Origin of the sequence: Niastella populi (genome assembly GCF_002078015.1) — a bacterium.
GTDB lineage: Bacteria > Bacteroidota > Bacteroidia > Chitinophagales > Chitinophagaceae > Niastella > Niastella populi.
In genome coordinates this window covers 173,014-230,684 of the sequence record NZ_LWBP01000001.1, presented here as the reverse complement: position 1 = coordinate 230,684, position 57,671 = coordinate 173,014, and the positions used below count along the sequence as shown (strand labels likewise).

General features: G+C 48.4%; 39 protein-coding genes (2 of these 39 only partly in view). 7 read left to right on the top strand and 32 right to left on the bottom strand.

Annotated features, from left to right (window positions below; all coding sequences use genetic code 11):
- Together A4R26_RS00870 and A4R26_RS00865 are read left to right on the top strand one after the other, a co-directional pair.
- Positions 1-550, top strand: partial view of a TonB-dependent receptor gene (locus tag A4R26_RS00870; RefSeq protein ID WP_081158687.1) — the end only. It extends 1,985 nt beyond the left edge of the window; the window shows 550 of its 2,535 coding nt (coding positions 1,986-2,535); its start codon lies off the left edge, out of view; it ends in the stop codon at positions 548-550.
- A 95-nt stretch (positions 551-645) separates the two neighbouring features.
- A complete protein-coding gene (locus tag A4R26_RS00865) occupies positions 646-1,347 on the top strand; it encodes a hypothetical protein (protein WP_081158685.1) in 702 nt (233 codons plus the stop codon).
- Between the two features lie 120 nt (positions 1,348-1,467).
- Here A4R26_RS00865 and A4R26_RS00860 read toward each other — a convergent pair whose 3' ends face one another.
- The gene (locus tag A4R26_RS00860; RefSeq protein WP_081158683.1) at positions 1,468-2,451 is read right to left on the bottom strand and encodes a T9SS type A sorting domain-containing protein; all 984 of its coding nucleotides are present in this window, start codon (positions 2,449-2,451) and stop codon (positions 1,468-1,470) included.
- A 349-nt stretch (positions 2,452-2,800) separates the two neighbouring features.
- Here A4R26_RS00860 and A4R26_RS00855 point away from each other — a divergent pair, with 349 nt between their 5' ends.
- Entirely contained in the window at positions 2,801-3,043 is a 243-nt protein-coding gene (locus A4R26_RS00855; RefSeq protein ID WP_081158681.1) for an HTH domain-containing protein, read from the top strand.
- 134 nt (positions 3,044-3,177) lie between these two features.
- On the opposite strand, the gene A4R26_RS00850 is transcribed toward A4R26_RS00855, so the two are convergent.
- The 8 genes from A4R26_RS00850 to A4R26_RS00815 all read right to left on the bottom strand — a co-directional run bounded on the left by A4R26_RS00850 (position 3,178) and on the right by A4R26_RS00815 (position 13,127).
- The gene (locus A4R26_RS00850; RefSeq protein ID WP_081158679.1) at positions 3,178-3,927 is read right to left on the bottom strand and encodes a M57 family metalloprotease; all 750 of its coding nucleotides are present in this window, start codon (positions 3,925-3,927) and stop codon (positions 3,178-3,180) included.
- 366 nt (positions 3,928-4,293) lie between these two features.
- Complete coding sequence (locus A4R26_RS00845) at positions 4,294-5,574, bottom strand: mandelate racemase/muconate lactonizing enzyme family protein (RefSeq protein WP_081158677.1); 1,281 nt, start codon at positions 5,572-5,574, stop codon at positions 4,294-4,296.
- 114 nt (positions 5,575-5,688) lie between these two features.
- Complete coding sequence (locus A4R26_RS00840) at positions 5,689-6,636, bottom strand: RraA family protein (protein ID WP_081158675.1); 948 nt, start codon at positions 6,634-6,636, stop codon at positions 5,689-5,691.
- Positions 6,637-6,765: 129 nt separating this feature from the next.
- Entirely contained in the window at positions 6,766-7,890 is a 1,125-nt protein-coding gene (locus A4R26_RS00835; RefSeq protein ID WP_081158673.1) for a bile acid:sodium symporter family protein, read from the bottom strand.
- 102 nt (positions 7,891-7,992) lie between these two features.
- Positions 7,993-9,468 (bottom strand): mandelate racemase/muconate lactonizing enzyme family protein, encoded by a 1,476-nt coding sequence (locus tag A4R26_RS00830; protein WP_081158671.1) that lies wholly within the window; start codon positions 9,466-9,468, stop codon positions 7,993-7,995.
- 204 nt (positions 9,469-9,672) lie between these two features.
- Positions 9,673-10,596, bottom strand: a complete 924-nt coding sequence (locus A4R26_RS00825; RefSeq protein WP_081158669.1) for an RraA family protein — start codon at positions 10,594-10,596, stop codon at positions 9,673-9,675.
- Positions 10,597-10,689: 93 nt separating this feature from the next.
- Positions 10,690-12,228, bottom strand: a complete 1,539-nt coding sequence (locus A4R26_RS00820; RefSeq protein WP_081158667.1) for a gluconokinase — start codon at positions 12,226-12,228, stop codon at positions 10,690-10,692.
- 11 nt (positions 12,229-12,239) lie between these two features.
- Positions 12,240-13,127 (bottom strand): AraC family transcriptional regulator, encoded by an 888-nt coding sequence (locus tag A4R26_RS00815; protein ID WP_081158665.1) that lies wholly within the window; start codon positions 13,125-13,127, stop codon positions 12,240-12,242.
- Positions 13,128-13,406: 279 nt separating this feature from the next.
- Between A4R26_RS00815 and A4R26_RS00810 the strand changes: the two genes are divergently transcribed.
- The 3 genes from A4R26_RS00810 to A4R26_RS00800 all read left to right on the top strand — a co-directional run bounded on the left by A4R26_RS00810 (position 13,407) and on the right by A4R26_RS00800 (position 20,165).
- Positions 13,407-16,589, top strand: coding sequence for a SusC/RagA family TonB-linked outer membrane protein (locus tag A4R26_RS00810; RefSeq protein WP_081159417.1), 3,183 nt, complete (start codon positions 13,407-13,409; stop codon positions 16,587-16,589).
- Positions 16,590-16,600: 11 nt separating this feature from the next.
- Positions 16,601-18,142 (top strand): SusD/RagB family nutrient-binding outer membrane lipoprotein, encoded by a 1,542-nt coding sequence (locus A4R26_RS00805; protein ID WP_081158663.1) that lies wholly within the window; start codon positions 16,601-16,603, stop codon positions 18,140-18,142.
- A 301-nt stretch (positions 18,143-18,443) separates the two neighbouring features.
- Entirely contained in the window at positions 18,444-20,165 is a 1,722-nt protein-coding gene (locus A4R26_RS00800) for an IlvD/Edd family dehydratase (RefSeq protein ID WP_081158661.1), read from the top strand.
- Between the two features lie 473 nt (positions 20,166-20,638).
- Here the strand turns inward: A4R26_RS00800 and A4R26_RS00790 are convergent, their stop codons facing one another.
- The 7 genes from A4R26_RS00790 to A4R26_RS00760 all read right to left on the bottom strand — a co-directional run bounded on the left by A4R26_RS00790 (position 20,639) and on the right by A4R26_RS00760 (position 28,271).
- Positions 20,639-21,052, bottom strand: coding sequence for a response regulator (locus A4R26_RS00790; protein WP_081158657.1), 414 nt, complete (start codon positions 21,050-21,052; stop codon positions 20,639-20,641).
- A 7-nt stretch (positions 21,053-21,059) separates the two neighbouring features.
- Positions 21,060-22,697 carry a sensor histidine kinase gene (locus A4R26_RS00785; protein ID WP_081159414.1) on the bottom strand — a complete coding sequence of 546 codons (1,638 nt, stop codon included), beginning with the start codon at positions 22,695-22,697 and terminating at the stop codon, positions 21,060-21,062.
- A gap of 2 nt (positions 22,698-22,699) precedes the next feature.
- On the bottom strand, positions 22,700-23,716 hold the full coding sequence (locus A4R26_RS00780; RefSeq protein WP_081158655.1) for a SpoIIE family protein phosphatase: 1,017 nt from the start codon (positions 23,714-23,716) through the stop codon (positions 22,700-22,702).
- Positions 23,709-24,122, bottom strand: a complete 414-nt coding sequence (locus tag A4R26_RS00775; RefSeq protein ID WP_207625653.1) for an anti-sigma regulatory factor — start codon at positions 24,120-24,122, stop codon at positions 23,709-23,711. Before A4R26_RS00775 ends, A4R26_RS00780 begins: the two co-directional genes overlap by 8 nt.
- A complete protein-coding gene (locus tag A4R26_RS00770; protein WP_081158653.1) occupies positions 24,103-24,498 on the bottom strand; it encodes an STAS domain-containing protein in 396 nt (131 codons plus the stop codon). The genes A4R26_RS00775 and A4R26_RS00770 overlap by 20 nt, the downstream gene beginning before the upstream one ends.
- Positions 24,499-24,500: 2 nt before the next feature.
- The gene (locus A4R26_RS00765) at positions 24,501-25,367 is read right to left on the bottom strand and encodes an STAS domain-containing protein (protein WP_081158651.1); all 867 of its coding nucleotides are present in this window, start codon (positions 25,365-25,367) and stop codon (positions 24,501-24,503) included.
- 492 nt (positions 25,368-25,859) lie between these two features.
- Entirely contained in the window at positions 25,860-28,271 is a 2,412-nt protein-coding gene (locus tag A4R26_RS00760) for an ABC transporter permease (protein WP_081158649.1), read from the bottom strand.
- A 269-nt stretch (positions 28,272-28,540) separates the two neighbouring features.
- Here A4R26_RS00760 and ygiD point away from each other — a divergent pair, with 269 nt between their 5' ends.
- Positions 28,541-29,422, top strand: coding sequence for a 4,5-DOPA-extradiol-dioxygenase (gene ygiD, locus A4R26_RS00755; RefSeq protein WP_242674792.1), 882 nt, complete (start codon positions 28,541-28,543; stop codon positions 29,420-29,422).
- A gap of 267 nt (positions 29,423-29,689) precedes the next feature.
- Here the strand turns inward: ygiD and A4R26_RS00750 are convergent, their stop codons facing one another.
- The 16 genes from A4R26_RS00750 to A4R26_RS00675 form a co-directional block, all read right to left on the bottom strand.
- Positions 29,690-30,424, bottom strand: a complete 735-nt coding sequence (locus tag A4R26_RS00750; RefSeq protein ID WP_081158647.1) for an SDR family NAD(P)-dependent oxidoreductase — start codon at positions 30,422-30,424, stop codon at positions 29,690-29,692.
- Positions 30,425-30,432: 8 nt separating this feature from the next.
- Entirely contained in the window at positions 30,433-30,651 is a 219-nt protein-coding gene (locus A4R26_RS00745; protein WP_081158645.1) for a tautomerase family protein, read from the bottom strand.
- A 405-nt stretch (positions 30,652-31,056) separates the two neighbouring features.
- Complete coding sequence (locus tag A4R26_RS00740) at positions 31,057-33,255, bottom strand: alpha-galactosidase (RefSeq protein WP_081158643.1); 2,199 nt, start codon at positions 33,253-33,255, stop codon at positions 31,057-31,059.
- A gap of 41 nt (positions 33,256-33,296) precedes the next feature.
- The gene (locus A4R26_RS00735) at positions 33,297-35,261 is read right to left on the bottom strand and encodes a sialate O-acetylesterase (RefSeq protein WP_081158641.1); all 1,965 of its coding nucleotides are present in this window, start codon (positions 35,259-35,261) and stop codon (positions 33,297-33,299) included.
- An 82-nt stretch (positions 35,262-35,343) separates the two neighbouring features.
- Positions 35,344-37,689, bottom strand: a complete 2,346-nt coding sequence (locus A4R26_RS00730) for a glycoside hydrolase family 95 protein (protein ID WP_081158639.1) — start codon at positions 37,687-37,689, stop codon at positions 35,344-35,346.
- A 24-nt stretch (positions 37,690-37,713) separates the two neighbouring features.
- Positions 37,714-38,922: a DUF4998 domain-containing protein gene (locus A4R26_RS00725; RefSeq protein ID WP_165760109.1), complete on the bottom strand. Its 1,209-nt coding sequence runs from the start codon at positions 38,920-38,922 to the stop codon at positions 37,714-37,716.
- Positions 38,923-39,011: 89 nt separating this feature from the next.
- Positions 39,012-40,193, bottom strand: a complete 1,182-nt coding sequence (locus A4R26_RS00720) for a DUF5000 domain-containing lipoprotein (RefSeq protein WP_081158635.1) — start codon at positions 40,191-40,193, stop codon at positions 39,012-39,014.
- A 97-nt stretch (positions 40,194-40,290) separates the two neighbouring features.
- A complete protein-coding gene (locus tag A4R26_RS00715) occupies positions 40,291-42,219 on the bottom strand; it encodes a RagB/SusD family nutrient uptake outer membrane protein (RefSeq protein ID WP_081158633.1) in 1,929 nt (642 codons plus the stop codon).
- 53 nt (positions 42,220-42,272) lie between these two features.
- Positions 42,273-45,485, bottom strand: a complete 3,213-nt coding sequence (locus tag A4R26_RS00710) for a SusC/RagA family TonB-linked outer membrane protein (protein ID WP_081158631.1) — start codon at positions 45,483-45,485, stop codon at positions 42,273-42,275.
- A gap of 130 nt (positions 45,486-45,615) precedes the next feature.
- A complete protein-coding gene (locus A4R26_RS00705) occupies positions 45,616-47,679 on the bottom strand; it encodes an alpha-amylase family protein (RefSeq protein WP_081158629.1) in 2,064 nt (687 codons plus the stop codon).
- Positions 47,680-47,712: 33 nt separating this feature from the next.
- Positions 47,713-49,302, bottom strand: a complete 1,590-nt coding sequence (locus A4R26_RS00700) for a solute:sodium symporter family transporter (protein ID WP_081158627.1) — start codon at positions 49,300-49,302, stop codon at positions 47,713-47,715.
- A 15-nt stretch (positions 49,303-49,317) separates the two neighbouring features.
- On the bottom strand, positions 49,318-50,334 hold the full coding sequence (locus tag A4R26_RS00695) for a GntR family transcriptional regulator (RefSeq protein ID WP_081158625.1): 1,017 nt from the start codon (positions 50,332-50,334) through the stop codon (positions 49,318-49,320).
- 383 nt (positions 50,335-50,717) lie between these two features.
- The gene (locus tag A4R26_RS00690; RefSeq protein WP_133054501.1) at positions 50,718-51,266 is read right to left on the bottom strand and encodes a hypothetical protein; all 549 of its coding nucleotides are present in this window, start codon (positions 51,264-51,266) and stop codon (positions 50,718-50,720) included.
- Between the two features lie 544 nt (positions 51,267-51,810).
- Entirely contained in the window at positions 51,811-52,764 is a 954-nt protein-coding gene (locus tag A4R26_RS00685; RefSeq protein ID WP_081158621.1) for a DUF4973 domain-containing protein, read from the bottom strand.
- A 311-nt stretch (positions 52,765-53,075) separates the two neighbouring features.
- Positions 53,076-55,070, bottom strand: a complete 1,995-nt coding sequence (locus tag A4R26_RS00680; protein WP_081158619.1) for a RagB/SusD family nutrient uptake outer membrane protein — start codon at positions 55,068-55,070, stop codon at positions 53,076-53,078.
- Positions 55,071-55,088: 18 nt separating this feature from the next.
- On the bottom strand, positions 55,089-57,671 hold the 3' portion of the coding sequence (locus A4R26_RS00675; protein ID WP_081158617.1) for a SusC/RagA family TonB-linked outer membrane protein. 495 nt of this gene lie beyond the right edge of the window; the window shows 2,583 of its 3,078 coding nt (coding positions 496-3,078); the start codon falls outside the window, past its right edge; its stop codon occupies positions 55,089-55,091.

Sequence of the window (57,671 nt, the reverse complement as noted above, 5' to 3'; positions counted from 1 at the left end):
TGATGCCATAGAGAAAAATCTCGTTACCGGTAAAGGCAAAAGTTATGGGCTTGAAATGGTTGCCGAAAGAAAGTTTACAAAATGGAAAGCGTTGTTGTCATATACCCTGAGCTGGAGCTGGCGCCAGTTCGATAGCCTGAACAACGGTAAAGAGCAACCTTACCGGTATGACCGGCGAAACAACCTGAACATCCTAGTGAGTTACCGGCCAAAACCTACATTGGAAACAAGCGTGCTCTGGCATTTTCATACCGGTGACTGGATAACCACGCCATCGGGCATTCCTTCGAACCCCAATGAAGAGTATACGATCATTGCGCCTTATCGCGGGAAAGCGTATAACCGGGTAAATATCAACGGTACTTTCTATTTAAAGCCCTGGAAATACTGGCAGCATAGACTCAGCGCCGGTGTGCATGTAATGGACCAGGCTAATGATGAATATACAACCCGCTTCTCCGCCCCCGACAATACAGATTATGATCTTGACCTTTTCCCCGACCAGCTTTTCAAATACAGTTGGTACGTTTCTTACAATATTAGCTTTTAGTACTATGTGAGCTGCCAAAAAATATTTTAAATTTTTTCTGCGCGACGATAGGAATTTTTCAAAATGCCAGGTTGTATTGGTATAAATAACAAAACATGACAACAAAGAACCTCGTACCGGCACTTTTATCAGTTTTACTTTTCGCAGCTTGCAGCAAGGATAACAGTACAGACATCGCCAATCCTGAACAGGAGAAAAATACAAATGAATACAGACCCGTTAACACCATGTCGATCGACGACCTGGTGTTGTATACTACCGGGCAGGAACACCGTGACCCGAATATGATCAAAGATTTTATGACGCGCAATTTCCCTGACTATGTGAATCATTTTCAATATGGTCAAAAGTCTTCAAATGATCATGGCATCAATTCTACCATGGAATTACTTGAGAACAACCGCGTGAAACTGAACGGAACCATTATGAACATCGTTAGCAAAACTGATAAGGAAATGCTGGTGTCGCCCCCCGATTCAACCAATATGCCCGGGCCTGACACCTTCCTGGGCCATTGCATGTTATTGCATACCCAGGTACCACAATATAACCCCTATTATATTTGCGAGAGCGCCGGCGGGAACTGTAAAAAGTACCGCCAAACCTATCCAATTATTATTTCGGGAAATGATTATTATCTGCCTCTTCTTAAATATGCGGTAAAAAGTAATTGCAACATTTTCACCCATTCTTCGAAGCCAATGCCGAATTACTTTAACCGGAATCTCCTGAACGGGATGGTTCAAAACAAAGATTCGGTACTGGTACAGGTATCAAGAGTTCAGATAACGAAGTAAGTAACCATAGATCACAAAACGCCCCGGCCGGTTGCCGGGGCGCTGTTTTTATTATAACACGCATAAAAAAACCCGCCACTGGGGCGGGTGTAAAAGTAACCAGATGAAACGTACCCTATTTTATAATACCACTTTCTTTATTTCATTCCAACCTGCGTTATCATTCAGCTGCACCAGATACATTCCGCTAACGCTGTTGTTCATGTTCATAGTGATGCGGTAAGAAGCCTGTTGAAGATGACGTTGCCCAACTACCTGTCCGTTCATATTGATTATACGCACTGTGATGGGGTTCGTTACTTCTTTATTGAACTCGATGTTCACTGTATTGCCACTGGTATAGATGCGGGTTGCGGGCGCAGCTTCATTTACGCGGATCGATTTTACGGTTGAATATTCATAGTTACCGTCTGTATCTACCTGTTTAATACGATAGTAAGCAATCGGTGCGGTCATATTCTTATCGGTAAAATTATACTGTTGTACTGTAGTTGAATTACCGGCGCCCATCATGATGGCGATGGTCGACCAGCTGCTGCCATCGAGGCTGCGTTGTATTTCAAAATTGCTGTTGTTCGATTCCTGGGCAGTGCTCCAGTTCAGGAGCACATTGTTATTGCTTCTTGCTACAAAGAATCCTTTGAAAAGAACAGGCAGCACGCTTAAGTTAAAACCATTGGGAGCAACACCTGAATTGCTGGCAGCAAATGCTGGTCCGAAAACCCAATAGGGCGCATTTTCATCATACTTTTTCACGCCACCGATCGAGATCTCTTCAACATTCCGCTGAGCGCCCCAGGCATTCAGTTTGCCGGTACCGGTCAATTCAATAACAGATGAAGCGCTTAATCTCATTTTTTTCTGTATGGTAAGGCCACCTATTACTTTTATATACACATTGGCCAGGGTATCGGCCTTGTCAAATACCACCCCTTTCCATTGCGGGATCACAACAGAATCGTCATTTTGTGGAACCCGGTTCAGGTCCCAGTTGGAGGCGGTAGACCAGTTGCCCCACCAGGCGGTAAAAGTGATAACGGTTTTTGCCTGTGCAGCAGCGATTGAGATGAAAAGGATGGTGATTAAAGAGTAGATCTGTTTCATAAGGTAACTTTTTTGTGTTTGATAATTTCGATACAGGTATTTCCAACGGCATACCTGTTTTTGGCACGGGGCGAAAACAAAGTGCCGTTTACCCGCTTTTTTTTCAAACACCGGGTATAAATAGTTCAGATACAGGCAAATGAAAAAACACTTAGGGGAAGTGAAATATTTTTAAGCTGCAGATCACGCGCCATGTTCAATGTGAGAAACTTCCCAAACAGGGATTATTATTTTATATTTGGAAACCCTTCCCGGCGAATCACGGCAATGAATACATGATTTCCTGTATTACCTGGGGTAAACATGTATTCCCGCTACGTTTTATCTCAACAGATGTAACTTATCTTATATGCCAAAACATTATTTCGACCGGTTGCAGAACATCGATCGCCTTATCCGCATGAAAGGGACCGGCACACCAAAACAACTTGCAGAAAGGCTGAACATCTCTGAAAGTTTATTATACGAATACTTATCATTTATGAAGGAGCAGGGCGCACCCATTGCCTACTGCAAGGAACGCAGAAGTTATTACTATGAATGCCAGGGCGGGTTTAATCTCCGGTTTATTAATAATTCAGGAGAGAAATGAGAAATGAAGAATGAAAAATTAGAAATGAAAAGTGAACCTCAATTTCCGGACATTCACTAAACATTCAAAATGCAATGTTGTATTTCCTTTTTAATTTCTCTGTTCTTAATGCTTCATTTCTCATTCCATGCATTTTATAGCGGGTACAATACCGCAGCCGCCTGCTTGTCCTTAGTGGACAAAACCGTGGCTCCGCTTCCGCACTGCCCGCCATTCATCAGCGATGACGCGTCTGTTCCACCAACGCCCGGCACCGCAGTGGCGCCCGACTCGCCGCGGGCCGCCCAGTTAGTATGCCTTAAAGAAACGTTGTGGCCCATTTCATGGCAAATGGTGCGTGCCCGTTGTGCAAAACTGTTGCCGGCAATATAGTTCTTGTTGATCCAGATAGTGCCGCCGGCATTACCGCCTGAAGGAAAGGTGCCCTGCCCGCATATCCCATTGCCGAGGTTGCTGTTAACGATCAGTACATCGTATGAAGTACCGGTAACAACCGTCCAGTGGATCTTACAATTGGCAACACTGTTCCACTGACTGATGGCCGAATTGATCTCCGACTGCATCGATGTCATCGATGCATCCACCTTCAGCCGGATGTTCACCACCTTGGTTGCAGACACCAGGCTGCCGGTATAGTATTGCTCCGGCCTTACCTTTTCAGAAGGCACCCGCATGTTCTTGGGAAATACGATGTCTCCCTCTACCACAAATACATCGGGTTTGTTCACGATCTCACTTTTGGGAAAACCCAGCTCGAGAATGTGCGCATACACTTTTGCGGCATTATCATCCTGGGTATCATTTTTGCCGGAGCCCGATTTTTTACAGGCCCCGGAACCTACAGCCAATAGTATGGCCATAGAAAACAGCATTTTCTTACTCATGTGACTTGTTTTTAATGAAGAATAGAAATGAATACCCGTAAATTTAAGTTGCAGTGTTCCGGTATTATTGGAGCGAGTTGGTGTATCTTATAATAACAGGATCATAAAGGTTATAATTACGAATTATCTTTTAATGATATATCATAGGCCGCGCCTATGGCCAGTTACACGGTTATCGCTCAAAACGACACGCTTATCGGCAAAATCTGCAAATCTATGAACTGCAATCAGTCGCTTTCACTCCTTATATTATTTTTACGGGATGCAATTCCCTGAAGAACCTACAGACCGGCTTTGTGTAACGGAGATCGGCCCTATTACCAGGGAATAGGCTCAACGCGGAACGCAGCCTTACGCTTTCGGCGGTTATTCAAAAAATGGGATACCGGGGATGGCATATTTTTTCATCGCGGCTTCATTGATCTCAACGCCGATACCCGGTTTGTCGCTAACCGTGATAAAACTGTTATTCACCCATTCGCCATCGTAGGTAACGATCTCTTTGAACATGGGTTGTGTATGAAAATACGACTGCCATTCGAGGATCATAAAATTAGGCACGGAAGCACAAACATGCGCCGACGCCATGGCGCCGAGGAAGGAAGCCACCATATGGGGTGCAAATGGCACGTAATACAAATTGGCCAGGTTGGCAATGCGCTGCCCCTCGCCCAGCCCACCGCATTTTTGCAGATCGGGCATCACGATATCTACCGCACCAATCTCGAGCATTCTTCTGAAACCATAAGCGAGGTAATGATTTTCACCGGCGCAGATGGGCGTACTGGTCGATTCGGTGATCAGTTTATACGCTTCTACATTTTCGGCAGGCACCGGTTCTTCCAGCCACATCAGGTTCAACCCTTCTACTTTTTTGGCAACAGCCTGCGCGGTTACCGCATCATAACGCCCGTGCATATCTGCACAGATATCGATATTGGGCCCAACCGCTTGCCGTGCTGCGGCCAGCTGGTCGTACATCCGCTGTAACTCGGCGGCGCTGGCTGTCCAGTTATAGTAATCATATTTATTGGGATCATTCGCCTGGTCGAGATCGAACTTGATGGCATTAAAGCCCATCTTTTTTGCGGCCAGCGCGGCATCGGCAAAGTCTTTCGGGATGGGCAGATTGCGCTGATACAACGCGGTATCGCAGTACACGCGTACCTTATCGCGGAACTTACCGCCCAATAACTGGTAAACGGGCAACTGAAGCGCTTTGCCGGCAAGGTCCCACAAAGCGGTTTCGATGGCCGACAAAACCGCCACATACATGCCGGACTGCGCGCCCTGGAAGAAACCCGATTTACGGATATCTTCAAACAGGCGGTGCACATTCAACGGGCTTTTGCCTTTGATGCGTTCACCGAAATTCTTTACCAGGTGATAGGTGCCGGGAATGGCGTCAACGCCTTCACCGCACCCCCAGATATCCTGGTTGGTATATATTTTCACAAACAGGCTGCCCCTGATATAACCGCATTTTACCTCTGTAATTTTTAAATTGGTTGGCGGCGACGCTTTTGGCGTGCGGTCCACCGCCTGTTCGTATTCGCGGCCGAAGGTGGATAAGGCGGCGAATGGGGTCATGGCGGCGGCAATAGCGGCCTTTGATATAAATGAGCGTCTTGAATTAAATTGTGTCATTGAATTTTATTTTATGCATACACCAGTTATTCAGTTATTGAGTTATTCAGTTTATATGTAAAAGCCCGACTCAGGAACTCAATACCTAATAAACTATGAACAGTGAACTATAAACTACCATGTTCTTCCTTTCAGAAACTCCTGGATCTGGCTTTTTGAAACCGGCAGTTCATTGATATGCTCATTGAGCCATTTCGAAAAATCTTTTTCTATTTCTTCGCTCCAGCGTGTGTCTATTTGTCCGGGCGTATATTTTCCTTCGCGCAACCGTTGGTGACCGAACATATCGCGCAGCCGTACGATCTCGGAAGTTTTCACCACTTTCTCTGCCAGGTGCGGCGGTATAAAGATGACACCGCCATCGCGGCCCAATACAATATCGCCCGGCATAACAGTGGCTTTGCCAATACGGGTAGGCTGATTGATGCCAACGAGCGTGGTATTCAGGTCGCCATCGGGATTGTTCAGGTGATGCGAAGGATGGTAACTGCGAAAAAAAGAGGTGAAACCACCGATCTCTTTCAACCCTTTCACATCGCGAACGGCGCCATCGTATACGATCCCATTGCCGGTTTTAGCATAAATCGAATTACCGAGGTTATCGCCGATCGTAGGCCCATCCTCATAGGCGTCGAACTGGTCAACGACATAAACGTCACGTTTTACCAGCAGATCGATCGGCCAGCTATTCTGCGATTTCACGCGTTTGTCGCGAATGCCGAATTTGTCGATAACCCGATGGATATCTGGCCGGCCGGGCATAAAGATGGCCGTTACCGCACGGCCTACCAGCACGCTGTCGGGGTTGATGGTCTTCCATTCGCCATCGTACTGGTGTTTGAAATTCTCGTTGCGTAACACCGCCCAGGCTTCCTCCAGCGTTACCAGTTTCATTCGATCGAGGAGACTGTCGGGCACTTTGGGCCTGCCATCTGCAAAACGTTCTCCTTTCCATTCAGGTGTTAAAGCAAGGAGCTGATCGCGCGTTATCTGCTGCGCCTGCGTGGTTGTTGCGTAGCTTACAATTACAATTAGCAGGCTTATTACAAATATTTTATTCATATAGATTCTTTTTATCTGAAATAAGAGGAATGAGGTAAGAAGTACAAAGCGCTTTAATTTTATAGATCTTTATTATCATACCTGGTCATCCATTTTCCTGGTTCTAACATCTTACTTCGCATGTATCGTTCAACGAATGCTTTTCGATTTCACCGGGCGCTCTTCGCTATGCGCTGCCTCTTTCGTCTCCGGCGGATGATTGTGCCACCAGCTGGCAAGTGCCGAACCGGTAATGTTCATCAACGGTCCGAAGACAGCTGGCGCCAGCCCAACGGTTGCCATCTTTCCCATTTCTTTGGAGATGCCGGAAGCCAGTCCGCCATTTTGCATACCCACTTCAATGGCAATCGTGCGGCAATCCCGTTCCGGTAGTTTGAACAACCGGCCCGCCCAATAACCAAGCAGGTAACCGCAGCTGTTATGGATAAATACCAAAACAATCAAAGCCGGCCCGATCATCAGCAGGTTATTGCGGCCCGCTGCAACGATGATGACGAGAATGAAAGCGATGCCGAACATGGAAACAAGCGGCATGGCATCATCGAGCCATTTAGATCTGCCGCTCAGCAGTTTGTTGAATAATAAACCGGCGCCAATCGGTATGATGATCATTTTGAAAATATCCCACATCATTTTCAGTACGTCTATTTCAACCAGGGCGCCTGCCAGCAATTTCATCAGTAACGGGGTTACAAATGGCGCCAGTAAGGTAGTGATGGAGGTGACGGTTATGGATAATGCCAGGTTGGCTTTTGCCAGGTATGACATAACGTTAGAGGCCAGTCCGCTTGGCGAACAACCGATCAGCACTATACCGGCGGCAATTTCAGGCGGGAAACCGGAAACAGACGCCAGCAAAAAACCCACAAAGGGCATAATGACGAACTGGCTCATAACGCCGATAACTACCCCTTTCGGATGTTTGATCACAGCCGTAAAATCCTTTACACTCATGGCTGTGCCCATTCCAAACATGATCAGTTGTATCAGGGGAATGATCAGTTCGCTCAATTTGAAGCCGCCCCATTGAAGAAAATATTCCGGGTGATACAGGGCAATGGTCACAACGGCAAATATGAGCACGGTAAATGACAATCCCTGCAGGAACCGGTTACCCCGGAACGCAATAGCCAGGCTTATAAAACCCAACGCCAACACCCAACCCGCCCAGTCATGCACCGCACGTAAAGCCAATATCACATACAATACCAGGGCGACGGCAGAAAGGCCGTAAAAAAAAGCTGATCGCTTCATCGAGATAAATTATTTTTTCGGTTATTTCCTGATTTGCCTTCAACGTTCTGCGTTCCGCGTTTTGCCTTCCGCGTTCTGCGTTCCGCGTTAAGTGTTCCGCGTTCAACTCCATAACCTGTCGTGAGAACGTACATCATTCCATTCCGGTGTTGGCGCGAAATAGGTTTTATTGGTTGGCAGCAAATGTTTTTTAACTTCTTCTTCCACCAGTTCAATACCTAACCCCGGTGCTGTGAGCGGCACATTCGCATATCCCTTTTCGAACAGCTTGCGGCCATCAGTTGTTTTTACCAGGCCTTCCCACCACGGGTTATCAAGCGAGTGATGTTCCAGCGCAAGAAAATTTTGTGTTGCCGCCGCGCAATGCACATTGGCCATAAACGATACCGGTGTGCCGGCAAAATGCATGGCCATGGCAACACCCTTTTCTTCGGCATAATCGCCAATACGTTTTGTTTCAAGTATACCGCCGGCTGTGGCCAGATCGGGATGAACGATATCAACGGCGCCCGCATCGATCAATGGCTTGAAACCGCTGAGCAGGTAAATATCTTCACCGGTCAATACAGGTGTTTCCAGTGCATCGGACATTTTTTTGAACTGATCGGTGTATTCCCAGGGTACCATATCCTCCAGCCAGGCAAGGCGGTAAGGTTCTACCTTTTTACCCCAGCGAATGGCATTGTTCAGATCGAAATGACCATAGTGGTCGCTCGAGATCGGGATCTCATACCCTACTACCGAACGTACATCGTGCACGATCTGCGCCATGCCATCGAGGCCCTTGTCGGTGATCTGTATGGCGGTAAAAGGATGTTTTATATTGGCATAGTCCATATAACCACCGCGCCATTGCGCCAGGTTGCTGCCCCAGAACTTACTGTTCACGAGTGCGCCTTCCTGCCCTTTCACTTCGCCGATGGAGATATCCATTTTCAGCCAGGTCATGCCCTGGTCTTCGAGGCGGTGTTTCACCTTTGCCTTGAACTCATCAAAGCTGGCCGCTTCTGGCGTATCGGCATAGATGCGTACTTTATCGCGGTACCTGCCGCCCAGCAATTGCCACACCGGTACGTTGTATGCTTTGCCGCAGAGGTCCCACAGGGCCATTTCCACCGCGCATACACCGCCGCCCTGCCGTGCATGGCCGCCAAACTGCCGCACCATTTTGAACAACATTTCCACGTTACAGGGATTCTGATTCAGAATACGGCTTTTTAACATCAGCGCATACCGTTCGTCGGCGCCATCGCGCACTTCGCCCAAACCATAAATGCCCTGGTTGGTATCGATGCGGATGATGGGCGTACGGCCAACGTTCTGAACAATGCAATAGCGCATATCGGTGATCTTCAGATCAGACGGGTTCGAATACCGGCTTACCTTCTGCGTGGTTTGCGCAATGATGTCTTCTATGGGCAACAGCGTACTTAGTCCGCCAAGCGCAATACCACCCAGGGCCGATCGCTTTATAAATGAACGGCGGCTGTTGTGTGCCTGGTCGATTGGATTATTATCCTGTAAAGGATCGGGGTCTTTCAGCCCGAGTTTCTCTAAGATCTTTTGAGAGGGATTCATACTTATTTGATTTAATTTCTGTTTATCAGTTGATGATATGTATTATTATGTTTGAGAAGTAAGAAGTATGATGTAGGAAGAGGTTGAAACTTTAAGACTCAAACTTTTTCTTTTACCTCAAATCTTCGTACCTCCTACTTCCTACTTCGTATTTCCTACTTACTACTTATTACTTATTACTTACAACTTCCTACTTACAACTTCCTACCACGTTCTGTCTTTCATAAACGAATCCAACTCCTGCCTGCTCATTGGCAGCTTATCAGGATTTGCATCGAGCCATTTCAGGAAATCTTTTTTGATCTCGCCGGTCCACTGCGTATCTATTTGTCCCGGTGTATATTTTCCTTCACGCAACCGCTGGTGACCGAATGCATCGCGCAATGCAATAAACTCGGCATTGAGCACTACTTCTTCCAGCAGATGAGCAGGAATAAATACCACGCCGCCTTTTTTCGCCAGCACCGCATCACCGGGCAAAACAGTGGCCCTGCCAATGCGTATTGGGATGTTGATACCGCCTAACATCATCTGCTGTATATACGAAGGATCGTATCCTTTGATCCAGGCGTTGAAACCTTTAATTTCTTCAAGCCCTTCTATATCGCGCACCGAACCATAGAAGATCACGCCGCGGGCAGACTTTGTGTAAATGGCGTTACCGAGGTTATCGCCGATAAGGGTGCCATCGATCACTTTCCCATAACTATCGGCAATGTATACATCTCCTTTCTTCAGCACGTCGATGGGCCATGAATTGGGTGCGCCAATGCGGCCCTCCGCTTTGCCTTTATCCTTCACCAGTTTATCTACATCGGGCCGTAACGGCAGGTATTGCGCCGTTACCACGCGGCCGGTCATGGCCGAATCGGTATGCAGCACCATCCAGTCGCCTTCGAACTGGTTCATATATCCTTTGTTGCGTAAGATGCCCCAGGCTTCTTCGAGCCTGATATGCTTTAAACGCTCCAATAATTTATCGGGAACATGCGGCCGCCCGTCGGCAGACCGCTCGCCTTTCCATTCGGGCGTGAGCGCTTTGATCTGTTCGGGCGTGAGCGTTACCTGTTGTGCACTTAGCAGGGTGCCGTGCAGCAGGAGAATTATAAAAAGGACCTTATTTTTCATATGACAGTTTTACGTGAATCGTGAATCGTATAACGGCAATCGTGAAACGGGAAACGGCAAAGGTGAAAACCTCCTGGTCAACTCGTCAACCCGTTAACTCGTCAACTTAACGGCATACTTATGCTGCAATTCATCTATGGCCTCGAACTCATCGAACAACTTTGCACTCAGCTTTTCAAAAATGGTAAAGTAATCGGCATAGATGGCATGATGCTGTTTGTTGGGTTTATATACATCGGGCAGTTCAACCGTTTTGGCGGCATCATCGAGTGATTTATAGATCCCCATTTCGGTGGCGCTTAATAGAAAAGCCCCAAAACTTACACTGTGAAACTGGCGGCGAAGCCGCACGGGTTTATTGAACAGGTCGGCGATCAACTGGGTACAAAAAGGAATGGTACCGAAACCGCCGTTCACCGACAAACTTTTGATATTTCGCTGCTCACCCAGCGTTTTGCCAATGCTGTAGATCTCATACATGATGCCCTCGATGGTAGCCCGCACAAAATGTTTGCGTTCATGTTTTATATTCAACCCGAAATAGGCGCCGCGGGCATTGGCATTCCAGATAGGCGCGCGTTCGCCCAATAAATATGGCAGGAACAGCAACCCATCGGAACCTGCAGGCACTTTGGACGCTTCTTCCATCAATTGCCCGATGCTGTTCTCTATATCGAATGGATTGGTAAAATCACCGAACTGCCGCGTGAACCATTCAAAGATATTCCCGCCATTATTGGTTGGTCCGCCGGAAACATAACAGTTATCAGTAAGCAGGTAATTAAAGAAGCGCATTTTATCGTCTTTCAATACGGCCGGTCCCATTACCCGCACGGCGCCGCTGTCTTCGATGGTTATGGTGGCCTTCCCCTCGCCTTTTACGCCATCGCCCAGAGTGGCCAGGCAGCCGTCACTGGAGCCGATAAGGATCTTTGTATCGGCCGGTAAACGTAATGACTGCTGATAGGCTTTTTTCAGTTTTCCGGCACTGGTAAATACCGGCGCCAGCCCCGGCAGTTTTGAGGCCGTTATGCCAGCATATTGCAGGGCGTCGGTTTCCCATTTTATGGTATGGATATTCATCAGCCCGGTAGCAGATGCAATACTGTAATCGATCATGTACTCACCGGTGAGTTGATGAATGATATAACTTTTTATAGCGAGGAACTTGCTGGTTTGTTTAAAGCGGCCGGCATCATGCTCCCTTATCCAGGCGATCTTCACCAGGGGCGACATGGGATGAATGGGTGTACCGGTGGCCGCATAGAGCTTCTTCCCCAGTTCTGAACGCCGCAGTTCCTGCGCTTCCTTCTTGGCCCGGTTATCGGCCCAGGTAATGGCGTTGCCCAATGGATTGCCGTTTTTATCGACCGCCAGCACGCTGTGCATGGAAGCGCAGAAACAAATGCTGGCAACCTTATATTTTTTTGGATGGATGTATTCGTTCAGAATATTCTTCAGCACATACAGGGTGGTAATAAATATCTGTTCAGGGTCCTGCTCACTGTGATCGGGCTCGGTATGGAATGTTGGATAGTAGCCCCTCATGGAACCGATAACCTTTCCATCGAGGTCGTAGGCAAACATCCTTATCCCGTTTGTGCCCAATTCTATTGTAATGATGCATTTCATGTGTATGGTAATTATATATTACGCAAATGATTATTCCTGAACTCACTCGGCCGGTAACCGGTGAGCTTTTTAAAAGTGGTTGAAAAATGCTGCGACGAATAGAACCCCGTGTCCAGCGCAATATCGGTCACAGTGATATCGGGCCGCTTCAACAACCTGATGGCTTCAGAGATCCTGATATTGATCAGGTAATTGATGGGTGAAAATCCCGAATAGCTTTTTACTTTTTCTGTAAATAACGTAGTGCCCATTCCAACCAGGGCGGCCATTTCTTCCACGGTCCATTGATGCGCCAGGTTCTGGCGCAACATCTCCTCCAGGTGCATAAAAGTTTTTGGGAAGTCGCGGGCGGAATGATTTTGCCGCGTCAACTGCCGGGTAACCTGTATAAGCAATTCATCGAGCTGGTGATTGACGCGCGCCTGGTAAGCCACTTCGGTGCTGAACAATTCGCTTTGAATGCATTTGAGGATCTTTCCGGCTTCGCTGAACCGGCTCAATACCGGTGAGGGGTTCAGTAATAAGATCTTGCCAATGGCCGCGCCTTCGCTGTCTGACAGGCCGCTCCATTTACCCGGTACAACCTGTCCGTTTTCGAGCTTTTGAATACCGAGGTGGATCCAGGTAAAAGCGCCGACCTCGAGGTTGCCCTTATCGCTGCCAAAGGGAACGCCGGGCATAATTACCGCCACATCGCCGGGATATAGAATAACAGGCTGGTTATTGATCCGCCACTCGAAGCGGCCTTCTATAATATAATAAAGCCTCAAACCCTCGGTGGCCGTGGTTAAAAAAGTGTTGAATGAAACAGATGCATTCTTCTTTAATCCCACTTCGAGAATATGCGGGAATAAAAGCAGCTCGTTTGATTTACCATATTGCAGAACAAATTGATTCATATGGCATTTTATATGCAGGTGTGGGCGCACCTCTGGTTCGTCAGTTCAGGTGTGCCACACCTCCTGTTCGCAGCGTTTAGGTGTGGCCCCCTTTATATAAAGAAAGGAAATTTATTCAACCGGCCTGTACAATATCCAACGTAGTTTTATTTTGGAAGTTTTTCATACCAATACCAGATAATTTTCCTTTTAATGTTAGGTGTGCCACACCTGCTGTTCACCGCACACATTTGTGGAACACCATTAACCAACGATTACTCACCAAAACAACTTGCCGGTATGAAAAAGTATACCAGTGGCAGGCCTCCCCGTTATGCGCGGTTATGGCTGCTTCTCGCTTTACATTTATTCCTTTCCGTTACCCATGCTCAAACTATTACAGGTACAGTTTCCGATGAAAAAGGTACAATAATTCCCCGGGTTTCTGTTATAGTAAAAGGAACATCACAGGGAACCTCAACAAACGCAGAAGGCAAATACACCATACAGGTGCCGCCCTCAGCCGGGAGCAATGCCACGCTGGTGTTCAGCTCTGTTGGTTTTAAAAGTATGGAAGTAGGCGTTGAAGGCCGTTCGGTAGTGGATGTTTCCCTCACAGCCGATAACCAGAACCTCGGCGAAGTGATCGTAACGGCACTTGGTATAAAAAAGACGGCCCGCAGCCTCGGTTATTCCGCTACCAACGTTAAACCGGAAGAACTGACCGTGAACCGCACCAGCAATGTGATGAATGCCCTGCAGGGCAAGGTGGCAGGCGTAAACATTTCTTCGCTTGGCACCGGGCCGGGCGGTACGTCCAAGATCCGCATCCGCGGGCAATCTTCAATTTCCGGACAAAACAACCCGCTGATCGTTATCAACGGCGTACCGGTAGATAACACCAACTTCAACGACAATGCCATCTCCGTTAAAGGCGGCGGCGTTTTTGCCGATGGCGGTGATGGGTTATCGAGCATCAACCCCGATGATATTGAAAGCATGACCATCTTAAAGGGCGCACCGGCTTCAGCCCTTTATGGCTCGCGCGCAAAAGACGGGGTGATCATGATCACCACAAAAACCAAGGGAAAAACAAAAGGTATCGGTGTTACATACAACCTGAATTACACCAACGACACCCCGCTCGATTTCACCGATTACCAGAGTGAATACGGACAGGGCGAGAACGGCGTTCGGCCCACCACCCCCAACCCCACTTCCGGCCAGTGGTCGTTCGGTGAAAAGTTTGAACCCGGTATGACGCATATCCTGTTCAATAACCTCACCGTGCCTTACCAGCCGCAAGGCAGCCGCATCAAGGAATTTTACCGCAATGGTCAAAACCTTTCCAATACCGTAGCGTTCGAAGCCAGTAACGAAAAAGGCGGTATGCGGTTATCGTTGAACAATACCGATAACAAAGGCATTATGCCGAACAATTCATTCAACCGCAAATCGATGAACCTCGGTTTCAGTTATAATTTATCTGAACAACTGCTGTTGACCGGTAATGTGAACTACTCCCGCGAGATCAATAAGAACCCGCCAAATATCGCCAACCAGGATAATTCCATACCCACCACCCTGATGGCGCTGGCCAACTCCATGCCCTTAAAGGTGCTGGATGAAAATAAATACAATGCGCAGGGAAATGAGTATCCCTGGACAAGGTTCACCAACCGCACCAACCCCTACTGGGTTATGGCCGAACAATTCCATAATATTAAACGCGACCGCATTTTCGGTAATGTGGCACTTAAATACAACCTGTTGTCGTGGTTGAGTGTGCAGGGCAGGTTTGGACAGGATTACTGGGCGCGCGATGAGGACGTGAACAACTTCCCTACCGGCCAGGCTTCGCGCAACGCCGCGCCACCGGGATTTGTGAACGGCATTTACACCCAGGAATCACGCCGCTTCCGCGAAACCAATCTCGATTTCCTGGTGAATGCCAATAAGAAATTCGACGGCCTCGATGTAAACATCAACGCAGGCGGTAACCGCATGCGTAAACGGTCGGATATAAACAACGTAGTGGTCACCGATTTTATAACCCGCGGAATTTATACGGTACAGAACGGCCGCGGTAAAGACCCGGTATATACAAGAATAGAACAGGGCGTTAACTCACTGTACGGTTCGGCCGAACTGGGCCTGAACCAGACCTACTACCTTACCGGTACACTGCGTAACGACTGGTTCAGCACGCTGGCCCCTGAAAACAGGAGTATTTTATATCCCTCGGTTTCGGGTAGTTATGTATTCTCGGAACACCTCCCGAACGTTACCTGGCTGAACTTTGGTAAACTTCGGTTAGGCTACGCAGAGGTTGGCAGCGACGGCGATGTACAACCCTATTCGAACCAGCTTTTTTATACCCCTAATGCAAATTTCATCGCCAACCCCAACGGGCAGCCGGTACCTGTAGGCACCAGCAATATCAGCAACAATGCCTCCGGTACTACATTACCCAATCCGAACCTGAAACCCAGCCGGGTAGCCGAAGTGGAGGCGGGTTTGGAAATGCGGATGTTCAATAACCGGGTAATAGTCGACCTTGCCGCCTACCGGAAGATCACCAGCAATCAGATTGTACTGGTACAGATCTCAGATGCATCGGGCTATCTGAATACGCCGATCAACAGCGGTAAAAGCCGTAACTACGGGTTTGAGGCCATGCTGAACCTTACACCGGTAAGAACAGCCGACCTTACCTGGGAATTTACGGCCAATACCTCGTACAACATTACCAAAGTACTAAGCATTATCTCAGACAAACCAGGTGAGCGTATAACCACCGGTACGCATGTGTTCAACGGAGAAACCCGGCATGTGGTAGGTGAAGAAATGGGACAGATTGCCGGTTACGGATACAACCGCGATTTAAAAGGACAACAGATATTTCAATCGAACGGCTTACCGCAGCGCACCCCCGATTTTGTATTGTTCGGCAGCGCATTGCCCAAATGGGTAGGCGGTTTTCTGAACACCGTCAATTATAAAGGGCTTAACCTTACCGTATTCATCGATTACAAACTGGGCGGAAAGATGCTGTCGGGCACCAACTTCAATGCCATCCGCCATGGCCTGCACAAAAGAACGCTTGAAGGGCGTGTAGGCGGTGTAAAGGGCGCCGGCGTAGATGTCAACGGCAATCCCAACAACGCCGTTGCAGCGGTGCAAACCTACTGGGAACACCTGCGTACGCAACAAATAGTGGAGCCGGTTATTTATAACAGCGGTTACTGGAAGCTGCGGCAGGTGTCGCTGGGTTACGACCTTACCAAATACATTCCGGCTAAATGGCCCGTAAAAGGCCTGAAACTCGACCTCGTAGCCAACAATGTACTGATGCTGAAGAAATGGGTCGACAATATAGACCCCGAAACATTTGGGTTTGGTTCCGACAACCAGGTAGGGCTTGAATCACCCGGTTTACCAACCACCCGCAGCCTTGGCTTAAATCTGAATATTAAATTCTAACACCTTGCATCATGAAAAAGATCGCACAATATATAACGCTGGTCTTCCTTTTAGGCTTCTCTGCTTCCTGTGAAAAGGGGTTGAGCGACCTGAATGTGAATGAGACCAATCCCACTTCGCTCGACCCGGCCATTCTGCTGAACCAGGCCATTATCAATACTTCGTTCCCGGTAAAATCGCTGGTATTCGACGTAGGCATCGTACAACAGATGGTAACGCCCAATGGCGGTGTTCTGGCAGGCGCCAATTTTAACCAGGACAGCCGGGATGTAACCACGCAACCAATGTGGACAGCCTATTATCAAAGCGTGATAAAGAACACCTACGACGCATTGACCCGCTCCAAAGATCTTTCAACCCGCACCAACATGTACAACATGGCGCGGATCTACCAGTCGTATGTATTTATGATCCTTACCGATCAGTATGGAGATATTCCCTATTCACAGGGCGGCGCCGGTTTCGCAGAGCGCATCCTGTTTCCCCAATACGATCGCCAGCAGGACATATATGCAAAGATCATCCAGGAACTTACCGAAGCGGCAGCAGCCCTTACTACCACCAGCAACATTGAAACCGGTGATGTGCTGTATGCCGGCGATGTGGCCAAATGGAAAAAGTTCGCTTATTCGCTGTTGCTGCGCGCCGGGATGCGTTTGAGTAAAGTGGATCCGGCCAAAGCGCAAAGCACCGTGCAGGCGGCTGTGGCCGGGGGCGTCATTACCGCCAATTCCGACAATGCCTATATTCGCCATGACGCCAACTTCACACAACCCATAGGAGCTACGCTCAATGGCAGCGAGGCGGCCAACTTTTACCTTGCCAAACCGTTCGTTGACCAGTTGAAGAGCACCAACGACCCGCGGTTGAAGGCGATCGCCATCAGGTATGTGGGCGCCAGCAGCGGCGCTACCCAAACAGTGGCCATTGGCTCTACCGACCCTGCAAAACAGATTGGAATGCCTATAGGAAAAGACAATGGCACCATTGGGGCTGCCGCTACCGCCGATGGGCTCGCCAGTTTTTATGATTACAGCCAGGTTGACCGCCGCAGGATAGTGAAAACCTTTTCACCCGTATTCCTGGTAACAGCGGCGCAAACCAACCTGCTGCTGGCCGAAGCCCGGTTCCGCGGATGGATCACCACCGGTACCGCCGCCGGCTATTTTGCCGATGGCATCAGGGCGCATATGGACCAGATGGCGGTTTATGACCCCAATTCCGCCATTTCCGCCACCGACCGCGACACTTACGTTGCCGCCAACCCGCTTACCTTCGGTAGTGAACTGGAACAGATAAATACGCAATACTGGATCGCATCATTTTTGAACGGACCGGAAGCTTTTGCTAACTTCAGAAGAAGTGGCTTTCCGGCACTTACACCCAATCCGTATGGACAACCGAATAATCCCGATGTACCCAATAACACATTCATAAGAAGGCTTACCTACCCTACTTCTGAATTGAGCGTGAATACGAATAATGTGAATGAAGCGATCAGCCGCCAGGGACCGGATATGCTGAGCACGAGGGTGTGGTGGGATAAACAGTAAGTTGAAAAGTTGACGGGTTAACAGGTTGACAAGGATTCCTATGTGGAACAGTGTGACAAATAGTTGAAATGTTGATAGAGGTGATAAAGGCACTCAGTACAGCACCTCAATTAATAGCTAACAGGTTGAACGGCGAATTGAAAGGGACAGTTTGAGAAACAGGGCCATGGTGAAATTAGTTATTAATCACGAGTATAGGGCTTTCACGTTTGCCAGCCTGTCCCGACTTGTCGGGATTTCACGATTGCCGATTGCCGAATAACGAATAGCACCATGCAAGTACAAATTATAATTAATAGCAATGAGAAATAACAAAAAACTCCGTAGCGCCGACTGGTTCGGTAAAAGTGACAAGATGGGATTTGTGCACCGGTCGTGGTTCAGAACGCAGGGATACCCGGATGATTATTTCCAGAACAAACCCGTTATCGGTATCTGCAATACCTGGAGCGAGCTCACCCCCTGTAATGGCCATTTGCGCGACATTGCCGAAGTGGTAAAACGCGGCGTTATCGAAGCCGGAGGGTTTCCACTGGAGTTTCCGGTTACTTCGCTGGGCGAAACCGTTATGCGCCCCACCACCATGTTATTCCGCAACCTCGCCAGTATGGATGTGGAGGAAAGCATTCGCGCCAACCCCATCGATGGCGTGGTGTTGCTCACAGGGTGCGACAAAACAACGCCTTCGACCATCATGGGCGCCTGCAGCGTTGACCTGCCCACGATTGTTGTACCCGGCGGCCCTATGCTGAACGGACGGTTTCGCGGCGAATGCATCGGCAGCGGTTCCTTCAACTGGCTGATAAAAGAAAAACAAAACGTTGAAAATTATACCGCCGCGGATATCAATGAAGTAGAAATTGGCGTAGCGCGCAGCCAGGGGCATTGTATGACCATGGGCACCGCCAGCACCATGGCCTGTATGGCCGAGTCGCTTGGGCTTACATTACCCGGGGCCGCAGCCATTCCGGCCGTTGACGCCCGCAAAAAAGTAATGGCGCAACTGAGCGGCCGCCGCATCGTTGAAATGGTACGGGAAGACCTGAAACTATCGCGGATACTCACCCGCGCCGCTTTCGAGAACGCCATTGTCATTAATTCAGCTATCGGCGGTTCGTCTAATTTCATCATTCATTTGCTGGCCATTGCCGGCCGCCTGGGAGTACCGCTTACACTGGAAGATTTCGATGCCATCGGCAGTAAAGTGCCTTTACTCCTTAACCTGAAACCATCGGGTAAATACCTGATGGAGGATTTTTATTATGCCGGCGGTTTGCCCGTGATCATAAAGGAAATGCAATCGTGGTTACACAACAAGGCCATAACCGTTAACGGGAAAAGCATCAGCGACAATAGCGCCGTAGCTACCTGCTATAACAATGATGTGATCGCCACACCGGCGGCGCCATTGCAGCAGAATGCCGGTATGGCCGTGCTGAAGGGCAACTTATGTGAGAACGGGGCCGTTATAAAACCTTCGGCCGCTTCACCGCATTTATTAAAACACCGCGGCCGGGCCGTAGTGTTCGAGAACATAGAAGACTATCATGCACGCATCGACGATCCCGACCTCGATATCGATGAACATTGTATAATTGTATTAAAAGGAGTAGGTCCGGTTGGTTACCCCGGTATGCCGGAAGTGGGCAACGTAGACCTGCCCCTTAAACTATTGCAAAAAGGCGTTAAGGACATGGTGCGTATTTCGGATGGCCGCATGAGCGGTACAGCCGGCGGTACGGTTGTGCTGCATGTATCGCCCGAATCATCCATTGGCGGTGTACTGGCGCTTGTACAGAACGGTGATATGATAGAACTGGATGTTGCCGCCCGCAAACTGCACCTCGATGTTCCGGTGGAAGAACTGACCGCCCGTAAAGCCCAATGGCAGTCCCCCACTCCCATGGCAACGCGCGGTTATGTAAAGTTTTACATCGATCATGTGCAGCAGGCACATCTTGGGGCCGACCTCGATGTGTTGCGCGGAGGCTCCGGTTCGGAGGTGGTACGGGACCTTCATTAAAACAGGTTGTTCAGTTATTCAGTTCATAAGTGATTAAATTGAACCAGATTTTCTGAACCAACAACTGCATAACTGAACAACTTACTAACTCCTTCTCAACTTCTTTCGCAGCACATGTCCTTTCCATAACCAAAAGCCTGACAGCACTACTGCCGGCAGGCGGTCGCAGCACTCATAATAGTATGCACCGCAGTGACCGGGGTAGCCGCGCCAGCCGCCAAAACGCATGTTCAGGGCCGTGGTGGCAAAAAATAATACAATGACCAGAATAGCGGCTATCTTACTGAAAATAGCCAGGGTTCTTCTTTGGGGGAAGTTACCGAAAATGAGTAATGATGTACTGATGAATTACAGTTACAAAATTACCGCGGGGTTAGCGCCATTCCCGGAGAGCGTAGACCATCGGGAGAGATGAGTAAACGAACTGGTAGCATCGAAGGCCATAAAGGGAAACGCTGCGCAGGCAAATTCGGTCAGTTGGCCGACCCTGGCCGGCAAAACTCACAGAAAGTTTTGGCGGTTGCAATGCCGTCGGTGAAAGAAATTGGTTTGGTAATGTATGAATGGGCGCCAAGGCGCATACATTTATCTTTTTCGAACGGGTTGATGGAAGTGGAATAAATAATGACCGGAATGTTCCTGAAACGCTCATCGTTCTTGATATGGCTAAGCGTTTCCGTGCCATTCATCTTCGGCATATTCAGATCGAGCACGATCAAACAGGGAAGTTCGTTATTCTGATAATGTTTGTTCAACAGATCGAGCAGCAGCACACCATTCTCGGCAAAAAACATGATATGTGAAGCCTGAATATGCTCCATAGCTTCGAGAATAATGGATCTGTCCTCTGCGTCATCTTCAGCCATAAATATTTTACCTGTTTCCATAAATAAATCAATTTCCTGGTGTATTTAATGGTAGAGAAACAAAAAAGGTAGCCCCTTCTCCTTCCTGGCCATTGGCCCAGATAGTTCCGTGGTGCATTTCAACGATCTTACGGCAAATGGCCAGCCCCAGCCCGGTTCCTTCAACGGCTGTACGATCGTGCAGCCGTTGAAATAACCTGAACATCTGGGGTATATATTTTTCATCGAATCCGATCCCATTGTCTTTAAAAGCGATTTCCACAAAGCCGGCATTCTGTTTACAGGTGATGTCAACTACCGGCGCCTGCGTGGGCCGGGAATATTTAATGGCATTGGCAATGATGTTCTCGAACAATTGCCGCAGCATGCTTGCATCGCCTGCAATTACAGGGAAGCCCGACATATTGATCACCGCTTTCTTTTCTTCAATGGCTATTTCGAGGTCCTGACAGGCCTCCTGGGCTATTTCATTCAGGTTAACGTCGGTAAAATTAAGCCTTTCCTTGTTGATCTGCGAAAACAGCAGGAGGTCCTGGATCAGGTTGCGCATCCGATGTGAAGCAGACCGCATGCTCGATAAAAAGCCAAGCCCTTTCTCATCGATCACGCCTGAGTAATTGCTTACCATATAATCGCTGTAGAACAGCAGTTTTCGCACCGGTTCCTGCAGGTCGTGGGAAGCCACGAAAGCGAACTGTTGCAATTCGAGGTTACTGCGGTTCAACTCATCTACATATTTTTCAAGCGTACGCTGGTTCTCTTTTAATTTCGCCTGGGTATTTTTCAGTTCGATATTATCCTTCAGTGTTTCTTCCACCACTTTTTGTGCGTGAATGTCCACTATAAAACCGATCCAGTATTGCAGGTCGCCCTGTTCGTTGCGAAAAGGCGAAAGGGATACCTGGTGCCAAATATAATCGCCCTGTTTATTTTTTAACCGCGCCTGGGTTTTGATGGTAGCGGTACCTTGTGTTATCACCTTGTTCAGCAATACAGCGAACGTGGCGTATTCTTCTTCATGAATGATGGTCTTCCACTGGCTGTTATTAAGGTAGTCGATGGTGTGGCCGGTATATCTTTCGAGCCATTCGTTCGCGTATAACAATTTCCCCTCTACATCGAGTGAAAAAATAGTTAATGGTAAAGAGTTGGTAAGGGTTTTATAATGCGCTTCGCTTTTTTGTATTTTTTCGGAAAGATCCTGCAACTGTTCATTCTTCCTTTTCAGTTCCTCGTAAGGCGAAATGGACGGCTCGTTGCGGAACAACTGCCGCCATTCGTTGATCTTTTCGAGGTCGACCCTGAAATGCGGTGCAATGTAATAGAACAGTTCTATGGCGGTTTCGGTACCCGAAGTAAAGATGTTGTATTTATTGACCAGCTTTTTGGCATGCTCCAGTCCCTCGCGCGACCGGTTGCTGTTCAACTGTTCGTTCTTTAAACAGGCTACGATAAACTTATCGCGCTGATCGGTATTTACGCATAAGATCAGGTAGCTGACCTTGCCGCTTTCGAGACAGGTACGCGCCACTTCCGATACTGCGGTAGCAAAAGTGGTTTGTGCCGAAAGAGATAACCCGGCCAGCTCAGCCAATCGCATGGAACGTTTGTGAGCCAGTATCAGGTCCATCTCATTCTGAAGCGTCACTTTAGCAATATCATGCATGTTTACAAATTTATTTTGCATGCCACCACTGAGGTATCATCTGTGTTACGGGCAAAATCCTTTATCAGTGTTGCGCACAACATGGTTAAATCATATCGCATAATGGTCGGATATCTTGAAATATCCCATCTTGTTTTTATTCCATCACTGCACATAATGAGCACCTGGCCATTCTCAAAAGGCATTTCATGTGATTTGAGGGTATTGGGCACATTCAACCCGATAATACCGTTATAGGCCATGTACCCTTTCAATTCCCAGCCATCGAAGATCCTGGTTTGAATATTACCGATACCGCATATGCGCCATATTCTTTCATTGAGATCGAGCGATGCCACCGTGCCTACCAGTCCCCGCGTTTTTTTTACCGAGGCATTGATATGCCTGATGATCGACGTGGGTTCTTTTTCATGACATTTCATAAAAACTTCGCCTGCCTGCGTTACCGCTTTTTGCGCTTCGGGTCCGTGCCCGAGGCCATCGCCCAGAAAAAGGCTGATGCAATCGGTTGTCGATTTCTGAAAAAACCCATCGCCGCAGGCCCGTTCACCCGGTTTGGGTATTATCACCGACCTGATCTGGGTGGTAGTAACGGGATCGAAATAAAGCGGTTCTTCTTTAAATACCCTTATTACCGTTACGGTGCCCCAGTCCCTTACTGAATACACCTGGAACACATCGCTCAATCTTTTCATGGCTCCCATGCCCTGTCCCAGCGTGTTCTTGGTAGAAACCCCGTCAACCATCATGCGGCTGACGTCGGCCATGCCCATGCCTGCATCGATGCCTATCAGTTCCAAATAAGTTTTTCCATTTGCTTCGTTCACTTTTACCATTACCTGTCCGCCCCCGCCATGTTTTACCAGGTTGCTTACCAGTTCGGCTACGATGATATCTATTTCTCCTGTTCTTTTTGCGCTGAAGCCTGCATGGAGTGTCAGCGTATGGACTTCTTTTTTTATGATCGAGAAATAGCTTCTGTCTGCCACATTCAATAACAGGTGTACATTGTTATCCATTCTTCCACTTGATTATGGTAACGGTGGTTCCTTCTCCCACGATGCTTTTTATGTCGAATTCATTGACCAGTCGTTTAGCGCCGGGCAAACCAATGCCAAGGCTTTTGCCCGATGAATAACCGTCTTTCATTGCCAGGGCTATGTCGCCGATACCGGGGCCTTTATCCTGGAAGGTAAGCCGGATGCCGTTGTCACGTCCCTGGCTGATCACTTCTATCAGTACGACGCCGCCATTGGCATATTTAAGCATATTTCTTACCAGCTCGCTGGCCGCGGTGATCAACTTGGTTTGATTCACGAGGCTCATCCCGATCTTGACGGCATATTCTTTTACCCGGTTACGGAAAGGCACTACATCCTGTTCCTTCTCAATTTTCATGGTGTCTTTATTCAGTACTATCTTCATCTTGTACTGTTTCGTCTGTAAGATCGATCTTGTGCATTAGCAGGTCCATACCCCGTTCTACATTCAGTGCTGTATGTACACCTTTCAATTCCAGGCCCAGTTCTATCAACGTGATGGCAACGGCGGGTTGCATGCCTACAACCACGGTTTCTGCGTCCATGATCTTCGACATGCTGCCGATATTACCTAAAATACGGCCCATGAAGGAATCTACGATGCTCAATGCAGAGATGTCGATCAAAACGCCTTTTGCGCCTGTTTTATTAACCATTTGAACCAGGTCGGTTTCGAGGTTGGTAGCCAGCCTGTCGTATAAATCGATCTGAATGGTAACCAGTAAAAATTTCCCCATACGGAGAATGGGAATACGATCCATATTTAATTATCTGCTTTTTCTTTTTGAATTTTCTTTATCTCCAATCTCATCACGTTAAATGCATAACGTAAAGCACTGGCCATGGTAGCCTTGGTAACAACATGCGAAAGGTCGATGCCGAGGTGTACAACGGTTTGGGCGATCTCGGGCCTGATACCGCTGATAATGCATTCGGCACCCATGAGTTTGGTAGCGGAAACCGTTTTGATAAGATGTTGTGCAACCAGTGAATCTACCGCGGGTACGCCTGAGATATCGAGAATGGCAATGGTGCTGCCGCTTTCCACTATTTCCTGTAACAGGTTTTCCATAACCACCTGGGTGCGGGCACTGTCGAGCGTGCCGATGATGGGCAACGCCAGGATGCCATCCCATACCCGGATCACCGGCGTTGAAATTTCCGCAATTTCACTTGTCTGGCGCAGGATCACATCTTCGCGGCCCTGGATAAATGTTTCGAAAGTAGTGATCCCAAACGCGTCCATCAATTTATTCAGGTACACCGAGGTCTGGAACAGGAACTCGGGATCATCCTTTATTTCCTGTTGCAAAGTTTGCAGCAGGGCGTCTTTCAAACTGAATACATAAAAACCCGTATCGCGCGGGGTGTACCCCTGGCGGGCACGGGAGATCGAAATCCCCGAAAGCACTTCCCGAACTCTATCGAAATCTGCCGATCCGCTGTCTTTGATGTTCTTATCGTTCAATGTGCCAAGCAGTTCATCAAGTAATTCGTTAGACTGCTCCTGCAGGTCTTCATTGCTCATTAAATTGTCGCGCAACGATTCATCGGATAGCTGTATGGTCATCCATGTTTCCAGGATTTGCTTTCGTTTTTTCTGCAGCAGTTTTGAAATATCGGTCTTCATATTAAAATAAATGTTTTAATAGGTAAAAAAGGTCTGTGCATTAGTCAATGCATGACCACGCATTTTATTTTGGAATAATCTTGTTAAGAGAGTTATCGTTTACTTATCCGGGAGAGTACTGTTTCTGAACTTGGGTAAAAATTTCCACAATTTTGAGAAAATATCGAGAGTGCTCGCATCAATCAGGTTCCTTGTTCAAGGTTGAAAAGTTCTTTCAACGAGTAAGTAAAAACATTTTCAGGGCTTATATCTATTGCAGAAAACGCTGTATGGAGGAGGCTCCTTAATGCGAATAGTAACTTTAGATTTTGTCATCATATGCATTTTGAAAGTAATAGAAGAATAGGCCCGACTGTAAACTTTGCAAAGTTTGTACCACCTGAAACTCTATTGCAGGAAAGTGCGGCAGGAGATGAAAGAGCAATGCCTCCTGGCGGAGGCATTGTTAAAAGTAGATTAATAATCGGACAACGTGCTATTTGAAATGCGCGCTTACTCATTACGTAACGATTGCACCGGGTTAACCCGGGCCGCTTTAACCGATTGCCAGGCGATCGTTATCATGGCAATGCTTACGGTGATGAAACCGGCCTCCAGGAATACCAACGGCCCTATTGAAATGCGATAAGAGAAATCGTTTAACCATTCATTCATGGCCAGGATGCAAAGCGGAACGGCAATTACCACCGCAATCAGCACGAGTTTGATAAAATCCTTCGACAACAATAATACAATACCGCTTACCGATGAACCCAGCACTTTACGAACGCCAATTTCTTTCACCCGCTGTTGCGCCATAAAGGTGGAAAGGCCCAACAGGCCGAGGCAGGCAATGATAATTGCCAGGCAGGAAAAGAAGGTGAACAGTTTTCCGAAATGCTGATCGGCTTTGTACTGATCATTGAAGCTGTCGTCAAGGAAATGATACAGGAATGGCCGTTGCGGCGCCAGCTTGTCCCAGGTCTTATGCAGGCTTGCCAGGGTAGCCGAAACATTGTCGCCTTTTATGGCAACGGAAATGCGGTTGAGCGACCACGGGTAACCGTATCGCAATGTAAGCGGTTCCACCGGCTTGTGAAGCGAACGGAAATTGAAATCCTTTACCACGCCGATAATTGTGCCCTTTCGCCCCCATTGTTCAAACTTCTTACCAACAGCGTCGGCAGGGTTCGAATACCCGTACATTTTTGCCGCTGCTTCATTGATCACCATGGCCCCGGCACTATCGGTAAGGTAAGCGCGCGAATAACTTCGCCCGGCCACCATGGGTATACGATACGTGGGGATGAAATCAAAATCTATTTCATAGATCAACGGCACCTTGTTGGTCATTTGCCCTTCGGGTGTTTGTATGGAGGTACCGGCATTGGGAAGAAATTCGCCGGGCACGGCACGCGAAGCGGCAACGGCAATAACACCGGGCTGGCCGGCAATGGCCTTTTTGATGGCTTCAATATTTTTACGAACACCCTGATCGTTCTCAAAATCGAGCACCAGCATCTGGCTTTTCTGAAAACCCAGATCATGACTGTTCAAAAAATGCAATTGGTTATATACGATAATCGTTCCTGCGATAAGCGCAATGGATAAGGTAAACTGAAAAACAACGAGCGCTTTGCGGAATGAAATGTTGCCGCCGGTTGGGTTGAACCTGCCTTTCAACACGGTTATGGCCCTGAACCCCGACAACACAATGGCGGGATAAATACCAGCCAGCATACCCACTATTACCGCAAATACAACTATACCGGCAAAAACAAGCGGACTGAAGAAATTCACATAAGCGATCTCTTTACCCGATAGTTTTTCTATCAATGCCATACCGGGGTGCGCCAGCATCAGCGCAATGACTACAGCCCCCAGCGACAACAGGATAGATTCAAACAGGAACTGCCACATGAGGCTCGACGGCTTAACGCCCAGCACCTTTCGCACCCCTACTTCCTTCGCCCTCTCAAGCGAACGGGCTGTTGACAGGTTCATAAAGTTGATACAGGCGATAAGCATTATGAAAACAGCAATACACAAAAACAGGTATACATTGAGCAGACTGCCCGTGGGGCCGGGTTGCCGGCCTGCCACCGAATGCAGGTAGGCATCGGTCATTTTTTCAAATGCAATTGCATACCCTTTGTCTTTCGGATTATTCCGTTTTACAAATTCTGCGCTTTTAGCCTTTATTGATTCAACGGATGCATTTTCTTTCAGCAACAGGTATGTATAAAAATCAACATAGCCCCACCAGCCAAACATCTCTGGCGCCACTTTTCTTACGCTTGCCAGGGAAATAAGGCCGGTGAAGGTAAAATGGCTATTGGGCGGAACATCTTCCATAACGCCTGTTATCAGCAGGTCGTCTTCATTGTCAACCCGGAAAACTTTTCCTACCGGGTTGTCATTACCAAAGAATTTTTGAGCCAGTGTTTTAGTAAGCACGATTGTATTAGGCGCCACCAATGCGGTTTTCGGATCGCCCTGGATCATTTTCCAGCTGAACACATCGAAGACGGTGGAGTCTATAAACAACAGGCTATCCTGTTGAAAACGTTTTTCGCCGTATTGCATCAACAGGCTGGCCGGACTCATGAACTGCACTACTTTTTCGATCTCGGGGAAATCTGCCTGTAACGCAGGTCCTACCGGCGCGCAACCCCACACCTGGAATTCCTGGGGGGACGGCGCGGCCGGCATAGTTCCCTGCTCAACGCTTCGGAATGTTTGCGTAACCCTGTAGATCCTGTCGCGTTTTTTATGGTAGCTATCATATGACCGTTCGTGGTACAGATACAAACCGATCAATATGCAACACGCCATTCCTGTTGCCAGCCCGGCAATATTTATTAGGCTGTAAAATTTACGTTTCATCAGGTTTCGCCAGGCGATCTGGAAATAGTGACGGAGCATTGTTGATTGGTTTTGTGCCAACACCAGAACAAGCCATGTGCCATTGTGTAAATGCCTGTAATTAAGGGGTTATACATGCAAGAGTGTTCAATAACGGGCATCAGATGTACGGTATTGATACATTTAGTTAAATTGCCGGCGAATTACCGGTAAGCCGAACATTGAGAATATGGCGTTGTTACTTATTCAGTTAACACTTAAGAACAATTACAACTGGCAGGCCGGTTGTAAGGTGTTGCATAACTGATCTGCATTCGAAAAGCGTTAACATGGAAAGAAAACAATTTATACAATCAATAATAAAAGGAGCAGTAGGCATGACGACATTGTCTGCATTCAACAATTTCACCGATAGCTTACCCGAACAGGAGCAGTTGATGCCGGTACTTTTTGTAGGGCATGGCTCTCCAATGAACGGGATTGAAGACTCGGAATTCAGCCGCCGGTGGACGCAGATGGCCAAAGAAATACCCACCCCCAAAGCAGTGCTGGTGGTATCGGCACACTGGTTCACCCAGGGCACTAAGATCACCGCTATGGATTTCCCAAAAACCATTCACGATTTTGGCGGTTTTCCCAAAGCATTGTACGATGTACAATACCCGGCGCCCGGCGATCCCTTGCTGGCAAAGGAAACAGCGGCGCTGATCCATACCACCCAGGTTGAATTGAACCACGACTGGGGCCTTGACCATGGTACCTGGACGATCGTTCGTCACATGTACCCCAATGCCAGGATCCCTGTTCTGCAGCTAAGCATCGACTATAGCAAGGGCCCGCAATATCATTATGACCTGGCCAAAGAAATATATGACCTGCGCAAAAAAGGCGTATTGATCATTGGCAGCGGTAACATGGTGCATAACCTGAGAATGGTAGCCTGGGATAAACTGAATGAAGTTGATTATGGATTCGACTGGGCAAAAACGATCAACGATAAATTCAAGTCACTGATCATGGATGGAAATCACCAGCCACTGATCAATTATAGCGAACTGGGCAAGGATGCCCTGCTGGCCATTCCTACGCCCGAACACTATTTGCCGCTGCTGTATACGTTAGGTTTGAAAGGCAATAAAGATACTGTTTCGTTCTTCAATGACAAGGCTGTGGGTGGTTCGCTTACGATGACGTCGGTGAAGATCGGCTAACGTGGTGAATGGGCAAAGGTCAATGGTGAATGGGCAATGGTGAATGGTGAATGGGCTCGCGAAATGGCAAACGGCAAAGGACTCGCTGGCTTCGTAAATGGATACTTTACAATGCTGCGAGTTTTGCCTTTATGTCTCGTTGCCTCGTTGCCTTTGTGCCTCGTTGCCTTTGTGCCTCGTTGCCTTTGTGCCTCGTTGCCTCGTTGCCTTTATGCCTTTCCCTCTATGCCTTTATGCCTCGTTGCCTCGTTGCCTTTCCCTATTTCCTCAATTCAAATTGTGACCCGCAGCCATTCCACCATCTACATTGATGATGGCGCCGTTAATGAAATTGCTTTTTGCTACCGTATATACCATCTCCGCTACGTCTTCCACTTCCCCTACCCGGTTCAACAAGTGCAGACCGGCGCTTTGATCAACGGTATCGCCATGCATGGGCGTACGAATGGTGCCCGGCGCAATGGTATTCACCCTGATGTTATGCCGGCCAAATTCTGCCGCCAGTTGGATCGTCAATGAGTGGATAGCCCCTTTGCTCGATAAAGGCGCTGTGGTTGGCGCACCACCCAGTGCATGGTTCACCAGCGGCGTACCGATGTTGATCACTACCCCGCCCTTTTGTTTCAGCATTTGTGGTATTACCGCCTGCGTGGTGAAGAAAGTGCCCTTCAGATTGGTTTTCAAAAAGCGGTCGAGGTACGCTTCGTCTACTTCCAGAAATGGCCGGGTTTCGAAGATGCCGGCATTGTTCACCAGCACATCGGCCGAACCAAACCTGGATATGGCTGTCGTTACCAGCAGGTTGCCGGTATTTTTATCGCTTACATCGCCGGCAACCATGGCCAGACTGCTACCTGCGCCCAGTTCCTGGTAAACCTGTTTCAACTTTTCGGGCGTGGCGGAATTGATCACCACGTTATCGCCTCTTTCCAAAAAATACCTGGCTACTTCCCTGCCAATTCCGGATGATGCCCCGGTTACAATAATGGTTTGCTTTTTCATATTTAATGTTATTTTTTATCTGCAGTAATTCCTCTTTCCCGTAATACCGATACCTGCTCGCCGGCATAACCCCAGTCGTCCAGTTCAACTTCCTGGATCACCACATGGGTCAAATGCGGGTCTTTGTTAAGAATATCGGTGAACAGGCCGGTGATGCCTTTGATCAATTGTTGTTTTTGTTCGCGGGTGACGCCTTCTCGGGTCAGCTCTACTTTAATGTATGGCATAAAAATGTTCTTTGATTTTGTTGTTGTGATTGACAACACAAAGGAAGGAAGGATCGGGAAAGTGATTGCGTGAGCTACATCACAATTTCGGGGAAATGAGCAATGAAAAAGAGAATACAGAATGCAGCATATCGAATGTCCAATGTAGAATGTAGAAGTGGAATACAGGGAAATTAAGAATGAGAAATGAAAAAGTAAATACAGAATACAGAAGTGAACCTGTATTGCTTTCGCCTTTCGGTTTTCGGCTGTATTCTGTATTCGCTTTCAGCTTTCGGCTTTCAGCTTTAGGCTGTATTCTGTATTTACTTACGGCTTAAAGCTTAAAGCTGTATTCTGTATTTGCTTGCGGCTTACAGCTTAAAGCTTACAGCTGTATTTTCTTTTGGCCTTGAGCTGTATTCCCTACTCTGCCTTCAGCTCCAGCACCACACTCGCCCGGCTGGCCTTTACATCGGGATTATACCCTACCTTCATCAGGAACTCACCGGTATAGGTTTTGGTATCATCGATCGTAGAACTGGTACCGGGATACAGGTTAAGCTCTTTTATCCTGTAGCGTTTTTGGGCATCGAGCCCTTTTAGCCGGATGGGGCGCGAACTGCCCGCATCATACCTGTTGTTGACAAGATAATTGAAGATAACGCCCGTTGTTCTTTCTTCATTGAGATACAACACCGCCGCTACATCATTCCCAACGGGGTTCTGCAACCGGTATTGATTGCCCTGCCAGATAATGGGTTTTACGGCATTGTAGGTTTTTATGGCATCCTGGCAGAACTTAAGATCCTTTTCGTTCAACTTGCTCACCACTATATCGAAACCCAGTTTGCCCATCATGGCAACATCTGTACGGTATTTGATCGGTTGTTTGCCCCAATCGGTTACGTGGTTGCCCGAACTTACAGCAGGATAGAAATAAGAATATTCCCATTGCATAAATACCCGCTCCAGCGGATCGGTGTTATCGCTTGGCCAGAACTCGGTAAAATATTGCAGGGCTGCGTAATCAACACGGCCGCCGCCGCCCGAACACAACATCATCGGTACAGTAGGATATTTTTTCCTGAGCTTTTGCAATACCGAATACAATCCCTGTACATACTGTACATAAAAATGCGACTGGTTTTTCAGATGTGCCGAATAAGCATTGTAAACCACCGCATTGCAATCCCATTTTATATAGGCCAGCTTTGGATTTTTTGTAAACAGGTTGTCGATCGTATTGAATACAAACTGCTGTACCTGCGGATTGCTGAGATCGAGCACCAGCTGGTTCCGGAAATAATATTCTTTGCGGTTGGGTTGTTTCACCACCCAGTCAGGATGCTTCTCATACAGCTCACTGCGCGGGTTCACCATTTCGGGTTCTACCCAAATACCGAATTTTACATCATTCGCCTGCGCTTCACTAACCAGCGACGCGATGCCATTCGGTAATTTGGTTTTGTTCTCCTGCCAGTCGCCCAAACCGGCATCATCATTATTGCGCGGGTATTTATTGGCAAACCAGCCATCATCGAGCAGGAACAGGTCAACGCCCAGTTCTTTGGTATCTTTCAACAGCGCTTTTAATTTCGTTTCGTTGAAATCGAAGTAAGTAGCTTCCCAGTTATTCAATAAGGTCAACCGCGATCCTTTGCCACCGAGCAGTTTATAGTTGCGCGCCCAGCTTTGCAGTTTGCGGCTGGCTTCACCTTTTCCGTTGAACGACAAAACCGATAAAAATACCGGGGTAGTAAATACTTCACCGGGCGTCAGCGTCATCGCCGATGCGTGGTTGTTGATACCGGCAATGATGCGCAGATTATCCTGGTTATCGAGCTCGAGGTCGATCCGGAAGTTACCGCTCCATTCAAGCGAACCATACAACACGGCGCCTTCGTCTTCGGTAGCGGGTTGGTTCAGCGAAACCATAAACGAGGGCGGCTGAAACAGGTTGGTACGGGTACCTAATTTCGAATCGAGTGTTTTTATGCCATGCGTTAGTTTGCTTTCTTCGGCCTGCATTTCCTTTGCCCAGTCGCCATGGTATTGCCGCAACCAGAAATCGTCTGCTTTCAGGTATAAATTGGCAGAAGCAAATTTTTGCAACACCACATTTCCTTTCTCATTATTTTTTATTTCGCTCCATTGCTCGGTTACGTCTTCTTTGAAATAGGTTTTATAAAACAACTTTACTTCAAGATCGTAAACGGGGTCTTTCAATACAACGGTAAGCAGCGATACATTATCGTTCAGCTTTTTTGTTTCATGCCGCACATATTGCAGGTCGAGTGAATTATTGCCATCTGCATGGGTAACGGTCAACGCAGGTTCAAACAAATTGCGCGAACCTGAGGTGGCGTACGCCGCGTTCGACACACCGGTATACTCAGCGGTTTGTTTATACACGGCCGTTATTGCTTCATATTCTTTTTTATCCGTCAGCTTTGGCCCCAGGTAAACGATGTTCAGGTTATTGGTGCTGTTGGTTTGCAGCACCAACGCATTGCTTTTCGTTTCTACCGGAATAATAGTTCCCTGCGCAAATGCCTCTGTTTGTACAATCGTTAATAAGGCGACAATGGATAACCCACTCAAACCGCTCAGTTTCTTTAGCATGGTACGTTAATGTTACTTGTTTTTGTTTCTATTATTATATTTTATGGCCTGTAGCTTACGCCTTCCGTTTTTTCTTTCCAGCGATCGGTACGGAATGGCGCTGCCGGAAAACCGTCTTTATTGAACAGATTCGCATTGCCTGCATCATCGGCCCAGGCATAGCGGACCGCAACGGGTTTTGCTACCTCATCTGCCGATACAACTACCGTTGCGCCGGCTATGGTTGCTTTTGCCGGATAAAACTGCTGATCAGCGCCGGCCACTTCAAAACCCGATAACGCATTTGCCGAACCCTTTTTTGCCATAAGGCCACTGCCAATGCCTGTAAATTGAACCACCGCCTTGTTTCCCTGCACCTGCATGGTTTTGTATACCGGTCCGGAAGCGATCATCTTAATACCATATGTTTTTTGCAATGCCAGTGCAGCAAGCCGTTTTCCCACATCCTGTTTATTACGGGGATGAATGTCTGCGGCATCGCCTATATCGATGGTAACGGCCATACCTGTATTGGGCAGTGATGCCGCCATACTTTGCGCTTCGCGCAATTCGGCCCAGGTACTGCCTTTGTTGCTGTTTCCGTTGGAGGCGCTGTAACTGGCAAGTTGTACAAAATAAAATGGCATGGCCGGGATCCGGAAGCGTTTACGCCAGTCGTTGATGAGCAATGGCATCGCCTTGCGGTATTCCACCGCACGCCCGGCATTGTTCTCGCCCTGGTACCAGATAGCTCCTTTGATGGCCAGTTTTTCTATAGGGTGTATCATGGCATTGTACAACACGGACGGGTAATCGTTCGGTCCAACACCTGCATTCAGGATGATGCTTTCAACATTGTATTTCCATGTACCGGCAAGTGAGGTAGTTTTTCCATCAACAGCAAGCGAGCAGTCTGCCGCCTCGCCATAAATGCCGCCCCCGCCACCGGTATCCTCTATACGCACCGCGATAATATTTTTTCCTTTTTTCAGGATGCCTGCATTTATATTGTACACCCGCGGCACGTTATAACCGGTAATACCACCCACTTTAATGCCGTTTACATAGGTAATATCATTATCATCGATCATGCCCAGTTTCAGTACTGCAGGTTTACCGGCACCGGCTTCATCGATGATGATCTCTTTCCGGAACCACAAAATGCCATCTATCTTTACGGCCGGCTGCTGGTTCTCCCACAATGCCGGCACGGTCATGTTATTCCATTTGTTATCGTCATATTCAACTACCGGCCACCGGCTTAAACCGCTGGTATCTATTTTATCGAGATTTACCGAATGAAGATAATCCCTTACTACTTTTTCTTTTTGCGCACTTAACTCAGCGGTGCTTTTTTCAGGCGCCAGCTTCATCAGTTCAGCATATGCTGGTTCCGTTCTGAAACCGGCGTTGCTGATCCAGCTTTCGATATTGGTGCCGCCCCAGGTAGAGTTGATCAGTCCTACAGGCACCTTCAACTGCTGATGCAGCGCGCGGCCAAAGAAATAGCCCACTGCCGAAAAGGGAGGAATATTCCGGGGCGTACAGGTTTGCCAGTAACCGCCTTTTATATCCGGTACCGGTTGTCCCTGTACGTCTTTTTCAACCGTGAACAACCGGATGGCCGGGTAATTAGCCGAGGCAATTTCCTGTTCATAGTTATATACCTGCCCCCACCCGTTCAATGGCATTTCCATATTCGACTGCCCTGAGCAAACCCAGAGATCGCCCATCAGGATCCCTTTCAGGGTTATTGTGGTTTTACCTGTTACCTGTAACTGGTAAGGCCCGCCGGCGGCTTCCGGCGCCAGCACGGCCTCCCAACTGCCGCTGGCGCTGGCATGAACGGTTTTATTTTGATTATGGAATTGTACGGTAATATTTTCTGCCGGTGATGCCCAACCCCAGATGCGCATGGGCGCATTGCGTTGCAACACCATGCTATCGCCAAAGATCTTTGGTAACCGTAATTGGGCGTTCAATGTGCCTGTTAACAGGACACTTAATCCTAGTATTATCCTTTTCATATGCGAGCGAAAGTTTTAAAAGGTACAATTTACTAAGAAGTGGTAACAAGTTGACGAGTTAACCAGTTAACTTGTTAACTCGTCAGCTACCCCTTACTTCCGTTACAGCGGCAATCATAGCATTATTGATCTTTAACTTAACGCGCTGCTTCTTTTTACTAAAAACCCTATACGAAACTATCTTCCCCTCTTTCCAGGTAAATTCTACGGTAATGCCTCCCCTCGCCTTCATTCCCTTCACCGATCCTTCCTTTTTCCATTCATCGGGAATGGCGGGCAGAAAATGAATAAACCCTTCATGGCTTTGCAACAACATTTCGGCAATACCGGCGCCGGCGCCAAAGTTGCCGTCGATCTGGAAGGGCGGACCGGCTGATAATAAGTTCGGGTATACGCCCCCGCCTGCGCCGTAATTGATACCTGTTTTGCGGGTAGGCTTCATGATCTCGCGGAAGAGCTTATACGCGCGGTTGCCATCGTGCAGCCGCGCCCAGAACAATTGTTTGTAGGCGATTGACCAGCCGGGCCCATCATCGCCGCGTACATTCAACGATCTCTTACAGGCTTCGGCCCATTCGGGTGTTTTGGAGGGCGTGATCACATTGGCCGGGTACAACCCGTACAAGTGGGAAATATGCCGGTGCTGCGGATCGGTTTCCTTATAATCTTTCAGCCATTCCATCAAACGGCCATCGGCGGCGATCTGTGCGGCAGGTGGGATCTGTTTGAGATTTTCCTTCAGTTCCCTGCGGAATGCTTCATCGATGCCCAGGCGTTCAGAAGCGGTTATAACGTTGTTGAACAGCTCGTGCATGAGCTGGTTATCGATGGCTGCACCCATACAAATGGCGGCGTGTTTGCCGCTGCCATCGGGCATGTAAAAATGATTTTCCGGTGATGATGAGGGCGCCGTCACCAGCCAGCCCGTTTCCGGGTCTTTGATAAGAATGTCTGCATAGAATTGGGCACTGCCTTTCAATACCGGGTAGATACTTTTCAAATAACTGAGATCATTGGAATACGCATAGTGGTCCCAGAGATTATTGCAAAGCCAGCCTGAGCCCGCCTTGGTAACGCCCCAGGAGGCGCTTTCGCCCGGCTCGGTGAACATCCAGGGATTGGTGATCACATGCGCCACCCAGCCGCGTGCATTGTAATAGGCTTTGGCGGTGCGCTCGCCATGCGGCACCATTTGTTTCACCAGATCGGCCAGGGGCAGGTTCAGCTCCGATAAATTGGCCGGCTCAACGCCCCAATGGTTCATTTGCACGTTTACATCGAGATGGTAATCGCCATTCCACGGGGTGTGGATCTCGTGCGCCCACAAACCCTGTAAGTTGGGTGGCAATAAACCCACGCGCGTACTGCTGATGGAAAGATAACGGCTGTATTGATAGAACAGGACCGTAAGCCGGTTATCGGGAATGGTTGACCCATAAAACTTATCCAGCCGCTGATCGGTTGGCCGGTCATCTGCCCCTGAAGCGCCCAGATCGAGCTGCATGCGGTTAAACAGCCGCTGGTAATTATCGATGTGTTTTTTCTTTTGTACGCTATAAGGCACTTTCATGGCCTTTGACAGCAATTCGTTTGCATGTTGCCTGAACGCCGCATCGCGAAAACTGGTTTTGGCAGAAAAGTACAGTATAACTTCAGTAGCGTTCTTTACCACCAGCTTATTGCCCGCTGCAGCCACGCTTCCACCTTTCAGCGACAGCGCCACCTTCGCCACATATTCCATGCCTTTGCCGTCGGTGCCGTTCTCGAGCTGGCCGCTCATCTGTAGCTGATTGCCTACGGTAGTTACCGTAGCTTTTTCTTCGCGCGAAAGCGATACCTCCATATTCAGTGCGCCCGGCGCACTGGCGGTAAACCGCGCCATGCCAACATCATCGCCAAAACTGGTAAAATATTCCCGCGTATACGTAACCGCTCCTGCTTTGTAAGTACTGTTTGCAATAGCACTATCAAGCGATAGCTCGCGGCGATAACCTGTAAAAGCATCTGTTGATGCATCGTTAAATGTAAGGGTTAGCCGGCCCAGGGTTTGAAAACAGCCAAAAGGTTCGGCGCCCGAGCCTTTACCGGTACACACGAAATCCCTGTCGATCAACGCCTGCGCCTCCACGTTCTTACCCTCCAGCAGTAACTTCTGGATCTCGGGCAGTTTCTTACTTGCATTATAATTATTCGCATCCTGCGGCGCGCCCGACCAGAGGGTGATATCATTCAGCACAACAGTTTCCTTCATTACCCCTCCATCGGGCATCATGCCGAGGCGGCCATTACCCAGGGGTAAGGTTTCTTCCCATTGCGCCGCCGGTTTATCGTACCATAAACGTAATGGTGTTTTTTGCTGCGCCTTTGCACCGCCCGTTCCCAACAGGGATAAAAATAAACCGGCACTAACCATCTTGCTTCTTATCATCACTATGAATATTGATATACGATTTTATGGAACGATATATAATCTTAAACTGTTGAATCGCATGGCTTCGCCGCTGTTACTCATATCGAGCAACAGTCCCAATGAAAACGTGGTTGGCTGCGTTACCGTGAATTCCATTTTTACGTTGGAGCCATTGTCTACTTTTTTATAAGCGAACGCTGCGCCGGGGTTACTTACATCGGGCAACCCGTTCGTACCGGGTGCAGCCATCAGGTATACATCGTTCTTTGAGCTTTCATGATACCAGTCGATGGAACCTTCGAAATTGTATTTACCGGGCGGCAGGTTCACTACCTGGTACACTTTACCGTTCGAAATGCCGGGTGCACCCCAGCCGGCCTCGAAATATATTTTCGCATCGCCGCTGATATCGGTACCGCCATAGCCATTGTGGTTTTTAACGGCATCATTGCTTATCCAGTCGCGCAGGGTAGCCCAGCGGCTGCCGTCGTTACTGCTATTGGCTACGGGTTTTATGCTGTTCAATAATTTCACTTCTGTAAATAATGAGAGCGTATTGGCGGCAACCGTAAAGGTATCTATGCCTGCCGGTTCGGGCAGGTACAGGGTATTATAAGCGATCGGTTTCAGAATGCTTACACCGGGCACGGTGCTTACCTGGTTTTTCAGATCTGAAACGATGATGGTATCGCGCAACTGATCATACGCATCATAGTAACGGATGCGCATACCAAGTACGCCAACGTAGGCATCAACATCGGCCCAGGTGATCTGCGCAGCCCCATCGGCCAGAAACGAAGTCCCCAGGATGGCCCTGTTGCCTCTTTCGGTCACTGAAGCCTGGTAGTTGGCGCCATATACATTGCCTGTAACTACCATAGGGATCGACCGGTTCCCCCTGCTGTCGTAGGTACGTAGCGTAAAGGTCATGGGCCCTTCGGGCAGATGATCGATGATCTGTTTCAGCGTATCCGTTCCGTCCTTGCGCACAAAGTTATTTTCGAGCGAATCGCTGCCACTGTTCCAGTACACGCGGTATTTGGTAACATTGGGATCGCCCCTGAGCAAACCGGTGATCATAACGCGGCCATTACCCGGTATTACCTTCAATGAATCGAATGTAGCGGGATAGGTGATCTCGCCGCCGTCTGCAAACTTTTTGTAATCATCCATTTTCTTACACGAAGCCGCCACACCTGCCAGCAACAGGGCCCAAAGCCCCATTCGTATGCTAACATTATTTAGTTTCATGAAAATCATTTTACTTGTTAATAATTGAAGTCAGAGATCTTAGGTGTGCCACACTTTACTTTCGCAGCGAGGGTAAGTGTGGCACACCTTTAATTAGTGCCCCACATCGACATATTCTGGATCTCTATGAAATAAGACCCGGCCCAGTTTTGTAAACATTTCAACCGCAGGTACTGGTAAGGCGGCGTGTCTTCATCAAAATCGAAAGAGAAACCTGCGCTGCCTGCGGTGGCATCGGCATTGTTCTCCTGGCCCAACGGCAAACCGCTTGGCTTCACCACTTCGCAGGTAAGGATCTTCGTCCACTTGCTCCAGTCGCCATCATGCGTGGGGTTATTGGAGCCATAGATCTCGAAGCGGCGCGGACTTCCTTTTGAATAGTACAGCGAGCCTTCTCTTCGTGTAAGTAAATTGAACCTTGTCAGTTTCACAGGTAAAGGGCCAACACCCCAGGTGAAGGTGGTTGGTACGCCCGAACTTTCATCGGTATACAAACAGGGCCATTCGTTATTGAAAAGGCCGCTCCACATCAGGTCTACCGTTGTGCCCCACGACATTTTCGTATCGTTATCGCACTGGTAAACAAAATAGTTGTTCTTCTCTATCAATAACTCCTTTGCAGGTGTAAGGGTGGCATACATGGTATCGGTACGGTTCAACCAGCGGTCGCGTACAAAAAAGCCAAATTTTCGTTGTACCGGCGCCAGCCCGCGAATGCTCACCGCAATAAGGGAGTCGCTGGTGTAAATATTTTCGAGGTTGCCCCACTCGCCATTGTTCAGTGAATCTATCAGCGGTACGATCACCACATCGCCTTTGAACTGGTTAACCGATTTTATTCTTATACCGCCGGCAGTAGCGCGTACGGTCATGTTCCGAAACACCAGGTGCAGCGGCGAAACAAGCGGTTCAACCGTTACATCAACCGGTTCGCCGGCCACTTCGCTTCTGCTCACCGCGTATAACTTCACCGTATGTTTCAATGTATCGGAAAAACCGGCCACCCGCAACTCGTTGGTATAATAGGAAGCTTTCACTTCCTGTTTTGAACCGTTGGCGAGGGTGTACACCGCTTTTACATACAGCAGGTTGTCGTCTTTGGGCAACGAATAGGTAATAGTGGCGGCCCCGTTCTCGTTCTTCACCGTTACATTCGATACCATACCGGGCACGGCGCCATTGTCTTCCTTTATCCCATTCAGCTCTTCTTTTTTGCAACTCCACATGCCTGTAAGCAGCAGCGTCGCTATTATAAAAGTGAGTTTTTTCATATCTGTTTTTGTTTTTTAGGTGTGCCACACTTTGAAAGTGTGGCACACCTGGTTCTACATTTCAAAGTGTGGCACACCTGGTTCGCCGGGGCAAACACTACCAACCGGGGTTCTGCACCAGGTTTTCGTTTACCGTCAGGTTCGATTCCTTTATCGGCCACAGGTAATCACGGGGCACTACAAACCGCATGGTAAAATAGGTGGTGGGTATATAGAACAACTCCGGACGGTCAACCGTACCCGAACGGTCGTATCCCATAATATTTGTGTTTAGCAGCTGACCGGCCAGCTTCCAGCGGCGAAGGTCCCAGAACCGGCTTCCCTCGAACGCCATTTCAATACTGCGTTCGTTGCGAATGATATTGCGCAACCCGTCTTTATTTTGATAAGCGCCGGGATTGTTTGAGAAATTGGTCCAGCTATCCTGTACGGTTGGCAGACCCGCCCGCTCCCGCACCAGGTTCAGGTATTTGTATACTTCCTGTGAGGGACCGCCTGCCTCGTTCAACGCTTCTGCATATAACAGGTACAGATCGGCAAGGCGCATGGTGGGAAATGGATAGTCTTCTATTTTACTGCTGTTGTTGCTTTGGTAAGCGAACTTCCAGTTCACCAGTTTTTTTGGATAATACGTAGTGATGGTAACCGCTACGCCACTGCCATACTGCCCCAGTTTCAGCTGCGCGCTCCAGGTGTTCTCATCGGTATGGCTCGGACTGTTCTGCATGTACCAGGTACCGCCATCGAAACCCAGATCGGCATAGTAACGGGGCTCGCGATCATAGTTCAACCGCGCCGTTCTGTACCCTTCCACTATATTGAACCGCTCGGCATGGGTAGCCGTTCTCAACTGGTGCGGATCGTTAAAATCAAGTGTTTTGTCTTCGGTAATGGGCACCCCGTTCTTCGTATAGAACTGGCGTACTACCTGCATGGTGGGCCCCAGCGTACCATAAATGCTCGAGTTACCGGAGGCGGCGGGATCGATATGCGCCATGGATGAATATTGCAATTGCCAGGTAGACGAATTTGAATTGGCCCAGATCCATTCCTGGTTCCATTCTTCACATACCGCGTTGCGGATGCTCATTTGAGTGATCGTACCAGGCGTTAACGGAAAACCTGTTGTATTGATGAATTTGTATAAGTAGATGCCGGCGTCTTCACAAGCTTTAATGGCCTCTGCAGCAGCGGTAGCGGCACGCTGCCATTTTTCTGCGCTATAGGTAGAAGCGATCAGTTGTACGCCGTCCCTGTCTTTAAAACCGGCGAAATCATTATTGCCATTGAACAGCGGGCTGGCGCCATACACCAGCACCCGGGCTTTTATACTTTTTGCAATGGCTACAGTAATGCGGCCCAGTTCGGTTGAAGGCGTCAAAAGCGCCACAGGCAGGCGGCTGGCAGCGGAGTCGATCGTACCGGCAATATAATCTACCACTTCATCAACCGGCCGGCGTTTCACTTTTGTTTGTTCAAGCGGCGCATTCACCGGAATGTTCTTATCCATTATGGGAATAGGCCCATACTGCCGCATGAGCAGGAAATGATAGTACGCTTTCAGGAACATCACCTCTCCTATCCACCGTGTTCTTTCATCGAGGGTAAGATCGGGTATCCTGCCCGGGTCCGATACGTTTTCGATAAATGTATTGCAGGTACGGATGCCGGTGAACATGTTCCTGAAACCCACATTGTCGAAATTATCGCCATCCCAGATGTTCACATACGGGCGCACCACGTTCTGGTTACCGCGGGCCACATTCCAGTTGGTGGCCGTTAAACTGGCAGCCGGATAAGCCAGCCAGAACTCGTCGCCGCCAAGAAAGGCGATATTGCTCACCGGGTCGCCATCGTTGGGTAAGTAGGAATAACAGGTAGCGAGGTATTTCTCCGCCTCCCTGCGCATGGTGAATGCATTGTCGAGGGTAGCCACGTTATCGGGCACCACATCGAGAAAACTCTTTTTACAGCCCGCAACCGTAACCACCAGGTATATAATTGCTATATAATTTCTTTTTTTCATTGTTTATTAGTTGAGATCAGCCAATAGGCAATCGGCAATGCGCACTGCCTCATTTAAAATCCAAAGTTTATCCCGAGGTTGTAAACGGCCTGCACGGGATATCCCAGTCCGTTACCCCCCATTTCGGGGTCCCACAATTTGAATTTGCTGAAGGCAAACAGGTTCTGCCCGTTGGCATAGATCCTGAAATTGGAGAAGTGAAGCCGTTGCAGCAATTTCCGCGGGAAGGTATATCCCAGCTCCACAGTTTTCAACCGCATGAACGTTCCATCGCGCAGCCACCAGTTGGAGGTTTGCGAATTGTTGTTATTGAACTGCGCATCGAACCGGGGCCAGAAAGCGTGCAGGTCCTGGTTGTTTTCAGACCAATGGCTTTCTGCAATTGCGGTAAGCAGTCCGTTTTGCGAACCGCCGTTCTGCACAAAGGGTGAAATGTTATACGGGTTGATAAAGAACGAAACCCTTGCATTGCCCTGGAAGAACGTGCTTATATCGAATTGTTTGTACCCGAACGAGAAACCAAAACCATACGTGATCTCCGGGGTAACGGGATGGCCCAGCGGCACCTGGTCGAGATTGGTGATCTTTCCATCGCCGTTGATATCGCGGTATTTGATATCGCCGCCCATCGGCGGGTTACCGCCAAAACTTTGCACCGGCGATTTACGCGCTTCCACATCGTCGACAAACAATCTTTCAGCCACCAGTCCGTACACCTGGCCCAACGACTGGCCAATACGGCTGAGGTATTTCAGTTCGTCGGGGTAAACAGGTTCTTCATTGATATGGTATTTGCTAACGGCATAGGTCATGTTGGCACGGGCCTGCAGCCACAGATCTTTATTGAAATTCTTTGAGTAGTCGAGCGCAATATCAACCCCTTTGCTGGAGGCCTCGCCCACGTTCGCCTGCACGCCCGCTTCGAGGCCCATTGTTGTGGGAATGGTGCTGCGCTGCATCAGGATGTTCGAGCGAACCGAACGGTACGCATCGACGACGATGTTGATGCCGTTGCGGAACGAGAGATCCATACCATAGTTGGTGGTTTTGGCCTTTTCCCAGGTAATGTCGTTATTGGCGTAACGGCTTACCGAATAACCGGTAACATAATGGCCCTGGTCGATACCAAAGTGATAACCGTTGCCGTCGTTATTGGGGTTTACGTTCGATAAATAAAAGAACCGGTCGCCCGAACGTCCGATCTGGTCGTTACCGATCAACCCAAAGGTGGCGCGCAGTTTCAGGTTGGAAACAATATCCTGCAATGGCTCAAAAAACTTTTCATTCGATACGATCCAGCCTACGCCTGCCGAAGGGAAAAATCCAAACCGGTGGTTGGCGGCAAACCGTTCCGATCCGTTATAACCGAAATTCAGTTCGGCCAGGTAGCGGCTGTCGTAGCCATAGGTAAAGCGGCCTGAAAGCCCGAGGTTGCGGGCGGGCAGCGATGCCTGAAGATCGCCGGCATTGGCATTGAGAAAATTGCGCAGGATGCCGATGAGCATACCGCTTACTGCATGTTTATCGCCAAAGGTGCGGCTGTAATTCGTTGCGAACTCCGCATAGGTTACGGTATTAACTATTTTATCGCCCTGGTTGAAGTTCAGGTATTCGGTGCCCTGATTGGGGTTCAGCGGCGTTAACACCGTGAGCTTGCCATTGGCATCGGGCAACAATGTATAATAAAAAGGATTGTACCGGCGGTTAAGATCAAAGAATGAATAACGTTGCGTAAAAGCCATGAAGCGGCCGGTTAAACCGGGCGTTACAAAACTGAAGTTCTGGTTCAGTTCTATCTGCGCATTCATGAGCGATGAGTTGTATTGCTGAAACCCCGACACCATGTTGGCAAACGGGTTGTTGTACAGCGAAGTGGTATTGCCTATATATGCATTCCCGAACAAAGGATGTTTCAGGAACGGCGCATAACTGGCCGGGTAATAGGCCGGGAACATCACCGGGTTGCTCCAGATAGCGCTGTTAAAAACGGTACGGCCGCCATTCACCCAGTTGCCATCGCCATCGCGGTAACCCTGCGGACCATTATAATCATCGAACTGGGCCGAAGTTCTTACCACCGCTCTTGTGGTAGGTGTTATGTTGATGTTCACGTTTGAGCGAACGCTGTAGTTACCGAATTTGATATTGCTGTTGAAACTGCTGCCCGGAACCGTGCGGAGAATGCCACGATCGATATTATACGTACCGGAAATATAGTACTGGGCGGTTTTGCTGCCGCCGCTTACGTTCATATCGAATTTCTGGTTTACGGTATGGTCTTTTATCAGCGCATCTATCCAGTTGTTGTTCGGGTATTTTAGCGGATCGTCGCCGGCTGCGGTATGATCGATCTTGTTCTGTGAATAAGGCAGCACGCCCAGCGGGTCGCGGGTAAGCACGGCCTCGTTGGCCAGCTTCATATAAGTAATGTTATCGGCAAATTTGAAATTGCGGGTATTGGTTGAAAAGGGCGCTTCTGCACGCACATTGAACTTTGCCTTGCCTTCCGCACCCATTTTGGTGGTAACGAGAATAACGCCATTTGCGCCACGTGCGCCATAGAGCGAAGAGGCTGCTGCATCTTTCAAAACGCTGAAACCGGAGATATCATCGGGTTGTAAACGGGCCAGGTCGTTGGTCGATGACTCCATTCCATCTATAAGGATCAGCGGATCTCTTTTACCCGCGCCGAAGGTTCCGATACCCCTGATAAAGAAGGAGGCGTTATCGGCGCCGGGCTCACCGCTTTGCTGATAAGCGATCACCCCCGAGATGCGGCCTGCCAGCATGGTGGTAAGGTTACTGGTTGGCCCCCGCAGTTCCTTTACATTGATGGTAGTGATGGCCGCTACCATGCTTTGCTTTTTTTGTTTACCGTAGGCAACCACCACTACATCGGCGGTTGAATCTTCTGCCAGCGGCAACAATACAGTCACCGGCCGGCCTTTATGCACGCGTACATCTTTGGACTTATGGCCTACGAATGAAAAGGTAAGCAGGGCGTTGTCGCCGGGAATATCGAGCACAAAGCGGCCTTTTTCATCGGTGCTGGTTCCCTGCAGGCTGCCTTTTATCAGCACCGTTACGCCGCCCAAAGGTTGCGAGCGGGCACTGTCGAGCACCATACCCGTTAACTTACTTTCCTGTGCAAAGGAACGGGTTGAAAACAGCAATGAAGAAATGGTAAAAAGTAAAAGAATGAACAGGCGGGGTGTATGAAGGAAGATGGTACTCCTCCCCACATAGCAGGCAATTCGTTTTGTCATATTAGCAGCGTTTGATTCGAAATGTGCATGAATGAGGATAGTATCCCAGGCTGTGCTACCTGTACTATACTATCCTATACCACTACAAATATAAAGTTATTTTTAAATGACCAAAATATTTGGGGGATTATTATTTGGCATGCATTAAATCAGGTTTGAGAAGATAGATTCTGGCATCGGCAGGTGGAATGGTGATCTTAATGGTATCGCCCCATTTATCACTGGTATTATCCAGGAGATCGATAGCGGTTATCACCGGACCTAATTGGCTTGTCAGCCTTGACAACGGCAATGTAAAAGTACGCGGTACGTTACTGAAATTGAAAGCAGCGAAATAAACCTCGTAGTAACCGGTCTTTACAAAAAGCTCAACACCTTTATTACCGGTATTGGCTTCAACGGGCCTGAAGCTGCGCCCATCCTTAATGACATTGAGCAGGGCTTTGTTTTGCAACAAATGTTTAGCCACGTTCGACCAGGGGCCTGGTGTTCCAAAATCATCACCGGTGATCAACGTTCCGGTAACGAGGGCAGATGCCAGCCGGGCGCGGTTGGCGCCTTCACTTTCGCGGTTGAACACCACATGATCGGCATCAACGAAATTATATAAGTGACTTTGCCACCAGCCATAACCGGTGCTGTTGAGTGTGTATTCGGTATTGTCAATTGCGCTGAATGCGTCACAGGCAATGCGGCGCATATGCACATAAGGTGCGGTGGCCATGGTAGGTGAAATGGCTGCATACACCAGCATTTTATTATCGAGCGCCTTCGTTACGCTTTTCATTCCCATATGGTATGCCTGCATTCCTGTTGTTACCGTACTGTCATAAAAACGATCGCACTCAAGGGCGCCATGTCCCAGGAAATCGATCTTGATCATTTTAAAACCGAGTGCTTTCATCCGGCCAAGAAAGAAGGCTATCCTGGCTTTGGTACCGGGATGGGTAGCATCCAGTGCATAGGCACCATCTACTTCAACCGGTTTTCCGTTTTGCTTTAACCAGGCCTGTGCATAAGTATAGTTCGAACCTTCCATTTTACAGTCGTGTTTGCCCCAGTCGGTAAACGGCGCCCAATAGATGCCGGGTTTAAAGCCTTTGCTTTTGCAGTATGCTACGAACTGTTTCAGTTCACTTACATCGCCGTTTAATCCGCCTTTTACCATATTGTCCCAGAAGGAATCGAGATCGATATATAATTCGCCCCGGGAATTACGAAATCCTTTACAGGAATCGGCAAAGAAACCGATAACGCATTTGGCCTTATCTAATGTTATTTTGTTTTGTATGGCGCCCCAGCTGTTCCAGCCTACCGGCGTGCCTTTTTTCCAGTAACCCGGTGTTCCCTGCCAACGATTATTGCCGGCATACTGCTCCATCCCATTTCGCCAGTCGGCAAACATGCCTACCATCATCATTGGTGAATCGCAGGTTGAATCGGTGGTAGTTACCAACCCGTGCGGAATTTTATCATGCGTGATGTTGCTATCGGCGAAACCGCCATAAGCACTAACCGAAAAGGAGTGCTTTCCATTGGCTTTTACAGCAACGCCCGTTTTCCAGGCATTCTGTACAACGGAGCCAATTACCATGCCTTTATAGGTATCATTGTTATAGATTGCCGTTACTTCACTGCCGGTAAAATTCGCCTGTTGTAAGGGATGAGCATTGAAACGCGCCCACATATCGTTATCGAATGGTACATACAGCGCCCGGTTATCGCCTTTTTCATCAAATACAACATTCTCCGTTATCAAAGGCGACATATAATTTGCAGCTACCTCCCTACCAATAACGCTCATAGTGGTCAAAAAATAATTTTTCGACCCATATAAATTAAACACCTGCTGCATTCGTAATCCGTTACGTTCGGTGGTTATTTCGTACCGGGCAACCCGGTCATGAACGGTGCGGGTTGAAAAAGTACAGGTTCTGACTGCGTCGCCGGTGCTGGTCATTTCCGTTTTACCTTTACATACCGCATACGCCCCGGTAATAGTTTTCCTGCCATTGAACACCACATCGTACGTACCGGTGGTTAAAGAATAAAGGATCATATTATTTTCACCAAAGGGCATGGTGATCACAGAATCTTTTTTCCCGGCAGGGATAGCGCCTGCGGTTATTTGTAAACATAACAATACAATAAGAATGAATAGGCGGTGGGTGGAAAGCAGTGGGCGGATCAGCATGGTTGGGTGTTTTAAAATTGTACTTTTTGTTTGCTATTGTTTGGCAATGCCTGCTTCGGAAAAAAGGATAAAGGCCCCGGCCATTAAAACGAGTAACAGCAGGAAGAACAAATGCCGGCTGCGCCAGGGTTTCAGATCAACAACCGCCGTATTGGGCTGCACATAAGGCGTGGCCATCGGTTTCCATCGCGCAACGATCAGCATCAGCGCTACAGTAGTAATGAACAGGATCCCCAAAACATGCAGGTAGTGCAGCGGCAGATCGAGCACCAGCTGGCTCAACATATAAGTAACTATAAAAAAGAGCAATCCGATAGTGGCGGCGGTTTCCGATACTTTCTTTGTCATAAAGCCCACGATCATTACCGTAAATACGGGCACGCTAAAAAAGCTCGACATCTTCTGAATATAATAATAGAACCCACCGTCGAACCGGCTGATGAACGGAGAAAAACACATGGCCACCAATGTAATGGACAACTGGAAAATGCGCGCCGCTTTCACCAGTTCCCTGTCACCCGCCCGCGAACGCCATTGTTTGTACAGGTTCATGATAAACAAGGTACCTGAACTGTTGAGGCCGGCATTGAAAGTGCTGATGGCAGAACCAAAAACAACAGCGGCAATAAAACCGGTAATTACCGGCGGCAGTACATCGCCAATCAGTTTTGGAAATACCGTAGCGGTATTGGTAAGTGTTGGATACAAATGCACGGCGATCAAACCGGGTACGTTCAACAACAAAGGCGCAATCACTTTTCCCAATGCGGCCAGCGAAATTCCTTTTTGTCCCTGCGATAAACTTTTTGCCGCCAGCGCCTGCTGCATAATATATTGTTCCATGCCCCAGTAGTACAGGTTGATCAGGAACATGCCGGTGAATATGGTACTAAACGGAATAGGATCATGCGCGCTTCCTATGGCGTTCAGGTGTTCTTTTTTTGATGCAAGGATGGTTTGAACACCCTGCAACACACTCCCCTGTCCCAGGTACCGCAACCCGAACACCAGCAACAGGATGCCGCCAACCAGCAAGGCCGCGCCCTGTACCAGGTCGGAAACGGTGATGGCCCTGAAACCGCCCAGCACCGTATAACAACAACCGATAATGCCCACCGCAATCACCAGCAGCCAGATGGCGGCGAAATAAGAGATACCCAATACTTCATCAACATGAAAAATGCCATTGAGCGCCACCGCGCTTCCATACAATACGGTGGGGATCAGGCTTACGACATAACTGGCGAGAAAGAAAAGCGACACGATCTTTTTCAACCGCGGGCCAAAACGTTGTCCAAGGAAATCGGGCGTTGTTACCGCGCCCATTCGCAAATATATTGGCAGAAAAAATTCGGCAACGATCAGCATGGCCAGCACGGAGCTCATGCCCCAGGCCATTACCGACATATCATTCGTATAAACAAACTCGTTCTCCCCTATCAGCGTATTACAGCTCATATTGGTGAGAAAAAGCGAAAAGCCCACCATCCAGAATCCCAGCGTACGATTGCCCATAAAATAGGCAGCCGTGGTATTCAGGCGCATTTTCCGGGTTTTGTAAATGGCAATTACAGCAACCAGGCCCAGGAAAAGCAGAAAGCAAAGAAATCCCGTGACGTTCATCGTTCAATCAACTCATTACAGCGTTTTGCGCCGGATTAGTACCGTTGGTATAATTTCCTGAATTTTCTCGCGCGTCAATACAAACTCCGCAGCTTTCTCCGCCATCACTTTGAAATCGGCCGAATACGTGGTAATGCCGTCGAAGATCAGCTCCTTCACCACTTCATCATTGTGCGACAGGATACCTACATCCTTTCCGGGTTTCAGCTTCTTTACCTTGCAGTCTTTCAGCATGCTCCACAGTTCGGTATTGTTAATGGTAAAATATACCTTTCCTTTCTCCAGCGTACCGGGGATGTACTCGGGAAAGATCCCGTGTTTTATTTTATAGGTCTTTACAAATGATTTGAAGGCATGCAGGATCTCTATGGGGGTATCGGCGGCCGGACGGTGATAATAGATCATGGCATCGTATTGTTTGATGGTGTCTTTCAACTCCTCAAACACGCGGTACGACGATTTTTCAAATTCCTGTGCTATATAGGAAAAGTCGCCGTCGATCTTTTCATAGCGGTCGATCATCAGGAACCGGTCCATCGGCAGTGTCGACAATATCCCGGCAGAACGTTTATGCGGAATGGGCGCCACTACGAAGAGGCCATAGCGCCCACGTATGTTCTGGATGGTGCTTTCCAGCACATCGATATTATTATGGTGAAAGAAAACGTCGATATGCACGCCCCTGCCCACTTTCGAGCGGAACACTTTGTAAAAGGTTTCCTGGAAGGCATCGAAAGCGAATAATACCAGCGCCACTTTGAGGTGCTGTTTTATATCGCAGTTGGAAACATAAAAACCCACGCGGTTCCTCGATTCTACAATACCCCGTGTTACCAGGTCTTTATAGGCCCTGGCAATGGTTTCACGGGCAAACCCGAATTCATTGATGAGGTTATTGACGGAAGGCAACAGGTCGCCCTGGGCGAGGGCTTTTTTCTGTATGGCGTTGAGAATGCCGTTTACGAGCTGGTCGTGTTTCGACAATCCGCTAACGCCTTCCATTTCGTAGATCTGTTTGAATACATCGTTCATATGCAAGCTTCCGATTAAATTTTTACCTCGCGCTCTATGCTTAACGCTGAAGGCTTAACGCCATTCCCGAAATTCCAGGTTCCTGACTAAACTCCGAAACGCTGAACTATGCTGAAGGCTTAACGCTGAACGCTGTTTCCGACATTCGGGATTCACGACTACAATCCGGAATTTTATTCCCCGCTTCGCGAAGCTTCGAATAATTAGACCGCTGTATACTCGCGAGCAAGCGTTACGCTTTCAGCGTTCCGCGTTAAGCGTCTTCCTGTCCTATTCTATACTATTCGTCAAATGTATAAAAAAGGCGGGATTACTGCCAAATAAAAAAAATGAGGCCGCCTGCTATTGCAGACAGCCTCGAATGTTTGGCAGCATTAACCACCTTATTTGTAATGAATATTCACCAGTGGCATATGAAGGATTACAGATGATTGTCCTTCCATTAATGCGCAAACTAAGTCCACTTTGTATATACCGGAGGGTACAGTTATCATTTGTTCAACCGTCAAAGGCATTACTGCACCAGGCTTTACTACCTTTGTTATTCCCATAAAGATCTCCACTTTACTATTTCCGGGAAGGGTGATATAATAGTCCTTTATAAAAGTATTTACATCGGTTGCCCTGCCGTTAATTTTTATGTGGTTCACAACAAACGTGTTGTTTGTCCATTCGCGGTCATGCCCCTGCCGTCTTCCCCTATAAGGAAACTGAATTTCCTTCCATGCTGCATCAAACACGCTGATGCGCAGTAGATCGAGCGGGTTAACGATCACCACCGCGGTGTCAGCATCATTATGCAGCTTCAAAGAGAACTGCAGGCCCTTGTCTGACTTTTTCTGCGTGGTATCGGTATTCATGATCGCGTTGACGCTTTTTGCCGGGTTACGTGTACCGATGCCCATGGAAGTTCGGGTGAGGGCTGTTTGCACTGGTTTATTTACCTTGCAACATATCAGGTAACCTGATAGCAGGACAACTATAACAAAGTAATTATTTGCTTTCACGAGGTACATAGAATCGATTTCTAAAACTACTAAAACTTCACTTACCGCCTGACAAGAATTAACATTCGTGTAGTTTTGACAATAAGCGTGCAGATTTGGGCAATAACCGTGCAAGTGCCTTTAACTTTGTCCCAAAAAAGATGTGCCACACCCGCGAGGTGTGGCACATCTGAAACGTGTTCCGCGTTCCGGAAAAAGAGTGAGCCGCCTTTGAAAGGCGACCCACCCTGTACCGCATTTTCGCCTGCTGCACTTTTGCCATGCCTGAAAAAGTGAGACGGCTGAAAAATTCGGGAACAAGCCTTCTGCGTTAAGCTTCCCCGTATTCGCGAGGCACCGGTTAAACAGGCCTCCCAAATATTAGCGAGCCAGCGTTCAGCGTTAAGCGTTCGGCGTTCAGCCGTATTCTGTATTTGCTTTGGCTTTCAGCTTGCAGCGTGCAGCTTGAAGCTTGCAGCTGTATTTGCTTCTACTCAAACTGCACCTGCTGGTCCTCCTCGGGAATCTGGATGTTCCTGACCTTTTCAAGCGTCAAAGGACCACTAAACCTGTAGTTAATGGGAAACGCAAGGTTGGTAATGTCGCTGTACCAATACTCCAGGTTCATTGTTATATACGTTTTTTGAAGGTAGGGCTGTACTTCATCCATTTTTTTGCTGATAGTATACGTGCCGGCCTGCTGGGAGAAATTAATAGCTGCATCTGGGGCCGTGAGCGTAACCGTACTATCATCATTGAAGCGCGCGATCACTTTATATTTCGCCCGGTCGTAGGCTTCCTCATCTATATTGCCGGCAAAAAAGAAGACCGTATTCTCATCCACCACAAAGGCATTGCGGTGCGGGGTCGTTAGTGCGGTTTGGCCGGTTTGCGGCAGATCGCGGTTCCAGATAAGCCCGGCATTTGAATACCGGTTCGAATAATCGTTGAAGGGAATGATCTGCATGATCGACTTACTGAACCATCGCCGCTTCGAGACATTGTCATTGGACGTAGCCACTATCTTTATGGGCAATACATATTTATTGATCAGGTCGAGCCCTTCCATTTTCAGATCGAGATCAAAATACCCCTGCAATGATCCTTTGGGAATGGTGGTGGTCATTGACTTGAAAGCGTAATTACCGGCCGGCAGCTCCTGGAAGTACAGATCACTGCGCAACCTGAACCGGTCGAAGTTCAGATTTGCCAGTGTGTCTTTATCCAGTTCAATAGTCACCTGTAGATCGTCGGGGTTGCCGGTGGAGCCGCTCAAGATCACCGGCACTTTTACCGTTACTACCCCGCCCTGGCTTTTATATTTCGCGTTCACCCGCACCACGCCGCTTTTTACGAACGATACTTCTTTTACGTACAGCTCGTCTGTCCACTCTTTGTTGCAGGAGACCAAAGCTATGAATATGATTAGAAAATAAAATTTCATATAAAAGTATTTACGAATGATAGGTCGCAATTTTTTTGTTTGTGGTTTGTTGTTCTTTAATTCGAGGCTCAAGACTAATTGCAGGCCTCGCTTTCTTTTAGTTTATGGTTTATTGTTTTTTGTTTATTGTTCTTTTTATTCGAACTTTTCGCCTGTATTCTGTATTCGCTTGCAGCTTGTCGCTGTATTTTGTATTTGCTTGCAGCGTGCAGCTTGTAGCTTGCAGCTGTATTCTGTATTCCCTTTCTGCCTATATGCCTTTATGCCTTGTTGCCTTGTTGCCTCGTTGCCTTGTCGCCTCATTGCCTTCTCTAATAAGGCATCGTCCAGCCCGGGTTTTGCGTAAGCTTTTTATTCCTTCTCAATTCTTCATGCGAAATAGGCCACAGGTACATTTTCTTTACGAAGATGGTTGGGAACGAAGGAATGACAACCGGTGTATGAAACAGTTCGCGTTGCGCAACAGTCATATCCATATTGCATCCCATTACCGGTGTGGCTTCTTCAACCGGCGCGTCTTTCCAGCGGCGCAGATCGTAATAGCGATGGTTCTCACCCAGCAATTCGATCTGGCGTTCTCTTTTCAAAGCTTTGCGGAACATCTCTTTTGAACCATATACATTCCCGTCGAAATCGGGCAGGCCGCCTCTTATTCTTACCTGGCTGATGGCATAACTCATCTCCTGGATATTCCTGCCGATGGAATGCGATTTCGTTCCGGTATAATCGGGTATGTTGTAAGAACCGCCCAGCTCATTCAGCGCTTCTGCATAGATCAATAACACTTCGGCATACCGGATAGCAGGTTCATATTTCGGTATAACAAAAGAGCCCGCCTCTTTTCCATCGTGCGAATCGGTGGGGTTAACATATTTCTTGATACCCAGCCCTGTTCTTACATGAAACTGCGGCGATGCTGGCTGTTTGCCATCAGGTTCGCCCCGGTAATAAAAGACCTGTTTACTTCTCAACGACGCGTTTACCACGCTCAACCGGTACCAGATGCTTCCATTGTACGCCACCGATGCATAAAAGCGCGGCTCGCGGTTGGCATATTGCAACGATACGCCTGCAGGCAATGGCAGATGGTCCTGGTCATTTGTAGTAAAACCGGGCGTTCTGGGATTCAAAGGAACATCGGCGCCATCGTTCATATAATAGGCATCGCATTGTTTTTGGGTAATGCCGTGGGCATTCCAGCCGCCCATCGAATAAGGCGTCTGGTGTTTTGCCATCGCTTCCGGACCAACACCGCTTAATTCGGTTACACGCGAAAAGATCAGTTCCGGGTTGGCCGATGCCGTTATGGCGCCATTGAACAGCTGGCGGTACGACTCAAACGGATCGATGTCACTCCAGCCGTTGGGGAACGAGGCGTTTGAATATTTTGGATGGAAAGGCGGTACTATTGTTTTCGGTTGCGCCGGTCCCTGGTCTGTTGCATTGAAGGGTGCGGTGAACAACCGGTATACGCCAAGATCGATCACATCTTTTGCCGCCGCGGCAGCCCTTGCCCATTTCTCATCATTATATGATTGCGATATAAGCTGGTGCCCTTCGTTATCGATGAGGTCGGCCATTTCGGTATTGCCATTGAATTCGGGACTGGCCGCATACAAATACACTTTTGCGCGGGCAGCCAGGGCAGCGCCTTTTGTTGGCCGCACCTTGTCGCGGCTGGTAGTTGATAAAGGAAGATCAAGTGCTGCGGTGGCCAGCTCTCTTGTAATATATGCCACGCAACTGTCGTATGGGCTTCTTGGTATGGCCAGCTCTTCATAAGGACGCGTGTAATCGATGCCCTGCTCGGGCACCAATGGCACGGGGCCATACTTCCGCAGCAGTAACCAGTAATAGTAAGCCCGCAGAAAACGCGCTTCCGCTTTACCGGTTGCGATCTGCTCTGCACTCATCTGGCGGTTGCGATCGATATTATAAATATAAATGGTTGCCTTTCGAATACCCTGGTAACACGAACCCCAGGAACGTTGCGTCCAGCCTTCATTGTATTCGCCGTTCTTATAGTTCTTGTAACTTCTGCTATCGAGCTCATCGCCGCGATCGCCAAAGAACATATCGTCGGAGATCAGGTTGAACGGCGCAAAATCCTTACTGGCCACATCGAGGTTTTCCTCACGCAAATGCGTATACACATCGGCAAGCCACTGATCGGCATAATCTTTCCGAACAAATAAGGTGTCTATATTCATCCGGTCTTTGAAGTAGTGTTCCATATCCATATATTTTTTACATGACTGGAACGTACCGGCTATGACAACAATCGCTATAAAATAAAATGTTTTCATACCAATTATATTGGTGCATTAAAATTTGAAGGTCATACCAATGGTTAATGTCTTGGGCAATGGGTAACGCGTACCATCGCTGGTGGCCATTTCGGGGTCCCACACTTTTACGTTATCCCATACCATCAGGTTCTGCGCAAGCAGGTAGAAGCGCAAATTGCTCAGCTTGAACCGGCTTGCTATTTTGCCGGGGACGGTATACCCGATGTCGAGCGTTTTGAAGCGCAGATAAGCGCCATCGCGTAACCAGAAGGTGGAAGCGCGATAGTTATTGGGATTACCGCCATAACTCAGGCGCGGGTATTTCGCTTTCGGGTTTTCAGCCTGTACATCTTTCGGCGCTATGTCTTTACTGATCCATCGGTTACCCGGTTCAACCACTTCGGTGAGAATATTTCCCCAGGCGCCATCTACAAAAGGATAAACCGTTGGACCATTCAGGAAATAGGAATTACGGCCCGCACCCTGGAAATGCACATTCACATCCAGTTGTTTGTACGATGCCGACAAACCCATTCCATATTCAAGCGCTGGCCGCCAGCTTGCACCAATGGGCACAACGTCTTCATCATTGATAAGGCCATCGCCGTTCACGTCTTTGTATTTGATATCGCCGGGCATATAGGCGCCAAAGGTCTGGCGCGGACTGTTCCTTATTTCTTCATAATCGGCAAACAGTCCCAATGCGACCAGGCCGCGGGTTTGTTCTGCGCGAAAACCCTGTTGCATCAGGTATGGATAACTGTTCAGTTGTTCATCGCGTTCGAGGATCTTGTTCTTGTACCAGGTAAGATTTCCTCTCAGGTGGAAGTTGATATTCCCGATCTTTTTTCTTATTCCGAAATTGCCATCTATTCCCCGGTTATCCATCCGGCCTACATTGGCCCAGGGTGCGCTGCTGGTACCTACGATACCCGGCAGCTGGTTGCGCTGCATATAAATATTCCGCCGCGATTCCTGGAAGAAGTCGATCGTGAAAGAAAATACATTGCGCAGGATATTGATATCGATACCGAGGTTTTGTTTCCTGGCTACTTCCCATGTCAAGGCATCGGATGCCACCTGGGAATAATACAAACCGGTGTAACTGTTCGGACTAACCGGTTCGCCAAAATTAAAACTGCCGCCGCTCGAGATGGTGCTCAGGTAGGCGAAGCGTAAACTACCGAAATAATCGTTGCCCACTTCCCCAATGGAGTAGCGCACCTTGAACATATCGAGCCAGGGAAGTTTATCCTTTATGAAGTTTTCTTCTGCCACATTCCAGCCCACTGCAACGGCGGGAAAGAACCCGAACTGGTGCCCTTTCCTGAAATTTTCAGAACCCGTATAACCGAAATTGAATTCGAACAGGTAGCGGTTCCGGTAACCATACATGGCGCGGCCGGCCACCGACATATTCCTGCGTGGCAGGCCGTTCTTTATATCCGTTCCCAGGTTCTGCGTCTGGCGTTGTTCGCGTACAAAGTATTTAAGCAGCCCTTCCACATTATGATGGCCGCCATGATTGTAGCCATAGCCCAACTCGGCATCGGCCTGGTACACGCGTTCGCCCCATGAGCTCGATTCCTGCTGCATGAGTTGTTCACCCGACACCCTGTGCATTATAAGGTTGCCGTTGCGGTCGCGGCGGCGTTCTACATTATACTGCTCGGGCCATTTTATGCGGTTGATATCATTCATGCTGTTGGCATCAAAGGCAAGGCGGGCGGTAAACCGCAGCCCTTTCGTGATCATATCTAACCGCTGGTTGAGCGTAACGTTCGATTCGGTTTTGTTTTCCCAATGCTCGCGGAAACCCGTTTGCGTTGCTATTACCCAGGGATTGGTTCTGTTGCCGGTGCCATATGCAGGCACCAGCCCGTTCGAGTACATAAAGGGAATGGAAGTCGGCGACTGGCCGATAAGGGAATACCATACGTTTAGATTATTCAGCCCCGGAAAGTTTTGCTTTTCGAGAAAACCCGAAACACCCAATGCGAGTGTCGTTGAGCGCGTTACATCGAGATCGTAATTGATACGGTAATTCCAGCGCGACAAATGCGCATTGGTCTTGTAATCTTTTAGCGCCTGATCGGTTTTGTACATACCGCCTTCATCGACATAACTGGCCGATACAAAATAGCGGGCAATGGTAGCGCCGCCCGAAAGATTAATGGCTGCGCGGTAAATATTGGCGCCGTCCTTCAGCAGTTTATCCTGCCAGTCGACATTGGGATACAGATCGGGATCAAGCTTTTCTTTGATGATCTGCAGTTCATTTTCAGTATACAGCGGTTCCTGGTTACGGGTGATCTTTGCTTCATTCACCAGTTGCGCGTAGGTATATCCATCTACAAATTTTGGGGTGCGCGTACGGGTTAAATACCCGTATTCCATTTTTCCATCGATATTCACTTTACCGGCTTTACCTCTTTTGGTTGTAATGAGCACTACCCCATTGGCGCCGCGTGAGCCGTAGATGGCGGTGGCAGAGGCATCTTTCAATACCGAAAATGATTGTATGTCTTCAATATTAATTTCATTGAATGGCCGTTCGAACCCATCAACCAGCACCAGTGCGCTCTGGTTGGCGCCGAACGTGGAGATACCGCGGATCCA

What these genes read in the sequence shown, in the direction of transcription:
- A4R26_RS00865 (WP_081158685.1), top strand. Translation starts at nt 646, where the DNA reads ATGACAACAAAGAACCTCGTACCGGCACTTTTATCAGTTTTACTTTTC.
- A4R26_RS00860 (WP_081158683.1), bottom strand. Translation starts at nt 2,451, where the DNA reads ATGAAACAGATCTACTCTTTAATCACCATCCTTTTCATCTCAATCGCT.
- A4R26_RS00855 (WP_081158681.1), top strand. Translation starts at nt 2,801, where the DNA reads ATGCCAAAACATTATTTCGACCGGTTGCAGAACATCGATCGCCTTATC.
- A4R26_RS00850 (WP_081158679.1), bottom strand. Translation starts at nt 3,927, where the DNA reads ATGAGTAAGAAAATGCTGTTTTCTATGGCCATACTATTGGCTGTAGGT.
- A4R26_RS00845 (WP_081158677.1), bottom strand. Translation starts at nt 5,574, where the DNA reads ATGACACAATTTAATTCAAGACGCTCATTTATATCAAAGGCCGCTATT.
- A4R26_RS00840 (WP_081158675.1), bottom strand. Translation starts at nt 6,636, where the DNA reads ATGAATAAAATATTTGTAATAAGCCTGCTAATTGTAATTGTAAGCTAC.
- A4R26_RS00835 (WP_081158673.1), bottom strand. Translation starts at nt 7,890, where the DNA reads ATGAAGCGATCAGCTTTTTTTTACGGCCTTTCTGCCGTCGCCCTGGTA.
- A4R26_RS00830 (WP_081158671.1), bottom strand. Translation starts at nt 9,468, where the DNA reads ATGAATCCCTCTCAAAAGATCTTAGAGAAACTCGGGCTGAAAGACCCC.
- A4R26_RS00825 (WP_081158669.1), bottom strand. Translation starts at nt 10,596, where the DNA reads ATGAAAAATAAGGTCCTTTTTATAATTCTCCTGCTGCACGGCACCCTG.
- A4R26_RS00820 (WP_081158667.1), bottom strand. Translation starts at nt 12,228, where the DNA reads ATGAAATGCATCATTACAATAGAATTGGGCACAAACGGGATAAGGATG.
- A4R26_RS00815 (WP_081158665.1), bottom strand. Translation starts at nt 13,127, where the DNA reads ATGAATCAATTTGTTCTGCAATATGGTAAATCAAACGAGCTGCTTTTA.
- A4R26_RS00810 (WP_081159417.1), top strand. Translation starts at nt 13,407, where the DNA reads ATGAAAAAGTATACCAGTGGCAGGCCTCCCCGTTATGCGCGGTTATGG.
- A4R26_RS00805 (WP_081158663.1), top strand. Translation starts at nt 16,601, where the DNA reads ATGAAAAAGATCGCACAATATATAACGCTGGTCTTCCTTTTAGGCTTC.
- A4R26_RS00800 (WP_081158661.1), top strand. Translation starts at nt 18,444, where the DNA reads ATGAGAAATAACAAAAAACTCCGTAGCGCCGACTGGTTCGGTAAAAGT.
- A4R26_RS00790 (WP_081158657.1), bottom strand. Translation starts at nt 21,052, where the DNA reads ATGGAAACAGGTAAAATATTTATGGCTGAAGATGACGCAGAGGACAGA.
- A4R26_RS00785 (WP_081159414.1), bottom strand. Translation starts at nt 22,697, where the DNA reads ATGCATGATATTGCTAAAGTGACGCTTCAGAATGAGATGGACCTGATA.
- A4R26_RS00780 (WP_081158655.1), bottom strand. Translation starts at nt 23,716, where the DNA reads ATGGATAACAATGTACACCTGTTATTGAATGTGGCAGACAGAAGCTAT.
- A4R26_RS00775 (WP_207625653.1), bottom strand. Translation starts at nt 24,122, where the DNA reads ATGAAGATAGTACTGAATAAAGACACCATGAAAATTGAGAAGGAACAG.
- A4R26_RS00770 (WP_081158653.1), bottom strand. Translation starts at nt 24,498, where the DNA reads ATGGATCGTATTCCCATTCTCCGTATGGGGAAATTTTTACTGGTTACC.
- A4R26_RS00765 (WP_081158651.1), bottom strand. Translation starts at nt 25,367, where the DNA reads ATGAAGACCGATATTTCAAAACTGCTGCAGAAAAAACGAAAGCAAATC.
- A4R26_RS00760 (WP_081158649.1), bottom strand. Translation starts at nt 28,271, where the DNA reads ATGCTCCGTCACTATTTCCAGATCGCCTGGCGAAACCTGATGAAACGT.
- ygiD (WP_242674792.1), top strand. Translation starts at nt 28,541, where the DNA reads ATGGAAAGAAAACAATTTATACAATCAATAATAAAAGGAGCAGTAGGC.
- A4R26_RS00750 (WP_081158647.1), bottom strand. Translation starts at nt 30,424, where the DNA reads ATGAAAAAGCAAACCATTATTGTAACCGGGGCATCATCCGGAATTGGC.
- A4R26_RS00745 (WP_081158645.1), bottom strand. Translation starts at nt 30,651, where the DNA reads ATGCCATACATTAAAGTAGAGCTGACCCGAGAAGGCGTCACCCGCGAA.
- A4R26_RS00740 (WP_081158643.1), bottom strand. Translation starts at nt 33,255, where the DNA reads ATGCTAAAGAAACTGAGCGGTTTGAGTGGGTTATCCATTGTCGCCTTA.
- A4R26_RS00735 (WP_081158641.1), bottom strand. Translation starts at nt 35,261, where the DNA reads ATGAAAAGGATAATACTAGGATTAAGTGTCCTGTTAACAGGCACATTG.
- A4R26_RS00730 (WP_081158639.1), bottom strand. Translation starts at nt 37,689, where the DNA reads ATGATAAGAAGCAAGATGGTTAGTGCCGGTTTATTTTTATCCCTGTTG.
- A4R26_RS00725 (WP_165760109.1), bottom strand. Translation starts at nt 38,922, where the DNA reads ATGAAACTAAATAATGTTAGCATACGAATGGGGCTTTGGGCCCTGTTG.
- A4R26_RS00720 (WP_081158635.1), bottom strand. Translation starts at nt 40,193, where the DNA reads ATGAAAAAACTCACTTTTATAATAGCGACGCTGCTGCTTACAGGCATG.
- A4R26_RS00715 (WP_081158633.1), bottom strand. Translation starts at nt 42,219, where the DNA reads ATGAAAAAAAGAAATTATATAGCAATTATATACCTGGTGGTTACGGTT.
- A4R26_RS00710 (WP_081158631.1), bottom strand. Translation starts at nt 45,485, where the DNA reads ATGACAAAACGAATTGCCTGCTATGTGGGGAGGAGTACCATCTTCCTT.
- A4R26_RS00705 (WP_081158629.1), bottom strand. Translation starts at nt 47,679, where the DNA reads ATGCTGATCCGCCCACTGCTTTCCACCCACCGCCTATTCATTCTTATT.
- A4R26_RS00700 (WP_081158627.1), bottom strand. Translation starts at nt 49,302, where the DNA reads ATGAACGTCACGGGATTTCTTTGCTTTCTGCTTTTCCTGGGCCTGGTT.
- A4R26_RS00695 (WP_081158625.1), bottom strand. Translation starts at nt 50,334, where the DNA reads ATGAACGATGTATTCAAACAGATCTACGAAATGGAAGGCGTTAGCGGA.
- A4R26_RS00685 (WP_081158621.1), bottom strand. Translation starts at nt 52,764, where the DNA reads ATGAAATTTTATTTTCTAATCATATTCATAGCTTTGGTCTCCTGCAAC.
- A4R26_RS00680 (WP_081158619.1), bottom strand. Translation starts at nt 55,070, where the DNA reads ATGAAAACATTTTATTTTATAGCGATTGTTGTCATAGCCGGTACGTTC.